This window comes from Klebsiella sp. 18074 (genome assembly GCF_902705905.1).
GTDB lineage: Bacteria > Pseudomonadota > Gammaproteobacteria > Enterobacterales > Enterobacteriaceae > Klebsiella > Klebsiella terrigena.
The window spans coordinates 221,739-279,409 of the sequence record NZ_CACSIS010000004.1 but is presented as its reverse complement, the minus strand read 5'-3'; the positions used below and the strand labels follow the sequence as shown (position 1 = coordinate 279,409).

Sequence of the window (57,671 nt, the reverse complement as noted above, 5' to 3'; positions counted from 1 at the left end):
CGGCAGCTGATAGCCCTGGGAGAAAAAGTCGGTACGAAGATTTTGCGTGATGCTGGCCGGGAGGCGCTGAAGGTTGTTGAAGAGGACATGCGGCAGCATGCGGGCTTTGACGAAACGTCGACCGGGCAGCACATGCGGGATTCAATCAAAATCCGCTCTTCTACCCGAAAGGCCAAAGGGAACGCGGTTGTAACGCTCCGTGTTGGCCCCAGCAAGCAACACTATATGAAGGCGCTGGCGCAGGAGTTCGGCACGGTTAAACAGGTTGCAGACCCCTTTATTCGACCTGCTCTGGATTACAACGTCCAGACAGTTTTACGCGTCCTGACCGTGGAAATTCTAAACGGCATTCAAAACAGGTAGCGACCGCTACCGATTCATATAAGAGAGAACAATCATGGCTGAGAATCAGACATCGCCTGAGTATGCAATGCTGCCGGCAGGCACCATTGTGAAATACGGGGACCCCGGCGCGGCAGCCGCAGCGCTGAAACCTTTGGTTAACTGTAAAGCAGTGGGGGCTATGGGGCAGACCGGCGGTTTTGTCGACTGCACCACACTTATCGACAAGCAAAAACAATCCATCAGCGATCTGCCGGATGGCCCGGAGAAATCATTGGGCTTTATCGACGATCCGAAAAACACCGACTTTGCCGCGCTGCTTAACGCTGCCGATGCGCGTAAAACCATCCAGCTTTACGTTGAGCTGCCGAACGGACGAACGTCGACGATGTTGCTGGCGCTGTCTGGCTGGCAGATGAACGAAATCGCGGCACCAGCGAGCGAGGTCATTCAGATCACCGTCCAGGGAAAACAGAACAAAATCACCTGGGGCACCGTTGCAGTTGGCGGCGAATAAGCAGCATTACTATCCGTAACAGACAGCCACCTCCGGGTGGCTTTTTATTTTTAAGGACGACCCGTGAAAGATAAAAATTATGACCTGTCCGCGCTTAAATCCGCGCTGCTTAAATCAGTCCCAACGGTAGTGAAAACCGAATTGTTCGGCGCAACGGTCTATATCCGTCGCCTGACGGGGGATGAACTGATTAGCTACGAAGAAACAATGGCTGAGGCCGCAAAAACTGGCGTACCGCGTGAGGCATCGGAGCATTTAATTCAGATTGTCATCGATGCGCTGGTTCAGCCGGATGGAACCGCTATTCCCGATGAATTTAAACCCACGGCAGCCGAGTTGCTGAAGGCCCACGAAAACCCCGAACTGCTGGAAGCGGTGGACAAAGTGAAACGTCACTCCATCGGGACGCTGGAGGAAGCGGAAAAAAACTAAATGACTCGCCCTGGCTGGAGCTGATTTTCTGGCTGGCCGACCGCTGGGGCGAGCCTGACCCATCCAAAATCGCGGCACTTCCGGCAAACACCCTGTACCACTGGCGCGCCTTCTTCCTGAAACAAGGTATTTTCCGCCGTCCTGGCGATGAAAATGCGCCTCCTCCCAAAACCACACCTGCGCCATCCCGGACGACGATTAATGATGAATGCGCGGCAGTCATGAGGGCATTAATGTAATGGCAGACGTCGCATCTTTAGCGGTCGGGCTGCACCTTAACGCAGCCAGTTTTAAATCCCAGCTTCTGGGCGCGTATGGCGATGCGGAGAACCAGTCAAAACGGTTTAACCGCAATGCCCAGGCGGACGCGAAAAAGACGGAGGACGCCTATAAGAAGGTTGGCCTGTCGATATCCGGGATGGCCAGCAGGCTGGCGGGGCTGGCTGGGGCTGGCCTCTCTGTCAGCACGATCATCACAACGTCCAGGCAATACGGACAGGCATTATCAGACCTGCAGGCGATCACCGGTGCGACCGCCGGTGAAATGAAAGCGCTGGACCTGGCCGCGCAGGATATGGGGCGCACGACAGAGTACAGCGCCAGTCAGGCCGCTGAGGCGCTCAAGCTGATGGCATCGGCTAAACCGGAGTTGCTAAAAACGTCCGATGGCTTACAGCAGGCGACTAACAGCGCCCTGACCCTGGCGCAGGCCGCCGGAACGACGCTCCCGGATGCGACAAAAACGCTGGCGTTGTCGTTAAACCAGTATGGTGCGAGTGCGCAGGAGGCGGATCGTTATATCAACGTTCTGGCCGCTGGCGCGAAGTATGGCTCATCCGAAATCACGGATACGGCAGCGGCGATTAAAAACGGCGGTGTTGCCGCTGCGCAGACTGGCGTCGGTTTTGAGCAACTGAATGCGGCCATTCAGGTTCTGGCTGAGCGTGAAGTGAAGGGCGGAGAAGCGGGAACGGCGCTGCGTAACGTCATCCTGAATCTGGAAAAGGGAACAGATAAAACCCTCAAACCTTCGGTTGTTGGCCTGAGCCAGGCGCTCAATACGCTGGCAGGCAAGAACCTTTCAACGGCCCAGGCGGTGAAGCTGTTTGGCGTGGAAAACCTGAGCGCGGCTTCCATTCTCGTCCAGAATCGCTCAAAGGTTGATGAACTGACCGCCTCGTTAACCGGCACAAAAACGGCGCATGAGCAGGCGTCAATCAGGGTCAACAACCTGAACGGCGACCTGCTTGGGCTGAGCAGTGCGTTTGAAGGGATGGTGATTAAGATTGGCCAGAGCAGTAACGGTCCCCTTCGCAGCGGGATTCAGACCGCGACTGATGCGCTGAACGGCCTGGCGGATAACTTTAACACCGTCACCAGTATTGCGCTTTACAGCCTGATCCCGGTTCTGTCCACGAAGCTAACCGCAGGGCTTCGGGAAAATATCAGTGCCTGGCGGGAAAGCCAGGCGGCGGTAAAAGCGAGAGCGCTTGCCGATGCGGATATCGCCCGTAAAACACTGGATTCGACAGCCGCCATCCTGAAACAAAACGATGCCGAGTTTGGTCACTACCGGCAGATGGAGCGGACGGCTAAACAGTACGGGATGAATATCAGTTACCAGGACGAGTTTACCCGGCTTATCCGACAGGAAACTGAACAAACGAATCTGGCCAGCCAGGCGAAGTCTAAGCTGGCGGCAGCTAACCGGCAGGTGTCGATATCTGCCCGTGCGGCATCCGTTGCTGTAGGTCTGGCAAAAGGCGCGTTTAATTTAATTGGTGGCCCGTTCGGTGCCGCGATGCTGGCCGGTTCGGCCATTCTTTACTTTCATGAGAAAGCAAAAGAGGCGCGACAATCGGCCATTAATTTAAAAGACGCCGTAGTCGAAACCAGTGAAGCGCTGATGCGCCTCTCTCTTAATCAGTTAAATGTGAAGCAGTTCGACCTGAATGATCAGTATGAAAATCAGGTTGTTCAGCGGAACCAGTTGATAAAAGAGATTCAGGATGCCGACAGCCGCATCGATGGCCTCAAAAGCTTTGACCCCTTTGGCCAACTGGATGGGGTGACAAAAGACCAGACGCGAGCGCGGGCTGACCTCGATAGCGTTAATGAAGGATTGCGCAAGACAGAGGAAAATATCAAGCGCGTCAGTGACGCAAAAACACTGGCTCAGCTTGGACTATCCGGGAAAATAACGTCGCTGACTGACGATCTGAAAGGCGCGCTGAATAAGCCCGCCCAAGAGACCGGCGACGGAAATCCCTGGACCGGTGAGGGTGGTACCGGGAAAGGGAAGGGTGATAAAGCCAAACTTGACCAGTTCAAAACGCTGCGGCAACAAATTGAAGAAGCCCATGCCTCCAGCCTGGCCAGGATTAACCTGCAGGAGCAGGACAGCAACAGGGAGTTGAGGGAAGCGGCGCAGAAAAACGGAGCCAGTGATGCTGATCTGCAGCGCGCGCTCTTAATGAATGCGGAGAACTACCAGAAGCAGCGACTGGATCTGGCCGCGCAGTATTCACCCGCACAGGAAAGCTTACGTAAAGAGCAGGAGGTCAGCCGGGACCTTTCCGGGCTTTTCAAAGCCCGTCTGCTTACGGAAAAAGAGTACCAGACTGCCCGGATAACGCTGGCCAGAGAAACTGCGAAAGAGCTTTTGCAGGCGAAGGCCGATGAAATCGCCGCTCCTGAACTGGATATCGCCGGTGATGTTGATCCCCTGGTCGCGTTGAGCAATCAGTTAGCTCAACGGCAGGCATTACTGCAGGCGTACTACCAGGGCAGCGCGATCAGCAAAGACCAGTACGAAATGCTGATGCAGAAAGCGTCAAAAGAATCCGCTGATGCACAGTATCAGACCTCGCTGGAGCTGTATCGCTCGCAGGGTGAATTTCAGAGCCTGGCCGTTGGGTTATTTGAGACGACGTATGAGCGTTCAACCAACTTTTTAACGAGTACGCTGACACGAACTCAAAGCTTCAAGGAAAACATGGTTGGCCTGTTCTCCTCTCTGACACAGGCTGTCATTAAAAACCTGGTGGATATGGCCGCTCAGGCACTGGTTACCAGTTCCATCATGCAAACCATCATGGGCGTGGTAGGCATCGGGACCAGTATCGCAGGTGGGGCAGCTGACGCTGGCTCAGGAACGGCGATTCAGAATGCAGGCAGCAACTTCCAGTTTAACGCCAAAGGTGGCGTCTACGATTCCCCTTCATTAAGCGCTTACAGCAATCAGGTCCACGATACCCCGCAGTTCTTCGCCTTTGCTAAAGGCGCGGGCGTATTTGCCGAGGCGGGGCCAGAGGCCATTATGCCGCTGACGCGCGCCGGTGATGGCTCGCTGGGGGTGCGTGCGGTCGGCGGTGGACAGAATGCCAGCGCCACCGAAGGGCCAAAGGTCTGGATCTCTATCTCCGGTGATAAAACATCCACTGATAGCTCATCAGGTTTTGAGGAATTTGGTCAGCAAATTGGGTCATTCGTCGAGAAGAAATACCGCGAGCTGCAGGCGAAAGACATGCGTCCGGGTGGCGCTATCTGGAACGCCGTAAAAGGACAACGTTAATGACCATTGAGATATTTACCTGGAGTCCCCGAGTCAACCCTACGCAAACCGTCGATTTCCGTGTCAGAGAGGCGAAATTTGGTGACGGTTATACGCAGGTATCAGGGGATGGATTAAATACCCGGTCACAGGAATGGGAACTGAATTTTGTCGGTACCGAGGATTATATCCGCCCGATAAAGCAGTTCCTGGACCGGCACAAAGGTACAAAGTCATTTCAGTGGACCCCGCCTCTTGAAGATGTGGGGCTTTTCCGCTGCAAGCAATATAAACCAGTACCGATGGGTGGGGGGAACTACTCCCTGTCGGCAACCTTTATTCAGGGATTTAAACCATGAGCCTTAATGCAAATTACCAGAAGCTTGAGCCAGGCGATTCAATTCAGTTTCTGGAAATTGATGGCCGCGCGTTCAACATGGATGAGGTCTTGTATTTCCACGGCTATAACGTTCCGCACTCAGCCGAGGAAATTATCGCCGCCGGTGGCGATGAATCAGAATTGCCTGCCAAAAGTATCTGGTGGCAGGGTACCGAATATAAAGCCTGGCCATGCGAACTGGACGGTGTTGAATCCTCCACTACAGGCAGCGATGCACAACCGACGCTGCGGGTAGGTAACATCGATGGTTCTATATCCGCGCTGTGTTTGCATTATGACGATATGGCAATGGCGCGGGTCATCATCCATGAGACGCAGAAGCAGTACCTGGATGCGCGCAACTTCCCTGAAGGTAACGCCAACGCAGACCCGACGCAGGAAAAGCGCCAGCTATTTTTTATTGACGCCAAAAGCCTCGAAACCGATACGACGGTAGAATTTACCCTTTCAAGTCCGATGGATCTTCAGGGAATGATGATACCTACCCGGCAATATCATTCGGTTTGCACCTGGTGTATCCGCAACAAATACCGTAGCGGCGATGGCTGCGATTATGCCGGTACAAAGTATTTCGATAAGAACAACAAACCGGTCGATGACCCGTCACGGGATGTCTGCAACGGGACGCTCACGGCGTGCAAATTGCGCTTTGGTGAAAACAACGAACTACCGTTCGGAGGCTTCCCCGGTACCAGCCTTATCAGGAGCTGATATGCGACAGAAAACGATTAAGGCGATGCAGGCCCATGCCGCCGCTGACTACCCGCGCGAGGCCTGTGGAGTGATCGCGCAGAGGGGCCGTGTTGAGCGCTATTTCCCGTGCCGGAATCTGGCCAGTGAGTCGAATGATAATTTCGTTCTGGCCCCGGAGGATTACGCAGAGGTTGAGGACTGGGGAACGATCATCGGTATTGTTCACAGTCATCCAGATGCGACCACGCAACCCAGCGAACTGGATAGGGCGCAGTGCGATGCCACGCAGGTGCCGTGGCATATTATTAGCTGGCCAGAGGGTGACCTTCGCACTATTCTCCCGCGTGGCGAGCAACCCCTCCTTGAACGACCGTTTGTGCTCGGCCATTACGATTGCTGGGGGCTGGTGATGAGCTATTTCCGGCAGACCCACGGCATCGAGTTGCACGATTACCGCGTTGATTATCCCTGGTGGGAGAATGACTATCCCGAAAATTTTTACCATGATTGCTGGTATGAATGCGGATTCCGTGAATTTGATGGCCCGCCGCAGCCAGGTGACATGGTGATCATGCAGGTACAGGCCGATAAATGGAACCACGCCGGGATTTTACTGGAAGGAAATATGTTGCTGCATCACCTGTATGGCCATCTCAGCCAGCGGGTGCCGTATGGTGGATATTATCTCGACAGGACGATGAAAATCGTCCGATACCATTCTCTGTGTTAGTCTTTTGCTGAATTTTAACTAAAAGCAAAAGGGACGCTGATATGAAAAAAATTGTACTAGCTTTAGTGATTTTTGGAATGACTGGATGTGCAACGAAACCAGTAACAAATGAGCAGGCTAAAAATATACCTTCTAAACAAATTTTAAACTCATCGCTTCTTTCTAAAAAAGAAGGTACGGGTGAAGTGATCATAAAGCGAGATTCAGGTTTTATGGGAAGCGCTTGTATGACACGAGTTTATATTGATGGTAAAGAAATTGCTGATTTGGATACGGCGGAAAAAGTGGTGGTTTATCCGGTAACTGGTGAGCATATCTTTAGTGCCTGGCCGAAAGGGGTATGTGGTGGGGGGATGAGTGAGCAGTCAGGAAAAGTTACCGAAGATAAAACGTTAATGTATCGTATTGGATATGGGACCAATGGTGATTTTGGAATATACCCCACAGCATTTTGATTTACCTTTGTTAACGAAGGCCGCCAGATGGCGGCTTTTTTTGGGGGGGGGATAATGCAAGAAGTAATGACGCGAATTGAATTAAGCGGCTCACTAGGTAAAAGATTTGGGAAAACTCATCATCGGTTAATCTCTACTGTTCATGAAGCAGGTATGGCATTGGCAAAAACAATACCAGGATTCGAAAGTTTCATGATATCCAGTAAGGGGCGAGGATTAACATATGCAGTATTTAAAGATGAGAAAAACATCGGAATTGATAATTTAGGTTTTCCCGTTTCCGGTGAGGTAATTCGTATCGTACCAGTGATTATCGGGAGTAAAAAATCAGGCATTTTCCAAACAATTTTAGGGGCGGTATTAGTCGTTGTTGGTGCAGTTGTTAACTGGTGGACTGGTGGTACAGTAGGGACTCCTATCATGCAGTTCGGTGCGGCAATGGCGCTAGGCGGCGTTGTCCAGATGCTATCCCCGCAGCCAGCAGGCCTGGCCCGTAAAGAATCTCCGGATAACAAAGCCAGTTATGCCTTTGGTGGCGTGACCAATACTGCTTCACAGGGCTATCCGGTTGGCCTTCTCTATGGTAAACGGCGAATTGGCGGAGCAATTATTTCCGCCGGTATTTATGTCGAAGACCAGCAATAAATAATCAGTCAGTAATCTCTTCTAATTCAGGCCACCTTGCGGTGGCTTTTTTTATGGACGCGATATGGCAAATAACATAATTAAAGGGCGCAAGGGTGGCGGCTCCAGTCAGCGTACACCGACGGAACAGCCAGACGATTTACAGTCTGTAGCAAAAGCCAAAATTCTTATCGCATTAGGTGAGGGGGAATTTGCGGGAGGGTTAACGGGTAAAGACATTTATCTTGACGGCACTCCACTTGAAAATGCGGATGGTTCTGAAAACTTCCCAGGGGTTGTGTGGGAGTTTCGCCCAGGCACGCAGGCCCAGACATATATTCAGGGTATTCCCGGAACAGAAAATGAAATAAGCGTCGGAACGGAAGTTTCCAGTGTTACAGCCTGGACTCATACGTTTACTAATACCCAGCTTTCTGCCGTTCGTGTTCGCCTGAAATGGCCGTCTCTGATGAAGCAGGAAGACGATGGCGATGTAGTGGGGAATACCGTCAAATATGCGCTGGATCTGCAGACGGATGGCGGTGCCTGGCAGACCGTACTGCAAACAGCGGTCACAGGCAAAACCACCTCCGGCTATGAGCGAAGCCACCGTATCGACCTGCCGCTGGCGGGCAGCACCTGGACCCTGCGCCTGCGGAAAATTACGCCTGACGCCAATAGCGTCAAAATTGGCGATGTGATGACGCTGCAGAGCTATACCGAAGTGATTGATGCGAAGCTGCGTTATCCTCATACAGCCCTGCTTTATGTCGAGTTCGATTCCAGGCTGTTTAATGGTTCGATCCCTCAGATTTCCTGCGAGCCGCGCGGGCGTGTCGTCCGCGTACCGGATAACTACAACCCCGATACGCGTGAATACACCGGCACGTGGACCGGCGGGTTTAAATGGGCGTGGACGGATAACCCGGCCTGGATTTATTACGATATTGTTGTCGAGGAACGCTTTGGTCTAGGTAACAGGCTGACCAGCGCTAATATCTCAAAATGGACGCTATACCAGATTGCACAGTACTGCGACCAGTTGGTTCCGGATGGAAGAGGGGGCGACGGTACGGAGCCTCGTTATCTCTGTAACGTTTATGTCCAGGAACGCAATGACGCCTATACCGTGCTGCGCGATTTCGCGGCTATTTTCCGGGGGATGACCTGCTGGAGTGGCGAGCAGATTGTTGTGCAGGCTGATATGCCGCGCGATGTTGATTTCAACTATACGCGCGCGAATATTATCGGTAGTCCTCGTTATTCAAGCAGTACCAGTAAGGCCCGGTACACTAATGCTCTGGTTTCGTGGTCTGACCCGGATAATGCGTATGCTGATGCGATGGAGCCGTCCTTTATCCCGGAACTGGTTTCCCGCTACAGCTTTAACCAGCTGGAAGTGACAGCCGTCGGGTGTACGCGGCAGAGTGAAGCCCATCGCAAAGGGTTATGGGGCATTCTGACCAATAACAAAGATCGCATGGTCGAAATTGATGTCGGTCTGGACGGCAAAATCCCGCAGCCGGGTTACATCATCGCGCTGGGCGACGAACGTCTGGCCGGGCGAGTTAATGGCGGTCGTATCAGCGCGGTGAATGGTCGGGTCATCACGCTTGACCGGGATATCGATGCAAAAGAAGGTGATCGCCTGCATCTGAATCTGCCATCGGGGATTTCCCAGGCCCGGACCATTCAGTCGGTGAATGGTAACCGGCAGGTGACGGTCACCACGGCATACAGCAAGACACCAGAGGCGGAATGTGTCTGGATCGTCGAATATACCGATTTGGTGGCGCAGCAGTATCGAGTCATTGGCGTAAAAGACAATAATAACGCCACGTTTACCATCACCGGCGTGGCCCACGACCCGGATAAATTCCCGCGAATTGATACCGGTGCGATCATCGACCAGCGCCCGATTAGCGTTATTCCGCCAGGCAACCAGGCTCCGCCTGATGGCATCCTCCTGACGTCCTTCTCCGTGGTGAATCAGGGTATCAGCGTCGAAACCCTGCAGGCCAGTTGGGATGCAGTGAAAAACTCTATCGCCTATGAGGCGCAGTGGCGTCGCAATGACGGTAACTGGATTAATGTGCCGCGCAGCTCGACCACCTCGTTTGAAGTCAGCGGCATTTATGCCGGTCGTTATCTGGCCCGTGTCCGCGCAATCAACGCAGCAGAGGTATCGAGCGGCTGGGCCTACTCGGAAGAGAAAACTCTGACCGGGAAAGTCGGCGAGCCGCTGCCGCCGTTGGCACTGACGACCGCTTCATTGACCGCCGGTATCGAGATCCGCTGGGAGTTCCCTGAAGGCGCAGAGGATACCCAACGAACCGAACTGCAGTACAGCCCGGACCAGAGCGGAAATGGTGCGATGCCATTGACCGATTTAGCTTACCCTGGCAAAAAGTATCAGCAAATGGGCCTGCAGATCGCCACGCAGTTCTGGTACCGCGCACGGCTGGTAGACCGTCTGGGTAATGCCTCTCCGTGGACCGGCTGGGTGCAGGGAATGTCCAGCGATAACGTTGATGATTATTACCAGCAACTCGACGATGCGCTTAAAGGCTCAGATACCTATGAGGAACTGAATAAAGGTATCCAGGACAACAGCGCCGCCGCTGATGCTGCACAGGAAGCTGCAGACGCCGCCCAGGGAACCGCTGACCAGGCGGCGAAAGACGTTGCCGCCCAGGGTGCTATTGTCACGCAACAGGGCAAAGACCTGGCCACCAACATCTCCAAGACGAACGACACAACCAACAAGCTGGCGCAGGAAGTGAAGGATCGCGCTGCTGGCGATACCGCCACGGCGCAGAAAGCGGCCAGCGATACCGCTGCAGCGGTGGCGAAAGCAGAAACCGACGATGCCGCTCTGGCGAAGCAGGCCGCCGATAATCTGCTGAGTGCTAAACGCGAAGTCGAAGCGGCGATTGAGACGACGAACGTCACCATGCAGGACGGCTTTGACAGCCTGGCGCAGCAGGTCGCGTCGATTTCAGCCGGTACCGGCGAGCAGTTCGACAGCCTCAAAATCTGGTATTTCGACAAGGACAACGAGGGCTGGAGTTCTGACGACGGCGGGGTAAAACCACTCCCGACAACCGACGATGGGTGGATTCTTCCTGCTGAGTCTATTTCGACCATGCGCAGCCCGTCCGGCACTGGCACGCTGATTGACGGCAGCGCTTATAAGTACATCCGCCTGCGGATCAAGAAAGTCGGCAACCCGGCATGGGGCGGTCGGCTGTACTGGATTGGCGCTGACGAGACCGGCTGGACTGAGGGACGCCGCCTGGTACTACCTGCACCGGATTTTGACCCGTCCACCAGCATCAGCACTATTGCGATTACTGATATTCCGTGGCAGGCATCCGGCACCATTCGTCGCCTGCGCCTCGACTTCTCGCAAGGCGGAGTCGCTGACGCAGATAACTATTATGCGGTTGACTGGCTGGCCGTTGGCCGTCCGACCCCTGGCGCGTCGCAGGCGCAAATTCAGGATCTGAAAACGGCGATGACCGCCGCTGATTCAGCTGAAGCGCTGGAGCGCAACCAACTGGCAGTGCAGCTGCGCGGCAATGAGGAAGGAACCGACCCGGATAAACTGGTTTCAGGCCTTATTTTCGAAGAGCGGAAGGTCCGCGTGACGGCTGAGAAGGCCATCGGCTCCCGTGTGGATACGTTGCGTGTTGATTACGATAAGTCCACGGCATCGGCCAGCCAGCGCATGGATACGCTGGCAAGCGACCTGCAGTCGACAGCCTCAAAAACGGATCAGGTAGCAGCGGACCTTGTTTCAGCGAACGGAGTGATTGCCGGCCATACACTGGCCATCCAGAAAATCGAGGGTGATGTTCAGACCATCGATGGCAAAGTTCAGGCCAACGCCAGCCAGATTGCCGGGGTGGAATCGAAGGTCGATAACATCCGAATCGGCGGCGTAAACCTGATACCCAACTCCGGGGAACTGACCGGCAAAACGCCATCAGCAACCGAACGTTACCGGGGGAACGCGGTCCGCATTCTGACGCGAGCCGCCGGAGCGAACGACTTCGCCGTCCTCGACTACACGCTGGCCGCGCCGGTTGATGGTACCGAGTATGTTCTTTCGTTCTATGCGAAAGCGAAAACAGACAAGACGCCGGTCCGTTGTTTCCTGAATACGCCGGATGCCACTCTTCATGCTGAAACCAGCCAGGGCGTTATTGTGGAGCGTCCAGCCGGGTACAACGGTGATGTGACCGTGACGCTTTCCACGTCCTGGAGCCGCTATTGGGTTAAATACAAACGCAAGCCGGGCTTGTCCGGGTCGGCGTATCTCGTTGTTGCCCGACTCGACGGCGCAGCTGCAGCGCGCGAAGCGTGGATCAGTTCTCCGATGTTTGAATCCGGTAACGTTGTGAGCGACTGGAGCCAGGCACCGGCAGACAGCGCCAGCTCGGATGCCGTCCAGCAACTGACGACCCGCGTCACGACCGCCGAGAATACGCTGACCACCACGGCGCAGCAGACGACGGCGCTTAAGTCGCAGATTACGACCGGCAACCTTCTGCTGAATGGCGACCTGATTAATAAAGCTGATAACTGGCAGCTTTCCGGCACCGGCGCGGGTGCTCCGGTCTATGATGCGGTGATGAAAGGTCTCACCACGACCGAGCCGGCGATGCGGATCGCCAACGGGACAAAAATTCCGGTAGAGGCCGGGCAGGTACTGACGCTCACCTTTGGATTCAAAACTGACGATGCGGCGATCGGTATCGGGACCCAGAATTTCACGATGGGCCTGATTGAAAATTGGGGGAACCCGACCACCTGGCTTGCCCTCGACAACAACTGGTTTGCAGGTATCACCACCGGCTACCAGACCCGAACGTTGACGTTCACGATCCCGAATGACTTCAAAGGGAAATGGTGTTACCTGCGCATGGCATGTGGAGGATGGACACCGTCGACCGCTCGCGTTTACCTGCAGGGATTTATGTTGACCGCATCAAACGGAATCGCCGGTAAAGCAGAAGCATCGGCGGTGCAGGATCTGCAGTCACAGGTTACAAAGAACGGTACCGATATTGCCACCAACGCCAACGCGATCACCAGCCTGGGTGGCCGTATTGATGCCACTAACGCCGAGGTCGCCAAAAAAGCTACGACCGCAGCCCTCGACAGCTTAAAGGCTACCGTTACACAGCAGGGTAAGGACATTACCGCTCAGGCGGAGCGGACAACGTCGTTATCCAACACCGTTAACCAGAATAAGCTAAATACCGATTCTGCTATTGCGGCAAACGGCCAGGCGATTTCTGGTTTATCGCAAACAGTTTCACAGCAGGGCGACCGCATCACCAGCCAGGGCCAGCAGATCACGCAGGTCAGCAATAAAATCGATACGGTGAATACCGACCTCGGCAAGCGGATTGACCAGAAGGCCGATAACGCGACAGTACAGAACCTCAGCGCCACGGTGACCCAGCAGGGCAAGGATATTACGGCAGCGAACCAGGCAATCACCAGCCTGAAGGGGCGTGTTTCAACGGTTGAGGAAGGGCTGGCCAAAGCGGCCACCGCCGATGCTGTTAGCAAGCTGGATACGCGGGTTACCAGCACTGAGGGAAAACTGGAATCGCAGGGGACAGCGATTACCGGGATTAACGTTGCGCTGAACGCGCAGACTGCCACCGGTGGTGATTACATCCTGAACCCGACATTTGACCCTGCATACAGCTCGATGGGGTTTACTGTGGTCGATACCGTGGATAATGCCACCGATGATGGCGTCCCGTATGACCCGGATGTTCCGGCGGGTGCTCCACGCCGCTACGTTGCAAAACTGGCAGGACGTGATCACCAGTTGAATACAAAGCCGTGGCCAGTAAAAGGCGGGCAGACGTTTGAAATATCGGTCTGGATAGCGGCTAAGGCAGGCGCAACGGCGAACTTTAACGTCTATATTGGCCGGGCTACCAGCCCTAACAATGGGGCAGTGGCAGACACCTCGCGCGGGAATATCTCGCCATCTCAGACCTGGCAGGAACTTAGATTCCGGTTCACCGTTGCGAAAGGGTCCACGATGGAGCAGTACGGATATATGCGCCCCTTCCTGCAGATTAATCAGACCTCGCCGTTCGGCTCTGTCTGGTATGCGACTGATTTCCATGTCCGGGAGATTACCGCCGCGCAGGGTGCACAGACTGCTGCCGACGCAGCCGCCGGTGCCGTCACCCAACTGGACGCCAAAGTGACTCAGCAGGGGAATACCATCACCAGCCAGGGCCAGGCCATTACGGCCATCACTGGTCGCGTGTCGAACCTTGAATCAGGGCAGAGTGCGAACAGCAGCGCAATCCAGGACCTGACGCAACGAACAACGATTGCGGAAGGGAAAATTGAAACAAACAGCCAGGCGATCACCTCCGTCACCGGTGCGGTGAATGCAATGCTCAATCGCGGTGAGAACCTGGTCAACGATTTTAATTTTATGAGCGGTTCGGCGCTGTGGGGCGTCCAGGGGAATACACGTAACAAGGTGGAGTTTGGCGACTTTGGCGACGGCAAACCCGGCGTCCAGATGACGCAGCTCGACAGCACGTTGTATACCGGTCTCTTTGCTAACAAGAAAACACCGCTGCCGCACAATACCCCACGCCGCTACCAGGTCATCGTTAAAGCTAAGGGGATCTCCGGCGCGATGAATTTTATGGTTCGCCGGTTTAACTACCAGGGAAATGTGGCCGGGACCTATGACAATCGCCAGTTCACCGCCACGGATATCTGGGCGACGTACTCCGCTGAGTTCAGTGCGCCATCGTCGGCGGCGGTCGATGGTTCTGTTTTTGCACTCTACTGCTACCCGAACGCGGCGGTCCTTCAGATTGATTACATCGCTATCTATGACATCACTGATGCCGTGGCCATCGACGCGAATACGTCTGCGGTCATGCAGCTGCAGCAGACGGTCACGCAGCAGGGGAAAGATATTGCTGCGAATGCCAGCGCCACCACCGCCGTTTCAGCAAGCCTGAAGGCGGCAATGGCTGATGTGGATAACAAAATCCAGGGCAACCTTGTATTAAACGCCGGGTTTGAGCGCGACTTCGACAACTGGACCGCACCAGCATCCGCGACGATTATGCAGGCCCAGAATCCTCATAGCGGTAGCAAGATCGTTAAGTACGGCTCAGCCGCTTCAACGACCCTGTTATTGAGTAATACCGCCATTGCTGTCGTTAAGGGGCGAACGTACAAGTTTGGTGCATTCCTGCGCTCGAAAACAGGCTCGTCCATGCCGTCTGGTTCGGAGGCAAATAACAAGGTCCGCTTTGCCTACGCCGATAGCTCTGGGATTTTCGAGGCGCGATTTAACCCGGCCACAATGCCGATCGTCTGGACGGAGTACAGCAACACGTATACGGCCACCAAAGACGGCGCAATGACGATCAGCGTCAACGCGTTTTTGAACGCGGGCGAAATTTACATCGACGATGTGTACGTTATCGACATCACTGACCGGGTCGATCTCGATGCCACCGCCGGAGCCGTATCACACCTGCAGTCGACCGTCACGCAGCAGGGCAAAGATATTGCCTCTAATGCCAGCGCGATCACGTCGGTCAACGCCTCGATCGGTACGCTGCAGAGCCAGGGGTTAAACCCCTGGTGCGATGGTTCCTTTGAATCGTACACCGCAAACCAGCAGTTAGGCAGCGGCTCGCTGGCGCGAGTGTCGACCGATGTTTTCCGTAATGGACAGAAGTCTCTCAAAATCACGCGTAACAACGGTGAGACCGGCAACAGCGATAAGATGATCGGCAACTGGCTTGCTGTTCGCGGAGGCGGTAAGTATCGGTTTTCGCTCTGGGCCTATATGGCCAGTGATATGTCAACGCCGAACGGGTGGAACGTATCAGTAGGCCTCTACGCTCGAGGAGAGAATGGTGGTGCTAATCAGTGGACAGAAGCCGTCCGTATCTCGGAGACAAACATCTCGCGCGGTAAATGGGTTCTCCTGACCGGTGTGGCGACCGTTGGTACCGACCGCAGCATTGCGCAGCTGTGGGTATCCACCAAAGGGCCGAGCGGTGGAACCGGATATTCGTTGTATCTGGATGACATCAGCATTGTCGATGTGACTGATGCTCAGGAGGCGCAGGATACCGCCACCGGCACGGCTAACGCTGTTACCCAACTCACCGCCACGGTTACCCAGCAAGGGAAGGATATCACCGCCCAGGCAGGGCAAATAACCAGCCTCGGTTCGCGTGTGGGCGATGCAGAGTCGCGGATCACTAATCAGGATGAAACCATTGCGGCTAATGGCCTGGCGATGGCAAATGGCTTCAGCCAGATGCGTAGCATGATTGGCGACAACAGCGCCGCGATCACCACGACGAACAAAACTGTTGCCGATCTGGAAAAATCAACCACGGAGCAGGTCACAACCCTGACCTCTCAGGTCGGGGATATGTCTGCGACCGTTCAGCAGACGGCATCCACCGTGGCAGATTTAAACGGGAAATTGGGCGCTCAGTGGGGCGTGAAGGTGAATACGTCTAACGGTGGTAAGAACTATGTTGCGGGTATCCAGTTGGGTATCAACGGCAGTGGGCAATCACAGTTCCTGGTACAGGCAGACCAGTTCGGCGTTTATGTACCTAACGGAGACACAAACAATCTGGTCTTCGGTACTGACGGGAACGGCGCTTATATGCAGCAGGCGATGGCGCGCAACCTGGTTATTGATTTTGCCCAGATCACTAACAACATCCAGTCTACAAACTATGTAGACGGTTCTCAGGGTTGGGCTATCAACAAGAGCGGTGGTGCGCAGTTCAACAATGCGATATTCCGTGGCCATATCGAGGCGAGCAGCGGAACGTTCAAAGGAACCCTGGAAGCGCAAAACTTTATTGGTGATATCGCTGTTGCTCGTCGTTACGACGACATGACATTTCGCCGTAACAACACAGTGACAAGAAATGGGGCATATCAGAATCGAGGATACGGGATGACGATTGTCCTGTCCTGTACGCTGATTTATCAGCTTCTCGGCGCTGGCAATGCGTCGCAAAGTTACTATGTCGACATCACGTTTAATATCGGCGGCCAGGAAGTAACCCGCCGTTTCTTCGCTAACGGCAACATGTCCACTCCAGGCAATTATGCACAAGAGTTCCGTTTTGCGGCGAACCTTGCGGCTGATTATAACAATGTCAGCTTCTTCGTCAGAGCTTCGGGGCGTGATACAGGCTGGGATTATCAGTGCTCGATAGAGAACATTACCGCGACCGCATTCCGTACCAATAGCAACAGTTTTAGTTAAAGGAGACGGGCCAGAAATGGCCCGAAATCAAATGGCGAACATTAGCGATCAACTGGCTGCGGATATTCATAACGCGTTCAGCAAATGCTTTACGGACCTGGCGAATCAGGATCAGATCTTTTTCGGTGTCGGGGATGTCACCATCACCCGGCAGGATGGAACGAAAGCGACTATCCGTTCATGGGGGAAAGTCACCGGCGCTGTGGATACAGCGGCTCAGCGCGGCACGACGAACACCTTCACCCAGATAAACACCTTTAGCGCCGGTATCAACATGAGCGGTGATAACGCCATGATTGTGCTGGGCAAGAATAACGACCTCGCGCTCATGAAGAAGACCGGCCAGTCCGGGACAATCGCCGTGGGGCTGTCTACAGCGTTCAGGGTACAGCGCAGTAACAAAGCCACCTTATCCCCTGCCGACTCGTTTACCGACCTGCTGAGCATCGGTACGGACGGTAGAGCGACGTTTTACGGACCGATGACCGTGAACGGCAATATTGATATGGCGAACTATAAAATCACGCTGACCGGTCTGGAGCTGACCAGTGCGACGCCGTATGTTGATTTTCACTTCGGGAACAGCACGGCGGATTACACCGCACGTATTATCGCCACGGCAGTAGACCAGCTGACTATCGCCGGCTCACACCTGAGAATCGAGCGTGACTTCAGATCGCAGGGTACTGCGATGAGCGTTGGGGATATGCTTACCGACAAAGGAGGCTATAAGGGGGATGTCGGGATCATTCAGTCAGGCTCCGCCCTACGCTGCCGCATGAACGGACGCGGCGCACACAGTGATGCCTCTGGCGCGTGGGCTGGTTTTTATATGGAGGAGGAGGTCGGTACCGAGCACCGCATGGTATTCATGATGGATGGATTCGGTAAGAACGTGACAATGATATTCAGGCCAGACCGCTCGCTTGAAATGGACACCATCCGCCTAAATAACGGGCGAACCAAATGCTGGACTGGTATTGAAGCGAACTACCTTGAGATCTATGTTGACGGGTCGGCGCGTGGTGTGAACTTCTTTAACTCCGATATTCGGCTGAAGGAAGATATAAGTGATGCGGTTCCTGGAGCGGCTGCCAACGTGATAAAGCAGCTGCGGCCGGTTTCTTACAAGTTCAAAAATACGGAATACTCAGTCGGCAAGACATACAGTTTTGGGATTCTGGCACAGGAGGCGGAGAAGGTTATACCGGACCTGATTCAGACGATGAGTGATGACACGAAGTCTATCGATCCACTGGCGGCGATTGGTCTACTGCTGGCACATAACAAGGAGCTGGAAGCACGAGTGTCAGCACTGGAAGAGAAATTACATAACTAATTTAAGTCGGCAGGTGGTCGTCCCTCCAAACAAAGATGGTTGCATAATAGCTCGCTCTTAAGAGGTTAAAGGGTTTTGAAAAATCACGTGACCCTGCCTGCGGAAATGTTAATAACAATAAGAGCGAAGGATCGGCACTCTATTGGATATAAATTAACTTTCGGGGTGCATCATGTGAACACATTTGTTTTTTCGTATGTGATGTTGATTTTATTATCCCAGAGCGTATCCTATTACTAGATGAGAAGGAGGAGTAATGTCACTAACCACCCTACAACTATTCAAAAACCTTTCCGATGAGACCCGGCTGGGTATTGTGTTACTCCTCAAGGAGATGGGAGAACTGTGCGTATGCGATCTCTGCACTGCGCTGGAACAGTCGCAGCCCAAGATCTCCCGCCACCTGGCAATGCTTCGGGAAAGTGGTTTGTTGTTGGATCGCAAGCAGGGGAAATGGGTTCATTATCGCTTATCCCCGCATATTCCTTCATGGGCCGCTCAGGTTATTGAGCAGGCCTGGTTAAGCCAACAGGACGACGTACAGGCCATCGCCCGTAAGCTGGCATCAGCCAACTGCTCTGGTAGCGGTAAGGCTGTTTGTATCTAAAAAATTTGTCTGAACATATATGTTTTTACGGATGTGAGGTATTTAAAGATGAAAACGTTAACGGTGTTTGATCCAGCTATGTGCTGCAGTACCGGTGTTTGTGGCACAGATGTCGATCAGGTTCTGGTTGATTTCTCTGCCGATGTGCAATGGTTAAAAAGTCGTGGTGTGGATGTCGAACGTTTCAACCTGGCGCAACAGCCGATGAGCTTCGTTGAGAACGCAAAAGCTAAAGCATTCCTTGACGCTTCTGGAGCAGAAGGGCTTCCACTGTTGTTGCTGGATGGCGAAACGGTGATGGCAGGACGTTATCCCAAACGTGCTGAACTGGCTCGCTGGTTTGGCATTCCGCTGGAAAAAGTTGGAGTGGCACCGACAAGCTGTTGTGGTGGTAATACTTCCTGTTGTTGATTATGTCAGGAGGACATATGAAATTCTTAGAAAATACCCCCCCTTATCTGTTCTTTACCGGTAAAGGTGGTGTAGGTAAAACATCCATTTCCTGTGCCACAGCGATCCGCCTGACAGAACAGGGTAAACGAGTGTTGTTGGTCAGTACCGATCCGGCCTCAAACGTTGGTCAGGTGTTTGGTCAGACTATTGGCAATACCATTAAACCAATAGCCTCCGTTCATGGATTGTCGGCTCTCGAGATTGATCCTCAGGCAGCTGCGCAGCAGTACCGGGCCAGAATTGTTGACCCAATTAAAGGTATCCTGCCTGATGATGTCGTTAGCAGCATCAACGAACAACTGTCGGGTGCGTGCACAACTGAGATTGCTGCGTTTGATGAGTTTACTGGATTGTTGACCGACGCTTCTCTGTTGACCCGTTTTGATCATATCATTTTTGATACCGCACCTACCGGCCATACTATTCGCCTTCTCCAGTTGCCTGGTGCCTGGAGCAATTTTATAGAAAGTAATCCAGATGGCGCATCTTGCCTGGGCCCAATGGCTGGACTGGAAAAACAGCGTGAACAATATGCCCATGCTGTTGAAGCATTGTCCGATCCAACACGTACCCGACTGGTTTTAGTCGCGCGATTGCAAAAATCAACACTGCTGGAAGTCGCCAGAACTCATCTGGAACTAGCCGCAATCGGCCTTGAAAATCAGTACCTGGTCATCAATGGTGTTCTTCCAAAAAATGGAGCTGTTACCGATACACTCGCTGCAGCAATATGGGAACGTGAACAGGAAGCGCTGGCTAATCTTCCCTCTGACCTTTCAAATCTGCCAACTGACACTCTATTCCTCCAACCGGTTAATATGGTTGGTGTTTCTGCATTAAGCGGGCTTCTTTCCACCCAACCAGAAGAAGCATTATCTTCCGCTGACTATATTCACCAACGCCCTGATGTTCCATCGCTCTCTATGCTGGTCGATGACATCGCCCGAAATGAACATGGTTTGATCATGCTGATGGGCAAAGGTGGTGTAGGTAAAACAACGATGGCTGCCGCTATCGCTGTACGGCTTGCGGATATGGGTTTTGATGTGCATCTAACAACCTCAGATCCTGCCGCACACCTGAGCACAACACTTGATGGCAGCCTCAAAAATCTGCAGGTGAGTCGAATCAACCCTCACGATGAAACCGAACGCTATCGTCAGCATATTCTTGAGACGAAAGGCAGGGATCTGGATGACGCCGGAAAACAACTGCTTGAAGAGGACTTACGTTCCCCATGCACAGAAGAGATTGCGGTTTTCCAGGCATTCTCACGTGTAATCCGTGAAGCTGGTAAACGATTTGTGGTCATGGATACGGCACCTACCGGGCATACGTTATTACTGCTTGATGCTACCGGGGCTTATCACCGTGAGATTGCTAAGAAGATGGGGGATAAAGGCCATTTTACCACCCCGATGATGCAGCTTCAGGACCCGGAACGAACCAAAGTCCTGCTGGTCACTCTGCCTGAGACCACTCCTGTACTGGAAGCGGCAAACCTGCAGTCCGATCTTGAGCGTGCGGGGATTCATCCCTGGGGCTGGATTATCAATAACAGCCTTTCGATTGCACAGACGCATTCACCACTGCTTTGCCAGCGCGCCCGACAAGAGCTTCCTCAAATTGAGGCTGTGAAGAACCAGCATGCAAGCCGCATAGCGTTAGTACCGGTAATGGCTTCTGAGCCCACTGGCATCGAGAAACTCAGAGAGCTGGCCGTTTAATATTATTTTCTATACACAGGGCGGCAGAGCCGTCCTGTCTGGAGGGGTTATGTTACTGGCAGGCGCTATTTTTGTCCTGACCATCGTTTTGGTTATCTGGCAACCGAAGGGATTAGGGATCGGCTGGAGTGCGACACTTGGCGCAGTACTGGCGCTGATCTCTGGCGTAGTCAATTTTGGTGATATTCCTGTTGTGTGGAATATCGTCTGGAATGCGACGGCGACCTTTATTGCCGTGATTATTATCAGCCTGTTGCTCGATGAATCCGGCTTTTTCGAATGGGCGGCGCTGCACGTTTCACGTTGGGGTAACGGTCGGGGACGTTTGCTGTTTACCTATATCGTCTTGCTCGGCGCAGCGGTGGCGGCACTGTTTGCCAACGATGGTGCGGCATTGATTCTGACTCCAATTGTCATCGCCATGCTATTGGCATTAGGGTTTAGCAAAGGCACGACACTGGCATTTGTCATGGCCGCCGGGTTTATTGCCGATACGGCCAGTCTGCCGCTTATTGTGTCCAACCTGGTTAACATCGTTTCTGCAGACTTCTTTGGGCTGGGTTTCACTGAGTATGCGTCGGTAATGGTGCCGGTGGATATCGCAGCCATTATAGCCACGCTGGTGATGCTGCATCTGTTCTTTCGGAAAGATATTCCGCCGACTTACGACCTGGCTCTCCTGAAAGCACCGGCAAAGGCGATTAAAGATCTGGCAACCTTCAGAACCGGCTGGATAGTGTTGATCCTTCTTCTGGTTGGCTTTTTTGTTCTTGAACCTCTTGGTATTCCGGTCAGCGCGATTGCTGCTGTAGGGGCTGTCATTCTGTTTACGGTAGCGAAGCGAGGCCATGCTATCAACACTGGCAAAGTGCTTCGCGGTGCGCCATGGCAGATCGTCATCTTCTCCCTGGGAATGTATCTGGTGGTCTATGGTCTACGTAATGCCGGGCTAACAGAATACCTCTCAGGTGTGCTGAACGTGCTGGCAGATAAAGGACTTTGGGCTGCGACATTTGGTACTGGCATCCTGACGGCTTTCCTCTCCTCCATCATGAACAACATGCCTACTGTGCTGGTTGGTGCTCTCTCTATCGATGGCAGCACCGCAACAGGCGTTATCAAAGAGGCGATGATTTATGCCAACGTGATTGGCTGTGATCTGGGGCCGAAAATTACACCTATTGGTAGCCTGGCAACGCTGCTCTGGCTGCATGTCCTTTCACAGAAGAATATGACCATCACCTGGGGATACTATTTCCGCACCGGGATCGTCATGACTCTGCCTGTGCTGTTTGTAACGCTGGCCGCGCTGGCGCTACGCCTCTCTTTCACTTTGTAATGAGATACTGAAATGAGCAACATCACCATTTATCACAACCCAGCCTGCGGCACGTCGCGTAATACACTGGAGATGATCCGCAACAGTGGTACTGAACCGACCGTTATTCTTTACCTTGAGACTCCGCCTTCACGCGATGAGCTGGTCAAACTCATTGCGGATATGGGTATTTCCGTCCGTGCTTTGCTGCGTAAGAACGTCGAACCGTATGAGGAACTGGGTCTTGCAGAAGATAAATTTACTGACGACCAGCTCATCGACTTTATGCTGCAACATCCGATTCTGATTAACCGTCCGATTGTGGTAACACCACTGGGAACTAAACTATGTCGCCCTTCCGAGGTAGTTCTGGATATTCTTCCAGATGCCCAAAAAGCGGCATTCACTAAAGAAGACGGAGAAAAAGTCGTTGATGAAAAAGGTAAACGACTGAAATAAATATGAAGGGGGCAAATGCCCCCTTATTCCTGCCTCAGAATATAAGACCTTAATCTTTTGGTAGAGTACTATTTCCTTCACCAAGATTTAGTTGCAGTAAAACAGTGTCCAGCCAGCGGCCATGCTTGAAACCAATATCCTTCAGAGTGCCTATTTCAGTAAATCCTGCGCGGATATGCAGCGCTACCGAAGCGACGTTTGCGCTGTCACCCACAACAGCTATCATTTGACGATATCCTCGGGATTGGGCCCATTTTAAAGCATGATCAAGCAACGCTTTTCCGACGCCCTGTCGCTGATAAGCGGGATCAATATATATCGAGTTTTCAACAGTAAACCGATAGGCATGACGTTCGCGGTAACGGGAAATATAACAGTAGCCCAGGACCGTATCGCCCTGCAGGGCAACATACCAGGGGAATCCACGAGACTGAACGTTTCTCAGGCGGCTAAGCATTTCAATCGTGTCCGGTGGTTCGGTTTCGAAGCTGCCTGTACCATGCAGGACATGGTGTGCATATATATTGCGCATCGCGGTAATATGCGGTTCTTCAGCATTAATTATGTTCATCGTATTACTCCAGTAATGGTGTTTTACAAACTACCGGAATTCGCGACAGCAGGTTAAGCGCTAAAACTTATAACTTGTATAAGCAAAAGTTTGGTTAGATAAGATGGGGCTCTCGCCCCATCTATTAGCCTGCCATTTTTGCCAGCAGGGCTGTACCCACGGGTTCTTCATTCTGCAGTGGCGTTAATGCAATACGCTCTGCATGCTGCTCTGTAACATCATTTATTAGCGGCAGTTCGCGACTGGCTCTGATTACCAGGAATGGTGAGGACGGTTTCGCAGCAGCCAGGCTACTATTAATTACCCACGCCCATGGTTCAATTCCGGCACGCCGTAAATCCTGCTGTAGACCGGCAGCTTCCAACACGGGGGTCGTTTCGGCAAGCGTTACAATAATCACTTTGGTCTTCTCCGGGTCCTGCAATTGCATCATTGGCGTCATCACATGATCATGCGTTTGCCCCATCTGGCGCACCATTTCCCGGTGATAGGCTCCAGTCGCATCCAGTAGTAGGAGCGTATGGCCCGTTGGAGCTGTGTCCATAATGACAAAATGGTCGTCTGCCTCTTTGATGATCCTTGAGAACGCCTGGAAGACGGCGATCTCTTCAGTACATGGTGAGCGGAGATCTTCCTCCAGTACCGCCAGTCCTTCAGCATCCAACCCTTTCCCTTGGTTCTCTAAAACAAAGCGACGATAGCGTTCTGTCTCAACCTTCGGGTCGATACGACTAACCTGAAGATTTGGCAGTGAGCCAGCAAGCGTATAAGACAGATGTGCTGCCGGATCGGATGTGGTCAGATGGACTTTGTGACCAAGCTTAGCAAGCGATACTGCGACCGATGCTGCAACTGTCGTCTTACCCACACCGCCTTTGCCCATTGTCATTACCAGCCCTTTTCCTGTCTGACTCAGTTCATCAACCAGAGAGGAAAGTTTAGGTAACTCAAGTGTATTCAGTGTGGTAGCAGGGAGTTGCAGTGAGGCTTTACTCTCTGTAAACAGCTCCCTCAGGGCTTCCAGACCGACTAAATTAAATGGCTTCAGATACAGCTGTGAGCGGGGGAGGTTCGCCAGATTATCAGGCATTGCCTGTAATGCTTTTTCTTCCCGAGCCAGAATACTTTGCGCCAGCGGATCATCTTCACCTGCAAATGGCGGCAGCACACCATTAATGGCAAGGTGTTGATGCCGCAAACCGATAGCAGACAGCTCATCATGTGTATGGGAGACTTCTTTCAACGTTGAAGCTTGAGCGCGAGCGACCAGAACCAGACGCGTGAGCGCGGCATCCGAAAGCGCTTTAACTGCATCGGAGTACTGGTGCTGTTGTTTTTCCAGCCCGACCAGAGGCCCAAGGTTAGCGGCAGCATCAGGGTTCGCTTCCAGATAACCGCTCCAGGCCCCCGGCAGTTCAAGCATACGGATGGTGTGACCGGTTGGTGCGGTATCAAATACAATATGGTCATATTTTTCCCGCAGCTCATGATTGGTCAACAGACCGGTAAACTCATCAAACGCAGCGATTTCCGTGGTGCATGAACCGGAAAGCTGTTCTTCAATGCTGCTGACCACATCGGCTGGCATCAGCTCGCGAACAGGGTCCAGTACGCGGTCGCGATAAGCCTGTGCCGCAGCCATAGGGTCAACTTCCATCGCGGCAAGATTCTCTACGGTACTGATATCTGTGATTCGGTGGCCGATGGTCTGGCTAAAGACCTGGCCAACATTGGAAGCCGGATCAGTACTCACCAGAAGCGTTCTCTTGCCCTGATCGGCCAGCCATACTGCAGTAGCACAGGCCAGAGATGTTTTACCCACGCCACCTTTGCCGGTGAAGAAGATAAACGGGGGAATGTCTTTTAAAAATGGCATATTCATTAGTGATAGCTCCTCTGAAATTAAGGCATACGTGGAATGCAGCAGCAGCGTGGTTGCGTACTGTCTTCACTCCAGTCCTGAGTCAGCGGAATACCGGCCCAACGAGCGAGATCTTCACGAGTCGGGAGTTTGCCTGCCATTACCAGCTTACCGTCTAGCAAGGTGACAGGGAGGGACTCCATCCCTGATGTGTTCAGAAACTCTTTGATGACAGGAGTATTCAGGAACTGTTGCGGGTTCTTCGCAAGGCTGTAGCGCTGAATATCAACGCCATTTTTTTTCGCCCATTCGGCGCTGGCGTTCCATTTGACGGCCTCATCGCTGACCACGACGCTACTGGTTGCGCAGCAACCTGCTGCTTCAAAGATTTCAATTTTTGACATGGACTGTTTACCTCAGTGTTTAGTCATTTGGCTTTACACTGAGGTAAACGAAGGTGGTGGGAAAAAGATGCGCGATTAATTCATTTTTTTATGGCAGCAGACGGGAGAATTGCCATCAGCTTCAATCTGGCAGAGTTCTGTCATCGTCTCCTTCAGGTGCTTTCTGGCCCGAAGCAGACGGGATTTAAAAGCGGTAAGCGTAATACCCAGTTCATCGGCCAGGGCCTGCTGAGGACGCCGGTTAAGATCTGACTCTTCAATCAGCCACCGCTCATCTTCGGGCAATGCCTGTAATGTTTCAGGCAGGCAAATATCCAGCGTTGAGATCGCATCATGGGATACGTCAGGCAGTGGGGCATCATCTTCCAGATCAACGAACTCCCTGGTAGTACGGTACTCATCAATCAGCAGATTCCTCGCTGCCCGATACAGCCAGGCTCGCGGATTCTCCATCTCGCAGAAACTGTCTGAATGAGCGCGGGCACGCAGGAAAAGCTCTTGCAGAAGGTCTGCAGATTTTTCTCTATCACCTGTCTTCGATGTCAGAAAGCGAGAGAGCTCGGCTTCATGTTGCCGCCAGAACACATTCATACAGTTGTTGAATGCTGTTATATCACTCATACCAGCCCTCAAATTTTGTTCTGATTAACCCGCCGGGAAAGCTCTTCTGCCGACTCTTTCCGTTCGCTGTAGCGATCAACGAGATACTCTGAGTTGCCTCGGGTCAGCAGAGTAAATTTCACCAGTTCTTCCATTACATCCACGATGCGGTCGTAATAAGACGACGGTTTCATTCGTCCATCTTCATCAAACTCCTGCCAGGCTTTTGCCACAGAGGACTGATTCGGGATGGTGATCATCCGCATCCAGCGGCCAAGAATGCGCATCTGGTTTACAGCATTGAAAGACTGAGAGCCACCGCAGACCTGCATAACAGCCAGTGTCTTACCCTGAGAAGGGCGAACGGCGCCTTCTGAAAGTGGTATCCAGTCAATCTGGGTCTTCATGATGCCGGTCATCGCACCATGGCGTTCAGGGGAACACCACACCATCCCTTCGGACCAACGAACCAGCTCACGCAATTCCATGACTTTAGGATGTGAGTCAGGCGCATCATCAGGAAGAGGCAAGCCTGAAGGATTGAAGATCCGTACTTCCGCACCCATTGCAGTCAGCAGTCTTGCTGCTTCCTCAGTTGCCAGACGGCTGTAAGAACGTTCGCGAACAGATCCGTACAGCATCAGGATTCGGGGGGGATGGGGAACGGCAGGAACACTTAGCCGAGCCTCTGTAATTGAAGTATCAAACAGATTTGTATCGATATTAGTCAGTTCATTTTTCATGGTTTTTCTCCCGAGGAAATTTTGTGGCCAAGGGGACATCCGTTCCTGTGCAGCACTCTTCAGTCAGGAAAGCCATCAGCACAGCAAGGTTTTCATAACAGGCGTGGCAAAACAGCGTTCTTCCCTGACGTTCCTGGCGGACCAGAGATACTGAAATCAGGGATGAAAGATGATGGCTAAGTGTGGAGGCTGGGATCCCGAGTTTTTTTTGCAGTTCACCAACAGGCATTCCCTGATATCCGGCTTTGATTAAGACCTTATAAATCTCGAGCCTTGTAGCGTGCCCAAGCTCTTTCAGTACTGCCGCAGCTAAGTTAAGTTCCATGGTTGCACTCACATGAATTATTCTATATTTCTAGAATAATGGAAATGAATGATTGTTTCAACCAATGACTTGTTTGATAAGAAGCAATGATTAGTGCTGCGAACGAGCTGTAAGTTACTGCACTTGAGATATTAACGGGGTATGAATAACAAGAGAGATAAACTGTACGTTTCTGACAGTCAGCAAAGAGTATGCCACGCCAGTTTCTATGCGATTTCGTCAATCAGTTCGGATCCCTGATTTTTAACATTACCGACAGCACTCGATACAGGATGCCAGGTACAATGGTCCGCTGACACTGATCCACCCGCGGCTTTCTCGGTGGCTTCCTTTTCCCTAGTATCCCGTTTTACCCATTCGCGCGCTGCTTCCGGCACAAGGACGAGCGACTGGCAATCATGAATATCAATCAGCCCTTGATCGGAGGCTGCGCGGTCACTATCAAAATCCTGGTGTCTGCCTAAAAAACGGTTATCAAAACTAAAAATCGATTAAGCAATATCAATGGGTTAGCAAGAAGCTAAAACTCGCTGTTTAAAACCGTAAATTCTAATTTTTGTTTTTAAAATCAATAAATAACAACCATTTCGTTTAACTACTGCTGCGCCATATGCAGTGGTTCGAGGCCGCAGGTCTGGTAGTTAAAGGCACCGAAGGCGCTATCGCCGCCCAGACCGTGGCCTATAACTTTGATCGGCTGATGAAAGGCAATATTCTATTCTGCCTCTTGAGAAAGATAAGCTAGGTATTCTTCAGACGTTTGTGATTGAGCAAAGCGTCCGCACATCGTTACCTCCTATTCACATACAGAAAGTATAGAGCATGGGGGGCAAAACTGTTGGTATACTATCCCCGGAAAAGTAGCTAACTTATTGAAAATATAGACATGAACAAACACCAGATATACCAGTTAATTACGCTATCTAATTGATCTACATGTTTTCTTCTCCGGTCTTGAAAACCGGCGACCCGAAAGGGTTCTAGAGTTCGAATCTCTACGCTTCCGCCAAATATAAACCCCAAGCTATTAATTAGCTTGGGGTTTTTCGTTTTATACGGTTTCTGTTGTGCCATTTCTCTTTAGCTTGGAGTGTCCCAGGCTAGCTTGTATTGGATGAAGAATGAGTTTTTAGCTACGTTACGTGTTGATGCATCTTCGGGTAGGCTCCGGTGATGATTATGTCCATCCTTTCAACGAACCCTGATTAACTGAAGTTATTATGCGGGATCATGCGAACCTCAGTATTGCTAGGTGTAAGCGTCCCGTAAAAACAGACCATTCGCTTTTAGAGTGTTTTCAGCAAACGGTATAGGTTCTCTTTAAGGCCAGGGTCTGCTCCTCGCGCAAAGCCGACGTGCGACTTGGTTGGCTGGCACTGCCAACTGAATAACACATCCCCGTCAATACGGTTCTCGCTGGACGCTTACTATCAAACCACAAAGCCTCGTTTTTCCTCTACATACAAATCACTGCGAATACAGCCAATATCAGGGATATCTTGCATCCCTGACTGGAGTTAGTACTCAGATACTACAAAAACCGAGTTTTTACACAGCCTGTGCCAACAGCGGACGTTCCGTGGTTCTAGAAATGCTCTCATGTCGTGGCCAATTTTTGTCGGCCACTTCAATGTTGCTACGCGCTTAGCTGCGATAAGTGCAATATGCTGTATTATCCACGGAGTTTGGGGGAAATCAGGGCGTTGTGGAGAATGCCTACAAACAGATTCGTTTACTCGCCCTGTAAACGCATTCGCTTGATGTCGCGCTGCGGAGATTCGCCGAATTCGCGGCTGTATTCGCGACTAAACTGTGATGCACTCTCATAGCCCACAACTAAAGCCGCGCTGTTAGCATCAAGATTCTTGCTCAGCATCTGCTGTCTGGCTTCCTGCAGCCTGAGTTTTTTTTGGTACTGCAGGGGACTGATGCCTGTTACCGAGCGAAAATGCTGTCTAAAAGTAGACGGACTCATATAGGCACTTGCGGCTAATTCATCGATGCAGACAGAACGGGTGAAATTCTGTTTAAGCCAGCCCACCACTTTGGAGATGTTCTGATCTGGCGAACCCACCGTGGCCATATTTCTGAGTTGTCCACCATGACTACTGGCTAATAAGCGGATTATGATTTCCTGCTGGATGAGCGGTTCGAGTTGGGTTATCAAATCGGGTTCATCAAGTAACGTTATAAGACGTCGCAAGGCATCTGTTAATCCCTCATCCAGCGGTTCAACAGAAAGTGGATTAAGCGGTCTTTCCTTTACAGGCTTTGCCGGTGGCATAAGTGCAGCAGTCTGGATCACTGCCCGCGAGTCAAACGTCAACATCAGCCCGAGAAAGGGCTCATCCGGACTTGCCTGGATAACGTGAGATACCACAGGCAAATCAATCGTGGTCAGCAATGATTCGCCTGCGCAGTACCGGGTGGGTTTCCCCGCCAGCATTATCTCTTTTGCGCCCTGTACCACAACACCCAACCCCATCTGATAAATGCAGTGCAAAGGCGAAGTTGGCACATTGCGGCGATGAACGGAAAGTGAAGTTATCGCCGTTGGGTAGTCACCATCACTTTGGGCAATCCTGGCAATCATCTCCGCCAGCGTTTTTGTGCCTGATGTCGGATCTAATGCAATTTTATCGGCCATGTTCATCTGTCTGCATGCAAGTGAAAGGAGTTGGTGAATTTATCAGCATTAAAATAATTATGCACCTTTCAGTAGCTATGAATCATTTTAGGCAAAATTATCGGCGGATCTGACAAGGATATCAGGCAGGAAAGCATTAATAATGGGTTAATACTTAACCTGAACTGTTGAGATGTCCGATGCCAGATTTATTTGATCCCTACACCCTCAAAGACATTACCCTTCGCAACCGGATTGTCGCTTCACCGATGTGCCAGTATCAGGCTGAACACGGTTTTGTTAACGACTGGCACAAAACGCATTATTCAATGCTGGCACGCGGTGGTCCTGGTCTGATTATCGTTGAGGCGACAGCCGTTACCCCTGAAGGCCGCATCACCCCGGGTGATCTGGGTCTGTGGAGTGATGCTCATACTGAAGGTCTTTCCGCTGTTGCTGCTGCTGTTAAACAGGCTGGTTCCGTAGCGGGCATACAGCTTGGACATGCCGGCAGGAAAGCAGGATGTACACCGCCCTGGAAAGGTGGCGCGCCTCTGGACCGTCACGATCCGTGGGCATGGACGCCGGTCGCAGCCAGCGCCGTACCTTACGTTCAGGAGAGCGATTATGTTCCCCGTGAAATGTCTGTGGAAGACATCCGGAACGTCGTGAACGATTTCCGGGACGCCGCCCATCGCGCCTATGAAGCAGGGTTTGAATGGCTTGAGCTTCACTTTGCTCACGGATTTCTCGCGCAGACTTTCCTTTCCTCAAAAGCCAACACGCGTGAAGACCAGTACGGTGGCTCTCTGGAGAACCGGGCACGCTTTATGCTCGATGTAGTGGAGGCCGTCAAATCAGTCTGGCCTTCACACCTGCCGCTCACCGCCCGCCTGGGTGTCATTGAATTCGATACCTGCCCTGAACACAGCTTTGCCGAATCCCTGCACGTGATCCGCTGGCTGAAAAAAGCGGGCATTGACTTTGTGGATGTCGGTCTGGCGCTTTCAACACCCGACGAGCAGGTGCCCTGGGGCCCTAACTTCATGGTTCCTTATGCTGAACGGGTTCGCAGAGAAACAGGATTACCCGTTTCCACGAGCTGGATGATCACTCGCGCCAGCGATGCCAGTCACTTTATTCAGGATGCAAAACTCGACCTTGTGTTTTTCGCCCGCACGCTGCTTACCAATCCTCACTGGGTTTTCCAGGCTGCGCGGGAACTCAAAATTGCCGCACCAGAGTCCGTATTGCCCGTTCAGTATGCGTACTGGTTGCAGAACTGGGCAGAGTAATTAATCGCCGCAGTTCCCATGCTGCAGCATCCCGTGCGGTGCTGCTGCTATATAAAATTCATCACCTCTGGAGAGCAAAATGAAAATGGAAAAATTCGATAACAATAAAACAGACGTCGCTGTTTCAGCTTCGGCAGAAGCGTCTTCAGTATCGGCCGGAGCGATGAGCCGCCGGGGTTTTTTATTCCGTGCAGCACTGGCCGGCGCTGGAATGGCAGTCAGCTCTGTTTCGTTGGCTGCGTCCTCAGCGTCTGCTCCTGAAAAGAATAAAAACACTATCCCGCATAAAGCAGGAGGCAGTATGGCAACCCGTAAATTAGGCGGTCTTACCGTTTCAGCATTAGGTGCCGGTTGTATGAGCATCAGTGCAAACTACGGGCCCGCAGCTGAGCGAAGCCAGGGTATCCGTACACTGCGTGAAGCACACGACAAGGGCGTAACGTTCTTCGATACTGCAGAAGTTTACGGTCCCTATACCAATGAAGAGTTAGTCGGTGAGGCACTGGCTCCGATCCGTGATCAGGTCGTTATTGCCACTAAATTTGGATTTGACATCAAAAACGGCGGCCTGAACAGTCAGCCTCAACATATCCGGAAGGTGGTTGAAGAATCTTTGCGCCGACTGAAAACCGATCATATTGACCTTTATTATCAGCACCGCGTCGATCCAAACGTTCCTATTGAGGACGTTGCCGGAGCTATCAAAGACCTTATCCGGGAGGGCAAAGTCCTGCACTTTGGCCTGTCAGAAGCCGGCCCTGAAACCATTCGTCGCGCTCATAAAGTTCAGGCCGTCGCAGCCGTTCAGACTGAGTATTCAGTAATGAACCGGGATCCGGAACACAATGGCGTCCTGCAAACCTGTGAAGAACTGGGCATCGGCTTTGTTCCCTGGGGACCTGTTGGAATGGGGTATCTGACAGGAACACTGAATGCGCAAACCCGTTTTGATCCGAAAAAAGACCTCCGGACTGGTTTTGACCGTTTCTCTCCTGAAAATCTGACGGCAAACCAGCCTTTCCTGAATCTGCTGAGAAAAACCGCTGCGGAAAAAAATGCCACGCCGTCCCAGATTGCACTTGCATGGTTACTTGCTCAGAAGCCCTGGATTGTGCCAATCCCAGGAACAAGAAATATCAATCATCTACACGAAAACCTGGGTGCAGTGAATATCCATTTCACTCCAGCAGAATTAAGCGAGCTGAATACGGCATTATCACACCTGAAAGTTCATGGTGGCCGTATGAACAAAGAGCAGATGCAGATTGTTCAGCCGGCTTCATGAGTATCCGTAAGTCTATTTAATCTGCTGAAAATGGCGGCCAGGTATTAAACCGGGCCGCTCCGGAATCGGTAAAGGAGAATACAATGAGTAAATCTGACATCAGTCGTATTTGATTATGTCTGGGTATGGCTAACTTCCGTTGATCGCTCAGAGCGATCCTTCTGCTCAGTGAGTTAGTCCGCTTCGTGCTGCGAGTTCAACGGGTCGACGCAACGCTATCCTTAAACAAGGGGGGGACGTTTTTTATAACTCTAACTCAGTTTCCCCACCCATTCGGTGCAAAACTCCAGATACGCTCGCACCAGTGCTGAGGGATGTTTATGCCGGGCGTAGACAAGGTGCAGAGGAAGCTTCTGCGTGGCTATACCGGGTAAAAGCTGTATCAGCTCACCACTTTCCAGCCAAGGTCTGGCTGCAAAATCCAGTATCTGAGCAATGCCCTTACCACTCAGAGCGTAATGAATTAAGCCCTGGGCATTATTGGTGGAAAAGAAGGGCTCATATTTAACTCTTTTGGTTCCCGAGTCCCATTCAAAAAAGCTGTGATTCAGACTCTCCCAGGCAGCAACCGGAAGCCGGACCATTTCTGCCAGAGTTTCTGGGGTACCGTGATACGCTAATAATTCGGGGCTTGCGACAAACAGCGTTTCCAGGGTCATCAGGTGCTTAGCGATTACATCATCCGTATTCAGATCGCCCATTCTGAGTGCCACATCGATGCCATCCCCGAACAAATCAACCACCCTTTCGCTGGAATGACAAAACACGGTGATATCGGGATAACGTTGCTGAAACGCGATCAGTAAATCCCACCATAATGAGAAGTTAGGCGGGACAGACAGACGCAATTTGCCCTGTAAGGTGTGGACAGAGGTGACGGACTTTTGTGCATCCTCCAGTAACTCCACACCCAGACGAGCCTGTTCAAAGAATTGTTGTCCTTTATAGGTGGGTTTAATCCCATGCCGTGAGCGTTCCAGGAGCTGTACATTCAGGGCCTGCTCGAGCTCATTAATTTTCCGACTTAACGTGGAGATCGGTATCCCTGCTCTGTCACTTGCCGCAGAAAAACTACCGGCATTCACCACTGCGATGAACAATTTCGTTGCGTTAAAATCCACGTGATTTCCATTTTTGGAAGGAATGTATCTATTTTTGGTGATTCCATTCCATTTTGTAAAGGGTAAAATTTTGCCTGTGTGATTTCCTCAGGATCTAAAATGAATAACCGCGTCATCAAAATTTTAAACATTCGTTATCCGCTTATACAGGCACCCTTGTATTTTCTGACTAATGCGGAACTGGTCGCTGCGGTTTCAAATGCTGGCGGTCTTGGCACTCTTGGGCCTCACGCAGGTCAGGAAAGCCTGCCGGGCTCACGCTATGTGGCGCTCGATCGTATGCGGGAAGAAATCCGAAAAGTTAAAAAGCTGACGAATAAACCCTTTGCTACGACCCTGATTAACGGCCCGGACATGAGTTTCTGGCGGCCTACTGCCGAAATGCTGGTAGAAGAAGGCGTGGAAGTGGTACTGATCAATGAAGTGCTGGACCCTGAAATCTACGATTTTTTTAAGGGCCACAGCATAAAAATTCTTTACCGCGCCCTGACTCCCTCTATTGCTAATTCGAAAGAAGCGGAGAAATTAGGCGCCGACATCATCATTGCGACAGGTTTTGACGAAGGTGGCACCGTGCCATCCCGGGTGATTGGTACGTTCAGCATCGTTCCCATGATCGTGGATAGCGTTAATGTTCCGGTCATTGCGGCGGGTGGTATAGGTGACATACGCGGCGTGCGTGCCGCGCTGGCTCTGGGGGCGGAAGGGGTCTTTGCCGGGAGCCTTTTTTTGACGGCGGTTGAAAACCCTGCCGCTGACAAAGTCAAACGCCTGATTGTCGATTCCACGGCGGAAGATTTGCTGCTGTTCCGTACGCTTCCGGCTTATTACCGTACATTGCCCACCGGTCTGAGTCCGACGCTGGCAGAGTTAGATGCGCAGGGCACCGATCGTGAAACCCTGTTTAAAGCCATGAACGGCTATCACTCGCTGTGGCAGGCCATGAGGCTTGGCAACCTTGACCAGGGCGTCGTGTCCACCGGCACGGGTATTTCCGTTATCACATCCATTCGACCGGCAGCAGAAATTGTTGCCGATCTTGTGCTGGACTTTTAAAAGAGGCTCATTATGTCTGCATCACTGCTTTTTCGGGATGTCGTGCGTGAACGTCATTCAGTGCGTAATTTTCTTCCTTATCCGGTTCCGGAAGACATTCTCCGTTCGGTATTAGAGGATGCACAGCGCTCACCTTCAAACTGTAATACTCAGCCCTGGCAAACGCATATTGTCTCAGGTTCAAAAAGAGATACGCTGAGCAAGGCGATTCTTGCGGCGGACGACGTGGGTCAACTGACGCCAGACTTTAGCTTTGACACCAGTGATTTCCCTGGCGTCTACCGTGAACGTTCCAGAGAACAGGGCGCTGCCTATTATCAGGCCATCGGCGTTAAACGCGAGGATTTTGATCAGCGTCGCGATGCTTCACGTCGTAATCTGGAATTCTTTGGCGCGCCCCATGTTGTGCTGCTTTTTATGCCGGAAGTGGGCGATAACGTTCGTGTTGCGGGTGACATAGGTATGTACGCTCAGACGCTTCTGCTGTCTCTTACCGCTCACGGTTTAGGCGGCATTCCGCAGACCATGCTGGGCTTTTATGCCGAAACCATCCGCAAAGAACTGGGTGTGGACCCCGCGTTGAAATTACTGTTCGGTATCTCTCTGGGCTACCCGGACCCGGATCACCCTGCAAATCAATACAGAATTAATAAAGCGCCCCTCGGTGAAAGCGTCATCTTTCATCAGTAACTGAAATGCTTTATTAAATGTACTGGCTACGTGTCCGCCAGGACACGTAGAACTGAATAACATGTACAGGCCAACGTCCGCTTCACGCCCTGAGTGCAGTAGCCCCCGTTTAAACCGGACACTTAACCAGTAAGACTTAGTCATAGAGCTATGTTTAAGGAGTGTCCTGTGCAAAGAATCGAAGTGATCGCTGGCGAGCAAAAGCGCCGTCGTTATACTCACGAAGAGAAAGCCCGTTTTGTTGCGCTCGCCATGCAGCCCAGCAACACCGTCTCACTCGTTGCCCGGCAATATGGCATCACACCCAGTCTTCTTTTTAAGTGGAAACGGCTCATGAACGATGGTGGGAAGTCTGCGATCGCCGCAGGCGACGAGGTGGTCAGCGTCTCAGAGGTCAAAGCGCTGGAGAAAAAAGTCAAACAGCTTGAACAAATGCTGGGACGCAAAACGATGGAAGCCGAAATCCTTCGGGACGCGCTTGAGATAGCCCAGGCAAAAAAGTTGATATCGCGCATGCCATTGTTGCCACCGGACGATACCCCCACATCCGAATAGCCGAAGTGCTCTGCGTATCGCGTTCGAATCTTTATGACCGGCTGCTGAAGAAACGCCAGCATCGGTCAGCCCGCTACAGCAAAGATGATGACGCTCGACTGTTACCGCTTATCGCCAGATATGCAGCGAGCGGGCGACAAACGGCTATCGTCGCGTGACTGCGCACCTCAATCGTGCGCTGAAGGAACAGAACTGGCGGGTTAACCCCAAACGTATTTACCGGATCATGCCGGCGAATAACCTGTTACTGGCAAAATCTGGCCATAAAAAGCCAGAGCGCTGTCATACCGGCAACGTCGTGACACTTAAGCCGGATACGCGCTGGTGTTCAGATGGCTTCGAAATGCGCTGCTGGAATCGGGAAGTCGTGCGGGTGGTGTTCAGCCTTGACTGCTGTGATCGCGAAGCCATCAGCTGGTCGGCGACAACAGGTGGAATAAACAGCGTTATGGTGCAGGATCTGCTGACAGAGAGTGTAGAAAAGCGCTTTGGCAATACACTTTACCTGCCACATGCCGTTGAGTGGCTAACCGATAACGGCAGTTGCTACATAGCGGACTCAACAAAAACGTTCGCTGCCTCACTCGGGTTCATCGTGTGTACGACGCCAGTACGCAGTCCGGAGAGCAATGGGATGGCTGAATCGTTCGTGAAAACGTTCAGGCGTGACTACGTGTATGTGAATGACCTGCCGGATGCGGTGACCGTAATGGAAAAACTGACGGAATGGATGGTGGACTATAATAACGGGCATCCCCACAAAGGTCTGAAAATGCAGTCACCGAGAGAGCACAGAAGTTCGCTACTGGCTATAAATTAACCGTGTCCGTTTTAGCGGGGGCAACTCCAGCTGGATGGGCGGCACCGTATGTCAAATGCAAGCTGGAGATGATTATGGAAAGGCATTTTCCTGCGCAAATGCAGCTAAGCTACGCGCTAAAAGATGCCAATCTTGCACTCGAAGAGGCCGAAGGCACGGAGCTGTCGATCCTGAATAAAATTGCCGATTTTTGGGATGAGGCTGCCGCAGATAGCTATGCCGATCAGGAGTTGGCGGGCGTTTACGCCTGTCTTGCGGGCTAACCGGCAAGCCAATGCTGAAAGTAAAGTGCAGAAGGTCTCCGTGAATGCAACCCGAAGCATCGGCGGCAGTCTCTATCTATTACGTGGCAATGTTCTGCTGTCTTTGTATACCTTTTATAAATTTTTTGTACATGAGTAGCATGCTGGCTATGTTTGTTGCTTTGTCCATTAATATTAACGACCATTCCTAATATTATTGCAGCATAAGTTTATACGGTTCATTTCAAGTATATCTCGACAGAGAAGTAATCCATGTAGTTTAGTCGTAGTTAGGCCTAGTTTGCGAATGGCATTATTTTTGATAGTGTAGATCATTTTTTGACTCATCCCTAATTTTGTTGCAAGTTCAGGGATGCTGACTCCTGAGGACAGTCTCCTTATTATGTTTTGCGATGATTTTGAACCGTTTTTATGGCTATATTTTGGGTTTGAATTGAGTATTGAAAACAAAAGATCTTCCCTCGAACATTGCGCTGAAATTAACATTGGATTGTTTTTTACATCATTTGATATAGTTCTAAATGGCGTTATAATTATAGCGACAAGGTTGTGTGCGGCTGCTAATCGTAATACTATCCGGCGTTTTCGGAAACAGTTAATATATATTATTATTTTTTGTGATGGGATCTTTGATATTGCCATTCGAGTATATCGCCAGCCGTTTACATTAATGTTGTTGCTCATGATAGATGCTTCATTGATTACTTTTTTCAGAACTTCACTTGCTCCTGATAAGAAAAAAACATCATCTGAAATTATATGATAAATCATTTTAGCTCCAATGTTTATATGTTCGTGTTTTTTTGTTTTTTTTGTTTTTTAAATAAAAAGAATATGCCCATAATGGTATGAACATGAAAATACAATTTAATTTGTAAGTCACTGTGCATCTAGATACGCAATCGTTCTATTAGTTGATGAACAAAATTCAGTTCTGTGCTAAATAAGAAAATCTGGTGATGATATAGCTTTACCGGGAAGGTTTGATGTCTCATCACAACGACTTACGGGATGCAGAGTAAGGTAATTTTCCTAAATGGTGAATTCTTATCGTTAAACCATAAGTAAAACTATCGATTTAACAATGGGTTATGGTTTGTACTAAAACTAAGGTTTTGCTTATGCCGGAAAGCCAAGCCTCAGTCAGGCTGATAACCTTGATGAATGCTTTTTTTATAAAATACAGAGTGTTCAACTCTAAAACAGCTCATGGAAAACACCCAAAAATATGCTAACATATTGATATATGTTGCATTGAAAGATGCTTTCATCTTGGGGGGCGTATGGACAAATATATTATTGATAATGAAATTGTCTTCTCCCCTAAGGAGAAACAGCTGTTATCTCTAAAGAACTCATCAAAATTTATCCTGCATAGTGCCAGCGCCAGCTGTCTGACACTATTACTGGAAAGGCATGGAGAGGTAGTAACCCAGCATGAATTAATGGTAGCGGGTTGGGGGGGGGATGCGATACGTACCGTCTCTAACGCTGCTTACTATCAATGCTTTGTTAATTTACGCAAGGTTTTCCGGGAATTAGGTTATCAGAAGGAAATATTGACCACGGTCAGAGGGAAGGGGATTCGCTTCAACAAGTATGTCCGAATAAAGAAACTTGTTCAGGGTGAGAATACTGTTTTTCCGCTTCGTCAACAGGATATTTCCCTGTCAGCGCAACCAGCTGAGAAAAATTTACTTCGCGCTGAACGCGTCCCGATTATTCCGACCTCAGAGGCCACATTGCCGCCCGAACGAGTAGCGAAGTCGGAGGGGATGAATGATCCGGTTTCGATAAAAAAAATATTTTCGCAACGTACAATCTATCTGCGACTGTCACTATGTGGTCTGCTGCTTCTTGCTTTCATTATATGGACAATTAGCAATAAAAAAATTAATTTTACCATCGATGGTTATCGTAATTTTTCTAATGAACCATCTTGTGTCTATTTTAATGAGCGTAACGATAATAATGATTATGTTATTAATTTTTTACAAAGTCACGGGTATGTCTGCGATACAGGAAACAAATATTTTGTTTCCCATTTTTCGGCTTCACCTCGGTTGACTATTTTTATCTGTGGCCCCAAAACTTCCCTCAAATGTGATTCTGTAACCTACATTGTGGATAAAAATGACTAGATATGTTTTTGCTATTTGCATGCTTCTGGTGTGTTTTTCATCAGGTGTCTATGCTAATGATGATATCAACTGTGAAGTTAATCATAGCTTGTATCACGATGATTTTGTCATTAAGGCATTCTACCGATTTATCATATCCAAAGGCTCCGGAGTGATATTGATTAACGGAAAAATTAATGATGGCAAAACTGCATATGTTATCAGCCGGGAAATTCGTTTTGCTTATAGTAAGAAAAGCGCTATTGATTATATATTGATCAATGGTATCATCCACAAGAATCCGCTGGATAATATACCCGATGTCTTGCTCATGAAGCACTATCCCACATTCTTTATCGAAAATGGTAACTCGTTAACTTTTCGGATCAAACGAGAGAACAAAAATGATTTTATTATGAGCTTTGTCAGTACGCCTTTTTTTTATTGTAATGGCAGCAGCGTTAAGCGCTAATCATCGGCGCCATACAGCTCCATAAAAATAATCTGTATCTCAGCATTTAATGATATATTACCTGGGATTTTTTTTCATGAATATACGGCAAGCACCATCAGATAAACAACCAGTCTTTCCAAATACCTCATGGTTACTTTTCTTGTAGGAACTGGAGCATGGACGTTCATGGTATACAGCCGTGCAGCGAAACATCCCCGTTTTCAATGGGTATCAGGTGTTCTGAGGTGGTGTTTTTTGATGCATCGTTCCAAAATTATTCCGTTTATTGTGTCTAACTATTGCTTTATTATACTCTAAATAATTCAAGTTGCAGGACGGCGGCAAGGGAGTGAATCCCGATGAGCTTACACCAGTAAGTGATTCGGGTGAGCGAACGTAGCCAACACACATGCAACTTGAAGTATGACGAGTATATTAGTTTATATTCAATTTACTACATAGAACCTTGGCTAAGGCTAAAACCCTTCTAAAAAATATCACTCCTAAATGTGGTATAGAAAAGCGATGTGGAAACTCGAAAGGCCTGTTGTCTTCCATGTAAGGACTCGATAGCAAAGTCGGGGAGAGTAATTTTCTGGTTTTTTGGCATCAGTGATTTAGTGACTTTACATGGCTCATATACTTGAAGGGTTTATTGTTTGTTTTTCAAAAAGATGCCTCCATTTTTCTGAGAGAAGCTAATTTTTTGACTTTTTATATAAAATAAAAATGCCAAAAAATACTTAATTTTGAGAACCGTATGCACGCCGTCCTCCTGAATAGAGCATGAAAGTTCCAAAGGGCAGGGCTCTGCCAGGCGTTTATCCTTGGCGTATGGTTTCCTTCACTGCCCTGAGTAGCTGCGCTCCACGCCATAATCATCAATCCAGGTCAATGATTTCAGCTGCGTCCTAAGGGTTGCCGACGGCGGAAGTGTAATGCTCAGAGAAGAACGCGGCAGCAGCATACTATCGGCCGGCAGGTTGCCGATCTCATCGCCGTTATCGAGGGTAATTTTCAGCAGGGTATAGTGCAGCGGGGAGGGATTATTCAGCTTAAGACATATTTTTCCATCGCAGCGCGTTGTTGTTGATACGACATTCTTGACGCTCTCTTCGGGCGTTATGTTTGCCAGCGCGGCGGGGCGGTAAAAAAGCTTGATGCGAGTGCGGAAAGCCACCTGCAGCAGACTATTTTCTCCTTTGCTGGCCCCGGCGGCCTCGGGGGGGATTTCCAGCGCATTAAGCCAGAATAGCGATTCGCGATCCGTCGGTAATGCGCTACGGTCACCCGCCAGCTGCAGGCGCACGGTGCGAGAATCATGTCCGTTGAGGCGAAACACCGGCGGCTGGATAAGAAAAGGCATCCTGATGACTTCCGGGCGATCCAGATAGTTGTCCCTGTCGGTCCAAAGCTGCATAAGGACTGCGCTATTCCCCTCATTTATAATGCTAAACGTTACCTCACGCTCCTGCTCGCTGACCACCAGGCGGGTGAAGTTAATATAGGTTCCAGCCGCCGTTGGGGCGGTTAAAAAAAATACCAAAAAAAGTGAAGCCAATTTAGCAATGAAGGTCATAACGAACGCTCCCGGTGGCGATATTTATCTGTAGCGAACGGTAAAGACCACCGCGCCGTTGATACTTCCTGATGTAACGTTATTTTCCGTCTGATAAAGACCAGCGCGCAGCGGTACCGAGTAGTTGGCGTCATTTCTGGTGGTATCATAATCGCTCAGAAGATACTCGGTATTGAACGACAGCGGTATATCCTGGCCGTTCAGCAGTTGAATGCCCACGCCGCTGGCGGTAGAGGTGCTGTCCAGGGCAAAGACCCCCTGCGTATTATCAATAATCGACGATTTGGGGGTGAACAAATAGCTGATACTGGCTAAGCCGGCAGAGCACTTTTTAAAGTCCAGGTTAAAGCCGGTCCGTGAAGTGGTATAGCCTATACCTCTAAAGCCAGCTCGGCCCGCGGGAGGGAGCTCGACGGCAATATCCGGGGTAGTGCAGGTGCCGCCGGTGGTTGAAATCACCAGCCCGCCGGAGCGAAACTGGGCAATCATATAGGTGCCGCCGCCGAGGGAAGTACTGCCCTGATAGCTTTGGTAATGACGCATATACATTGGGTCAAAAATGCTGAGGCTTCCCGCCGTTAACGATGTGGAGGTCTTGACAAAACGTACCTGGACATCGACGCCAACGTTCCATGAACTGCCGCTATAGCTGGCGTTGAATAGCTGCGCGGGCGTCTGGTAGACGCCGTTATTGACGGTCAACGGGTACCAGTCGCTGACCTGGCCTTTTATCGTATAACGCCAACGTGCGACGTAACCTAAGCCGGCCTTTACCACAGTGTTGTAAATAGTGTAGGTCTGGCCATCGATCTGGGCACTACCCCAGATGGTATATGGCGGATATCCCTGCACCGCAATAGGGATATTCGAACTCTGATAGGCAGTGCGATGGTTGCAAGTCCACGCCGTGGGGTTCGACGAGGTGAACCAGCTGCCGAGAAAATCGCCCACGTCCGCATCTTTGCCCACCTGAACAGTCGCGGAATCAAAGTACTGATAATAACCGTTGGTTCTGGCGCAATCGACCCAGGTTCCGTCCGCCCGGGCGAAACCACACATGCCGCAGAAAGCGAGCAGATACGGGGCTACAATACGCATAATGCTTTTCATTATTCACTTCTCCTGTTACTGGCAAACGGCGCTAAGCTGCGGTAGCTCACCGGCAGGCGTCGATTTTCCGCCCGGCAGGCTGTAGCTAAATGCGCAGCGTTGGTTTCCCCCGTTCCCCCAACGTACGTGAAGCCGTCCGTTTTCATTTTTCACCCGCACAAACGCCTGTCCGCCCTGGGCGACATAACCGACGGTATTGTTAGCTTCATCAAGAACGGATGCACCAAACGGCAGCTCGGTATACGGATGGCTGAGGGTCAGAAGCGCAGAGTGGCCGACATCGGTTTTATATTTCATTAAGACCACCGCTCCCGCCGTGGGGACGCTATTCTGGCTGGTGACTTCCAGTGAAATATCGTTCGATAAGCCTTTCGGATCGAGCCCAATGGTATTTTGTCGGTACGGCGTTAAATACGGCACTGCCGCCTTACCCGAGCCGTTTAACCGCAGGCTGTTGTTGTTGGTAATTTTGGCTCCCGCAGCGTTATCTGCTTCAATTACGGCCATGGTGTCGCCCATCACCGGCGTCAGCGCCACCCCGCTCTGCCATGCCACCACCCCGCCGGATAGGCTCATCCCGTACTGCTGATAGCCGTTTCCCGCAGACACGCTGCCGCCAACGTTACTCCATGGCGAGGTCCAGTTACCGCTCAGACCGCCGGTCGTTCGGGTTCCGACATCCTTGTAACGGTCTACGCTACCAAAGGCGCTATAGCTGTACTGGCGGTTGTCGCCGGCGGTTCCGGCGAGCGAGTTCTGTATGCCCCGATGATCGCGCTCCTGAACATAGGTGGAGTTGAGATATGCCGAACGGCCGCTGTCGCCGAGCGGCAGCGAAATACCGATCGCAATCTTATTATCCCACTTGTCCTTCATCAGGTCTCTGGTACGGCTACCGTTAATGTTGAGGTTAAAGTGCTTGAAAACATTGGTGTAGCCGAACTGGTATTCCGTATCGTGGCCACTGCGGTTCCAGTAGTCCTGGCTACTGATGCTGACATTAAAGCTGCCCCACGTATCGTCGATATTTTGCGTGGCACTCAGCTGAAAGCGGTTTTTGCGGTTAGCGGTATCGTTAAACCAGCTGCTGTTGCGCAGCTGCCCGGCGCGCAGCATCATGGCATCGTCAATACCGTAATAGCCCGAGCTGGAATAGCGGTAGCTGGCAAGAGTTACGTTGGTATTGACCACCGGCAGTATTTTGGCAAAAGAGAAGCGTAAGCTTTGTCCTTCACGCTTGATATCGTCGCGTAAAACGCTGCGGGCGTGGGTGATATCCGTAGAAATTGCGCCGACAGAGGTATTCAGGGCGACGCCGCCTGCGACCGATTGATAATTCTCGCCGCCGAGGATGCCGGTGTAGCCGGTAATCAGGTTAGTAAAGCCGTGGCGCAGCGTGCCCATCATGATGTCCGGTTTTTCATCCACGGTGGCATTATGGTAGCGTCCACCCATCAGGGTATAGCGGGTGGTACCCGGGCGCAAAAGCTCTGCAATGGCGGCGTAGGTGACGGTAAAGCGGCGCTCGCTGCCGTCCGCTTCTTTAATCGTTACCAGCAAGTCACCCCCGACCCCGGTCGGATACAGGTCGTCCAGCGTAAATGGCCCCGGCGGCACGGTTGTTTCATAAATACGCATGCCCCGCTGGCTCACCTGGACCAGTGCATTGGTGTTGGCAATACCGTTGACCACCGGCGCAAATCCGCGCTGTGAATCCATATACATCCGATCGTCTGACGACAGCATCACGCCGCGAAAGCCCACGCTATCAAACACGTTCCCGTCGGTGGAGGATTCGCCGATCACCAGCCTGCTACGCAGCGGAATAATCGCGCGCTCAAGATAAGCACTGGTATTGTCGTAATGCCAGCCCTGGCCTTCGTTCCAGTTAAATGAGCCGCGGTAGCGCAGACGCCAGGCGTCCCAGTTAATCCCACCGCGTAGCCCCAGGTACTGTGTTTCCAGCGAGTCGCCGCCGGACATGCTGGAATGGTAGGCGTTATAATCATACTGCAGCGTCGCGGCGGGAATACCGTGATCCCATAGCTCAGGGCTGACGTAGCCCCGGGCATGGCGAAGTAGATAGATCTGTGGGGACTGGATGTTAATTCTCTGAGTGCCAGTATCATACTCGGCGCTCAGATCGGGGGCGATATCCTTAGCGCGAATGCAAGCGTTAGCCGATTGTAGCTTTTGTAATATTTCGCTGGTTAACTTATCAATGTTTATGCCCAGCATGGAAACCAGTTTAATATTAAAACACGGCTTAGCAACGATCGGATTTTCTTCATCATAGGTAAAGTTAACGTCCGTACGGCCTTTCCATTTATCATTAACAGAAATATCAACCGTATGCGTACCGCTGACCACGGGATTACCCTGGGAATATGCGCCAACGTCAATAGCTGAACGCATAAATGCACTATTAAAAATAACTTCTTCATTTTGTTTTGCTGATGCGGCTTGAGATAAGGTAATGGATAATATAACCAGCTGTGCAATCCGTGATAAACGAACTGAAGAAATTATTTTGTTATTATTTTGGCAATGCCTGCTCATTTTTAGTTTCTCCTCCGTAATCATTAATTACACTGTAGAAAAGAGTGAGGCCTTTCAGACTTTCAGCTCTTTTTGCTGTCAGCGGGAGATTCATTTCTCCTTGTGGTGCCAGCATGCGTTGCGGAAAGTTATCAACGGCGGCGGCAACTGCAGAATGCTTTGATTTACGGAGCTCGATGCTACTGAATGTAATAAAATAGGGGGACTTGTTTTTTACATTTAACGTATTGCCGTGCAGCGTAAATTTAAGGTTCTTATAAGCCTCCAGAGAACTTTGCTGAAGGTTGCCAGGACGGTAGAACAATTTAATTCGCGTTCGAAAGGCAAGCTGTAAAAGGTTAGTGCCGCTCTCCACCAGATTTGTGGGCTTAGGCGGGACCTCGAGCATATTGAACCAGTACAGCGTTTCCCGGTCCTGGGGCAGGGCGGCATTGGTGAACATGATTCTCACCGCCTGACCTTTTGTGGGGTCGATGCGTACCACTGGAGGATTAATAATAAAAGGAACCTTTACTTCGCCGGGCTTAGCTTTAGGATTACCATCATCAATCCACAGTTGTAACAAATACGGGTTCTTACCATTGTTTTTTAATTGGACAACGGCTTCTTTATCTTTGGTGTTAAAGATGATGCGTGTTCCGTTAATTGCTACGTCAGCTATGGCGCTTGAGGAAATAATACTCGAAGCCATGAAGATACAACCGGAGAGTAAATATTTAAACATCAAAAACCTCATCATTATAGGGAGCAGGCAATCCTGCTCCCTGATTTGTTACTCGTAAACCATGGTGTAATCGACCTGGGTCGTCACGGTACCGGCAGTTGATGCGTCGGTTGCGTAGTACTGGGCGAAGTAGTTTAAGGTACCGCTGCCGCCGCTGACATCAACCGGAATATCGTTCTGGCCATTGGCCATGGAAGTGCCGGCGAAGATCGGGTTACGCGCTGAGTTCAGCAGCTGGACCTGTACGTTGGTTGCCGCATCCGCTACGCCAGCATCAATATTCAAACGGCCGCTCTGGCTATCAACATAGGCGCCTGGTTCAAAATAGGTTCTGGCCGTAGAAATAGCGGTACCGGAGCAGCCGCTCAGAGAGATATTGAACGGCGTTGCGCCGGCAGTTGCGCCCGCAGCGAACAAGCTAGAAGCTGAAACCGTTGGTAAGGTTACGGTTGCATCTTTCTTTCCTCCGTCGACGGTAATAGTACAGGTGGTGTCGGTAATCAGGCCGTTAATAGTGATGGTGCCATCAGCAGCAATTGCTGAAGTTGCTGCCGCAGAAGACAGTACCAGCGCCAGCGCTGAAAGAGTGTGTTTACGGTTACGCATAATTATAATTCCCTTAGTTGTATTGATATGAACAGCAATATAAAGATGCTATCGAGATTATTTTTAACAAATACCTCTCACTTTATTAGCATAGAAAGTTCGATAGCATCATTGTCTCATCAGTAATTGGCAATATTTACTAATGTAATATAACGATAATCCTGCGAGCATTGCAGTATTATTTATATTAACCCTGGTGGCGCATTTTTTAATTTACCTGGGCTTATGTAGCATTACTCCACTTTTATGCTGGATGATTGACGATTAAATAACTTGAAGTTACATGTATGTTGATTATTCCTCCACGGTAAAGGTGAGCGTCGGCGTTTATCCATTAGCTAAGTTTTTATCTTTATATGGCCAGAGTTCCGCTGCGTGTTTATTTTTAACGTATATAGATGTCTCTTCATAATTGTTTAAAGCAATTGAATTCGCCATTATTGATTGGTGTTACCTATTTTAAGGGTTTTCCCTTTTATAAATCTTAGTAAAAATAATCGAGTAATATATTCTGGAAATTGGATAATATCATTTTAAATCATGTGGTTATGAGTTGAGGTGAACGGACCTGTAATCAGGCAGTGATATGTTTCCGTGTTTATAAAAAACTTGTTTTTTGTGTGTTATCGGAGTTTTGTTTTATTTTATAGGCTTATCTTTTGTTTTTTTGATTGCTTAATGGTTTTTTGTTGGCGCTATTGACTTCTTGTGTGGGGTAAGGTGAGTGATGTCTATTGAAAATGCCAAAAGTTCCCCATTTGTCCGAGCGGTATTTTGATAAAATAAGAATATTATTGTCACCTCAATGGGTAAAATTCTTATTCATTATTATACGTTGTCTGCTGGGGAAATAGCTGAGGTGAATCTATGAAAGAGTATACGCGCGAAAACGACGTTTAGGTGTTATCGGCGGCTGAAGTTCGGTATGTACATCATTGTTAATGGTGTAACGGTACAGTAACATGTATGTTGGATCTAATCATAATACTCCTTGAGGAGTATGTTTTGGAGGACGAAAAATTGTTTTAATTGCTTTGATACAACTTCAACATTTTTAACGGTAAAGCCTGGAGGGGTCATAAATATGAATGTTCCTTTAGCGACCTTACCTTAAGACAGCAAAATGCTGATTAAAACATTCATTTTCTGCTCAGCCCCAGCTTCATGGCCAGGGTAGGCTATCCCATGAAATCCAGTGTGAATATGCCGGATTTTCTTAGCTATCATTATACGGTAGGTTATCGATCTGGCACACTTAACGTTCGGTGATGGGGGATTTAATACATCAAAAATGAAAAAAATCCCGACTCCGTATCTATGACCGGGTGAAACGGAGCGGGACAGGCATGCAGATCTATCGAAGGTTCGGTCTCAGGCCGATTAGTGAACAATCTAAAGGTTTACATCCCAAAAGCCTATTACAAAGAATGAGTACCCCAGCCGCATATTTTGTATTACGCTCCTCACCAGCAGGCCTTATGTCACCACCGTTTTCTGCTCAATGATTCTCCTTGTGCCCCATAGCCCTTATTCGCCGCCGATCGCAGAAAAACCGCGTCACACGGATTTTACCGATCTGCGACATAAACGCAGTTTTGCTATTTTTTCCGGACCTAATGGATACAGCCTAACTCTCTCTCAGGCAATAATGACCGGCAGGTTGTGTAAGTATCTCGTCAAAACGGCCCATTCACTTTTAGAGATCTTCCAACATACTGATTATGTCCCCTGAGGAGATTGCTATGCGTAAGATCCGATTCACCGAACACCAGATCATTGCCGTTCTGAAGTCTGTCGAAGTCGGGTGCACCGTCAAAGATGTGTGTCGCGAGGCCGCTATTTCCGAAGCCGGATCCTGATATTGACTGATTAGACGATAAGCGTATTTACTGGCTCTACCGTAAACATGGGCTGTCGCTTCGGCTTAAACGCTCACACCGCAATAAATCCGCACTGAAACGGCAACCACAGCCTAAGGGACTCTGGTCGAACCACGTCTGGGACATGGATTTTGTCTCTGATGTGTTGTTTGACGGTCGCCGGCTCCGCCTACTGACTGTCATTGGCCTCTACACGCGTGAGTGTCTGGGGATCTGCGTGGGCCAGAACCTGCGGTCTGCAGAAGTGGCTGAGATGCTGAACACTATCGCGCTGAGGTGCCCGTTACAGAAAAGACTGAAAATAGATAACGGACTACCGTTTGAATCAACTGTTTTTGCACACACGGATAATACCAAGGTGGAATCGTTCAACAGCAGGTTGCGACAGAAGTGCCTGAACGAGAACTGGTTCATATCGCTGGAGTTAACACTTGCGCCAGTACTGATAACGCAGCTGCTCTAACTGGTGGAAAGGCGAGTCTTTGTATCATTGCGGCCATCGTCCACCTGGAGATGAAGAATTGTGTCGGGGTCTATGTAAAATGTGGGCGGCGGAGGCTGTCGCCGCTGCAAGAAACCGCCGTCCTCAGCGCAACGGGTGGCTTTTATTTAAATAAATTTTAAATCCAGATTGTCCAGCTCCATTTTTAAGGAACGATGATAGTGGATATAGCATTCAAATTGCATCTCCAGCCCCGCCGGTGGCGCAAAGGACTTTAACGGAAAGACGTTCTGCAGCGGTGCAACGAAAACTTGCGGAATAATCATGATTGAATCACTGTTGGCGCACAGATAGGCCATCGTCAGTAAATTAGGACTTTCCCAGGAAATTTTTCGCTTGAGAATAAGCGCATCCGTAGGATCCATCCCGTTAATCATGCTGGTAATACTGCCTAAATCCCGGCGCCAACGTAGATGGGTATTCTCATGCCAGTCGGCGAGGGTAAATTTGTCATGAATCGACGAGTGGTTTTCACTGACCAGAATGGTGGTGTCAGATTGAAGATATTTTTTAGATATAATAGAGATATCGTCCGGCAGCTTTCCACCAATATCAATATCGACTTCTCGTTGCTTCAGTTTACTTAAACGTTCGTTCTCGCAGGTATCCATGGTAATAAAGTGAAATAACGTCCCGTCTTCCATATTGTGCAGCGAATCTGCCAGTAAAAGTTCAATTAATGAATAGGTGGCAATGATAAATTCTTTTCTGCTGGTATTGAGCGCCACGATCTCACGATAGCGTTCCTGCAGGGCCCACGCGGTATCATCCGGCTTTAAGCCCGACCTCGTGCGGATAAAAATATCAGCGCCTAGATATTCCCTTAGACTTTTGATAGTGTAGCTAATTGCTGAAGGCGAAATATTCAGCTGGGTTGCTGCTTTGCTGGCACTCTCGCACTCAATAACCGCGTTGACGATCTTTAACTTTTGCAGGTTTATTTTATTCATTTTTATTCCTTTCAGAGGGTGAAACTAAGTTGCCTGAGCGGTAAAGGTTGATTTGACGGAGTTGATAATGTCATCAATCAAACGGGTCATCACGGGATTGTCGGTAATTTTATTATTAAAGTGCATATAGCAATCATGCTTCATTATTAGTTGCGCAGGAAGTTCAAGACGCTTAACCGGAAAGGCATTGATCAGCATAGGAATGAAAACATCGGGGATCAGCATGATACAATCGCTGCGTGAGCAGAATTCTACCATATTAATAATGCTGCCAGAGACAATCGCCACTTCGCGTTCCTGAACATATTTCTTCACAGCGCTGGAAATCTGCATGTTTTCACAATAGTAATCCCCAAGGGAGGACCAGACCGCATGCTTGAGATGATATAAATTTTCACAGGTTAAGTTTTCTGGAATGGTGGTGTTATTGATGCTGGCCAGGATCGAAATGTCCGAAGTAAATAATTTTACTTTACTAAATGCCTTATCCTGTGGGAGTTCGGCACCGATATCAATATAGGCATTCTGATGCACCAGATTGTCCAGTCGCGCATTAACATCGATTGTATAGGGCAAATAGACATAGCGATACTTATGCGAATTTTGGCTTAATCCGGCGATCGATTCTGATAGCAGCATCTCTACCGGGGAGTAGGTCATAATCGTTAGCTTCTTTTCGTCCTGATGATTTTCTGGTGCCTGTTCTTCAAAATCAGAGGCAAAATACTTTTGATATCTCTGGCTGAGTTCATAAGCCGTAGCGTTGGGTTTCATTCCGCTACGGGTGCGAATGAAAAGGTGTTCCCCGGTAATGTTGCGGAGTTTCTTTAACGAGTAGCTGATCGCCGCAGGGCTTAAGTTAAGTAACTTTGCTGTCGTTTTCACGCTGCCACAAACAACCAGAGTATTGATGATTTTTAGTAATTTTAGTTCGATTGTCTGTGGCATGCTTTAATACTCCATGAAGATCTCGGTTGCCGAGTAAATATACGCACAGGGCGAGGTGTGAAATAACGTATGATAAATAAGAACTATCCTGCATGAAATGTAGTGTGAAAAGGGATGTCAAACAATACATAAAAAAATCTGGATAACGGTACTGTAGAATTGTGCTTTTAAGAAAAATCTTAATCCATTGTTTTGTTTGTGGTTTTGGTCTTTATTTAGTTTGTTTAAAAAGTGAAATAGAAAATACTAAAATACAATATATCGGCAATCGGGGTCCTGATTCTGTCGCCAGATTCGGAATTTAAAATTAAATTTTTTCAGCCGATAGCGAGGCGAGCATGAGGCGTTCAAATGGCGGCGTCGCTCTTTTATCCGCAAAATCAAATGTTCAGCCCGTTTACTGCTACTATGGCTAGATTATCGCTAACCTGATGTGTTCGTTAATAGCGAGTTGAAAAGGCCTGGCTGGCGGTTTAAATTTATGTGGGGCGAGGAGGGGAGAAGTGGCGCAAAAATACGGCTCACCGGCCTGTCGAGGAGCGAGGTGACATGAGCTTAGAACTGGATATCAAAATACTCAGAGCCATCCATACGTTGAGTACGGCTGGCAGCGTGACGAAAGCGGCGGAGATGTTACAGGTCACCCCCGGTGCGGTGACCTACCTCATCAATAAAGCGCGGAAAACCACCGGTTCAGCGCTTTTTTTCCGCACCCGGGAAGGGATGAAGCCGAATACGCTGGCGACTGAACTCAGTCAGCGCTATCAAAGCATGATGGCCGACTATTTTCCCGAGGAGTCCGCTTCATCGGCACTTAACAGGGCCTTTATTGTCAGTACCTATTCTTTGGTGGAGTTTTTGCTGGCGTTGGCGTGGGGGAAATCTGCGCCAAAAGAGGCGGATCTGAGTTTTGTCTCTACCGTTGGTGACGATACGCAGCGTCTGGCAGGACTGCGAAATAAAGAAGTCGATATTGATATTGGCTCCCGGCTGCCGGTGGATAGTGCGATCGTTCAGGTGAAACTGTTTTCCTCCGAAGTTGGCATGATTGCGCGCAAAGACCATCCGACGATTAACGAAAAATTTACCACCAAAGACTGGCATGAGAATGGCCATGTTTTATGGTCGCGCGGGATGCATTTTATCAGCGAGGACATTGCCCAGACCCGCGACTTCCGCAACCTGTTCGATCGGCAAAACAAGGTATGGGTTTCGAGTAGCTCGTTGAATGTTACGCTGCTTTGCGCCTATACCAATGCGATTAGCCGCATGCCGGTACGCATTGGTCGTAAGCTGGAGGCGGTGCTGCCGGTCAGGATCTTCAGCCTGCCGGACGATTTGCATATGACCTATGAATGCTACCTGCATTATCACCAGGCTTTTGCCAACGATCTGACATTTCAACGGGTTATTGAAAGAATTCAGCATTCGCTGTAACACTATCTGCCAGGCACCACGCAGCGCGCACACCGCGAGCTGCCGATGTTATCGGGCAACGATATCGCGACGCTGTTGCGGCATCACCCGACCATAGTCATTAATCCCTTGCCAGCGAATGGCGCATGGCGCTGCCGGCTGGCAGCCGCTGATTTTGCGCTGGCTGAACGGCGCCACCATGCCCGCGTTGCGTCTCTCCTGACCATTCACCTGCAGGCTGGAAATCGTCACGTAGTAGGGGGTTGGGTTCTCAATCAGTAGTTGATGACCGGTCCTTGACCAGCGCAGTTGCCGATAGGCGTTCTGCGCCGAACCTTGCAGTCCCGCCGGGCGATAAAAGAGCTTCAACTGCGAACGCACGGCAATCTGCACGCTGTGGTCGTTGGCCTGCCCGGAGGGGATGGTCGCGATACTCAGGGTAAACAGACTTTCGCGATCGCGCGGCAGATCGGCGCCGGTATAAATAAGGCGCAGCGTGCTGTCTCGCCCGGCTTTAAGAGCAAACAGCGGCGGCGTTATCACAAACGGCGCGTTTGCTGACGTAGGCGTACTGCCCGCCCAAGTTCCCCCCGCCGAGATCTTACTGTTAATCAGCCAGGAAAAAGGGCTGTTGTTACGCAAAGGCACCGTGACGCTGCTTTGCTTCGCGCCATACACCACGCGGGTGCCGCCGATGACCACACCCGCCTGCACGCAGGCGCTGCTGCAAAGGCAGCACAGAATAAGGATAAGATTACGCATAATTAAGCATAAAGGTGGCCGATGCATTGGCCGGGCCGGAAGAGACCGTCTCGCCGTTGGCCAGGTAGCGGGCATAAAATATCAGCGCCACGCTGGCCTGGTTCGGGATCAGGTCGGTACCACCGCCGGGCTGGTCGAGGGGGATCAGGTTTTTCTCACGGTCGTAGAGCGCGATCGCCATACCGGTGGCTACCCCCACGTCAGGCGTGAGAGCGAGCAGGTCGGGATTATGATCATCGGCGTTACCGCTAAAGGTCACCGTGATATTGCTGGCGCCGGCCCCGCACTTCTCCAGATTTATGGTAAAAGGCTCGTAGCGGGTGCCATCCCCGGCACGGGCAAAGGTCTTACTGCTGACGTCGCCAAACTTCACCAGCAGAGTGGTTGAGTCCGCCGACACGGCACAGGTCTTATCGACAATGGTGCCGGTAATGTTGACCGTACCGTCGTGCCCGGCGCCGTGGGCTGCCGACAGAGAGAGCAGGGATAGCGCAGCGCAATGGCTCAAAAGGGGGCGCGTCATCGGTCACTCCTTATTGGTACTGCAAATCAAAATACATCACCGCCGTGGCATTGCCTGCGGTGACCACATCCTGAGTGGATTTATAGCGCAGGTAAAAGGAGAGCGTATTATCGCCGGGATCCAGGGCATAAAAGGGCGGTGAGGGACTGTTTATCGCCAGCGTCTGCTGTTTGCTATCGAGGATTTCAACGCCGATGCCGCTGGCCATGCCGCCCGCGGCGGCGGTATCAGAAAGCGCCAGCAGGGATGGATTATTTCCGTCGCTGGCGCCAGAAAAACTGAGCTGGGCGCCGGTGGCGGCGGAGCCACAGCCGGTCAGCTTGATATCAAAGGCTTTTGCCGCGCTGACGCTACCGGCGGCGCTAAAATCGCTGGCGGCAAACTGGCCGATATTCACCGTCTGCGTTTTACTCTCCACTTCGCAGGTGCGGGAGAGAATAAGGCCGGTCATCTGCAGGTTATAGGTTGCAGCGCTGGCGCTTACCGTCAGTGCAAATAGCCCGGCCAGAGGGATGGTACAGAGGTATTTGCGTTTCATCTTCCCGTTCTTCCTCAGGCAAAGTCGATGCGCAGCAGCGCGAGTGTGGTGAAGGTGCCCTCGGCAGGCGGCTTTCCGGTGGTATTTACCGGATAGGCTTCCAGTGTCACCGTAGTGGAGTAGTTGTCACTATCTATCTGGTTTAACTGCAGCGGCAGCGAACTGTTGAGGTTGTCAGGGGCCAGGATAGTGCCGCCGCCATCGGTGACGATCACCCCGACATCCGGGTTATCGGACTGCAGGGCGTTACTGTTGTCCGCGGAAGCGGTGCCGTCAACGCGCAGGGTCAGGTTGGCAAGCGAAGCGCCGTAGTTACACTGGATCGGAAAGCTAAACGATTTCGGCGTGTAGTTGGCCGGCTTCTCTCCAGGCGCCTTAAAGTCTGAGGCATAGACCGTCCCCAGATCGATGCTGATAATGGTGCCGGCGTTAACGGTGCAGTTTTGCGGCACCACCACCACGCCGTTTAAATAGACCTCGGCAATTGGGTTCGGGCTTTGGATCGTTGCTCCTTTGTGGCGCAGGAAGACGTCGGCGATATGAATATTGTCAAACGAGGTGGTGCCGACAAATGGCCGCACAATTTTCAGATCGATAGTCCCGGAATTGCCGGCGGTCATCTGTGCTGCACCGTTTGCATCATTGCCTATCGCCGTGTAGATGTTGGTAAACGGTATATAGCGTAATCTCCCCACCTCGATTTTAATGGCTGTATCGAGGTACTCATTAACCCGGAACCAGGTGCGAGACCCATCGCTAGAGCTGACGGGTAGCGGGGAGCTTGTGCTAAAATAACGGCCGGAACCCTTATTCGGGGTATCACATTTTACCGGGATTTTTTGTCCGGTCTTCCAGCTCGCCGCCGCATCAAAGGTCTGACCCGCGGTATTCTGGGTGGCGTCGATGATGTTGACGGTGCCAAAATCGCCCCCGATATGGGTCGGGGTGCCGCTTTTCGGTTTACAGGTGTAGGTATAGGCCCAGGCCCTGCCTGTCAGCAGCATAAGCAGCGCCAGCAGGCAGAGACTTTTGGCAGAGTAACGATTCATTACAGACACACTCGCGTTAATTTGTTGATGGCGTTACTGGCGGCATCATCCGGCAGGGTGTAGGTCGCAACGCACTGCCGCTCGGCGCCGTCCCCCCAGCGTACCGTCAGCTTGCCCTTCAGCTGCAGGCCGGAGAGATAAACCTGCCCGTCATCGCCGACGATGCTGCTGTTTCCTTCCGCGGCGCTGACCATGGCGCCAAACGGCACGGCTTTACCGTTATGGGTCAGCGTCAGCAGGACGCGGGCGCCAACGTGGGCGGCGAACTCAGCGCGCACCAGCGCGCCGCGGGTGGGAACGACGCTGACCACGGTATCTTCCAGGTCGACGTTATCCGGCAGCGAAGTGGTATCCAGCTCCATACGGTTACGGCGATAGGTGGTGGCATAGGGCACCACGGCGTAGCCTCGCCAGTCGGTACGCAGTCCAGCGTTGCCCTCCACTTTGACATCGGCGGCGCCGGGGGCGGCGATCAGCACATTGGTTTCGCCCAGCGGTTGGGAGAAGGTCACGCCGTTACGGTGGGCGACAATGGAGCCATTCAGCCCGTAGTTGACCTGCTGATAGTCGCCGTTATCGCTGTAGTTGTAGCCCGCGCTGGCGCTACCCCATGCACCATCGTAATTGACGCCGACGGAACCGCTGGCGCCGCCGCCCTGGTTCTGGTAGCCCTGCTGGATGGTGTAATTGAGGTTGTCATCGTCCAGTAACGTTCCGCTCAGGCCGGCATTTTGCGTGGTGTGGCCGCGGGTATCGTTGCTGATGTTATAGGTGGCGTACGCGTTATGCTGCTGCCGGGTGATATCTCCCGCCGGCGCCAGCCATTGGCTCAGCGGAATGGAGATCCCCAGCGCGAGGCGATTATCCGCCTCGTGCCGTCCGGGGACTTTGTTATAGCTGTAGTTGAGCGTCCAGGAGACGCCGTACAGATTGCCGCTGTAGCCAGTCTGCAGGAGCGTGTTGACTTCGCCGGTCCGCCAGTAGCTTTGACGGCTGCCGTTAATATAAATCGAGCCGCTGCTGCCCAGCTGCTGCGAGATATTGAGCTGGACTTTGTCGCGCTTGTTGTTACCCAGGTTGTAATAATCGGTCTCGGTCGAGGCGTTCTGCGTCTCGTCCTGCTGGGATGTGCGCACATAGCCGCTCATGCGTTTCCAGGAGCTCTCTTCAAGGGTATAAAACCCTTCGGTCGAGTAGCGATAGCCAATCAGCTGGAAGTTGGTGCCGGTACTGTTAAGCGATTTGCCGTATAAAAAGCGCAGCGACGTACCGCTGTGCTTACTCTCATCAGCCAGGGTGCTGTTGGCCTGAGTCACATCCAGCGATAAGGCGCCGAATGAGCCGATGTTCACGCCCATGCCGAGGGCGAAGGCGTTATAGTCATTCGCCAACTGCGTCCCTCCGTAGGCGGTAAAACCAGCCGGCAGGCCCCAGATCAGCGTCGACTGAGCAAAGTTGACGTCATTCTGCTGGTCCGAGCTGCTGCGATATTTCCCGGCGGTGAGCGCATATTTGATACGCCCTTCACGTTGCAGCACCGGCACCGAGGCGTAGGGGACCGTATAGACGTTTATGCTGTCATCGCTCTCTTTCACCTCCACGACCAGGTCGCCGCTGGACGATGTCGGGAACAGGTCGTTGATTTCAAACGCGCCGGGCGGGACGTAGCTTTGATAGATGGTATAGCCATTCTGGCGGACTGTCACCTGAGCATGACTGCGGGCAATGCCGCGAATGGTCGGGGCGAAGCCGCGCAGGCTATCCGGCAGCATATTGTCATCGGAAGCGAGCTGTACGCCGCGAAAAGCAAGGCTATCGAAAACGTCGGACGGCGTGGTGCTGTCGCCGATTGCCAGTTCGCTGCGTAACGGAACGATCGCCCGCTCAAGCCAGGTATTAATATGCTGCCAGTCGCTGCGACTGTGCTTGCCGCTGTTGTTGTAGCTCCAGGTGGAATAATCGCGCAGACGCCATGGGCCGAGATTCAGACCGCTATTGAGACCGAGAAAATAGTTGCTGCTGGAACCACTGTGGCGGTCGTCGCTGTCTGACCCGGTAAAGTTATAGTTCAGCATCAGGGCGTTAACCCCTTCATCCCACTGGGACGGTGGGATATATCCGCGGGCGGAATTGTTCATCATTGCCTGCGGGACGCTGATATCCAGGCGCAGCTGCTCAAAGCTAAACCGGGTAGTGGCCCCTTCAATGGCCGTCGTAATATCCAGGCAGGCTTCCGGGTCGGCCTGCGCCAGCTCAGGCTTACCTGCGGTGTTAACTCCCATGGCGGTGAGCATTGCCGACGTCAGACAGGGCGTCAGGCCGGTATCATCTGCGCTGGCAGAGGGAAGGGTTTTGCTGGCAAGGAACTGGGTATCCTTTCGGCCCTGAAAAGTCTCGTTCAGATAGATATCAACGCGATAAATCCCGGGGGCCTGAGTGCCCCCTTCAAAACGGGATAAATCAGCGACGGCAGCGGGGTCGTCGGATAAGAAAGCCGGGTTAAAGTATTCGTCAGCGTATCCGCGAGCAGAAGCTATTGCGATCGTAATAGCCAAAGGCGCTATCTTATAATATTTATTTCGCACTGACATATGGTCCCTTTCTTCCCGACATCGCCGCTCGCGGGTGATACCTTAAGGCGTTAACTTTCCTTGCTGTTGTTCTGAGGGGTATCAAGCGCCACAGGACTGTTTTGCCGTATTTGCGCCGTAGTCATTGACCGTCTGAAAACTCACCGCGCCGTTTTTATGCCCCGGGACATCTACCGT

General features: G+C 51.0%; 47 protein-coding genes and 4 pseudogenes (2 of these 51 cut by a window edge). 28 read left to right on the top strand and 23 right to left on the bottom strand.

Translation table 11 applies throughout. The features are described 5' to 3' along the window. From GVK32_RS06235 to arsC, 16 genes are all read left to right on the top strand, one after another. Positions 1–363, top strand: the 3' portion of a protein-coding gene (locus GVK32_RS06235) for an HK97-gp10 family putative phage morphogenesis protein (protein WP_227697819.1). The gene continues 30 nt to the left of window position 1, outside the view; only the last 363 of its 393 coding nucleotides appear in the window; the start codon falls outside the window, past its left edge; it ends in the stop codon at positions 361–363. Positions 364–397: 34 nt separating this feature from the next. Next, positions 398–859: a phage tail protein gene (locus GVK32_RS06230; protein ID WP_159867230.1), complete on the top strand. Its 462-nt coding sequence runs from the start codon at positions 398–400 to the stop codon at positions 857–859. A gap of 63 nt (positions 860–922) precedes the next feature. Beyond that, complete coding sequence (locus GVK32_RS06225) at positions 923–1,291, top strand: phage tail protein (RefSeq protein WP_128320817.1); 369 nt, start codon at positions 923–925, stop codon at positions 1,289–1,291. A 238-nt stretch (positions 1,292–1,529) separates the two neighbouring features. Next, positions 1,530–4,865, top strand: coding sequence for a phage tail tape measure protein (locus GVK32_RS06220; protein ID WP_159867227.1), 3,336 nt, complete (start codon positions 1,530–1,532; stop codon positions 4,863–4,865). Continuing rightward, positions 4,865–5,203, top strand: coding sequence for a phage tail protein (locus tag GVK32_RS06215; protein WP_159867224.1), 339 nt, complete (start codon positions 4,865–4,867; stop codon positions 5,201–5,203). The genes GVK32_RS06220 and GVK32_RS06215 overlap by 1 nt, the downstream gene beginning before the upstream one ends. Next, positions 5,200–5,955: a phage minor tail protein L gene (locus GVK32_RS06210; RefSeq protein WP_159867221.1), complete on the top strand. Its 756-nt coding sequence runs from the start codon at positions 5,200–5,202 to the stop codon at positions 5,953–5,955. The genes GVK32_RS06215 and GVK32_RS06210 overlap by 4 nt, the downstream gene beginning before the upstream one ends. Before the next feature lies 1 nt (position 5,956). After that, complete coding sequence (locus GVK32_RS06205) at positions 5,957–6,667, top strand: C40 family peptidase (RefSeq protein WP_159867218.1); 711 nt, start codon at positions 5,957–5,959, stop codon at positions 6,665–6,667. A 41-nt stretch (positions 6,668–6,708) separates the two neighbouring features. Then, positions 6,709–7,122 (top strand): hypothetical protein, encoded by a 414-nt coding sequence (locus GVK32_RS06200; RefSeq protein WP_159867215.1) that lies wholly within the window; start codon positions 6,709–6,711, stop codon positions 7,120–7,122. Between the two features lie 54 nt (positions 7,123–7,176). Next, on the top strand, positions 7,177–7,767 hold the full coding sequence (locus tag GVK32_RS06195; RefSeq protein WP_159867212.1) for a tail assembly protein: 591 nt from the start codon (positions 7,177–7,179) through the stop codon (positions 7,765–7,767). Between the two features lie 64 nt (positions 7,768–7,831). Then, complete coding sequence (locus tag GVK32_RS06190) at positions 7,832–17,065, top strand: carbohydrate binding domain-containing protein (protein WP_227697815.1); 9,234 nt, start codon at positions 7,832–7,834, stop codon at positions 17,063–17,065. Positions 17,066–17,081: 16 nt separating this feature from the next. Continuing rightward, positions 17,082–18,404 (top strand): tail fiber domain-containing protein, encoded by a 1,323-nt coding sequence (locus GVK32_RS06185; protein WP_227697814.1) that lies wholly within the window; start codon positions 17,082–17,084, stop codon positions 18,402–18,404. A gap of 256 nt (positions 18,405–18,660) precedes the next feature. Then, complete coding sequence (arsR, locus tag GVK32_RS06180; protein ID WP_159867209.1) at positions 18,661–19,011, top strand: As(III)-sensing metalloregulatory transcriptional repressor ArsR; 351 nt, start codon at positions 18,661–18,663, stop codon at positions 19,009–19,011. A gap of 48 nt (positions 19,012–19,059) precedes the next feature. After that, positions 19,060–19,422: an arsenite efflux transporter metallochaperone ArsD gene (arsD, locus tag GVK32_RS06175; RefSeq protein ID WP_159867206.1), complete on the top strand. Its 363-nt coding sequence runs from the start codon at positions 19,060–19,062 to the stop codon at positions 19,420–19,422. A gap of 17 nt (positions 19,423–19,439) precedes the next feature. Then, the gene (gene arsA, locus GVK32_RS06170; RefSeq protein WP_159867203.1) at positions 19,440–21,191 is read left to right on the top strand and encodes an arsenical pump-driving ATPase; all 1,752 of its coding nucleotides are present in this window, start codon (positions 19,440–19,442) and stop codon (positions 21,189–21,191) included. Between the two features lie 49 nt (positions 21,192–21,240). After that, positions 21,241–22,530 (top strand): arsenite efflux transporter membrane subunit ArsB, encoded by a 1,290-nt coding sequence (gene arsB, locus GVK32_RS06165; protein WP_159867200.1) that lies wholly within the window; start codon positions 21,241–21,243, stop codon positions 22,528–22,530. Positions 22,531–22,542: 12 nt separating this feature from the next. Further along, complete coding sequence (gene arsC / locus GVK32_RS06160; RefSeq protein ID WP_159867197.1) at positions 22,543–22,968, top strand: glutaredoxin-dependent arsenate reductase; 426 nt, start codon at positions 22,543–22,545, stop codon at positions 22,966–22,968. Between the two features lie 49 nt (positions 22,969–23,017). Here arsC and GVK32_RS06155 read toward each other — a convergent pair whose 3' ends face one another. The 7 genes and pseudogenes from GVK32_RS06155 to GVK32_RS29065 form a co-directional block, all read right to left on the bottom strand. Further along, complete coding sequence (locus GVK32_RS06155) at positions 23,018–23,539, bottom strand: GNAT family N-acetyltransferase (protein ID WP_159867194.1); 522 nt, start codon at positions 23,537–23,539, stop codon at positions 23,018–23,020. Positions 23,540–23,663: 124 nt separating this feature from the next. After that, complete coding sequence (gene arsA / locus GVK32_RS06150; protein ID WP_159867191.1) at positions 23,664–25,421, bottom strand: arsenical pump-driving ATPase; 1,758 nt, start codon at positions 25,419–25,421, stop codon at positions 23,664–23,666. A gap of 20 nt (positions 25,422–25,441) precedes the next feature. Next, entirely contained in the window at positions 25,442–25,804 is a 363-nt protein-coding gene (locus GVK32_RS06145) for an arsenic metallochaperone ArsD family protein (RefSeq protein WP_159867188.1), read from the bottom strand. Positions 25,805–25,879: 75 nt separating this feature from the next. Next, the gene (locus GVK32_RS06140) at positions 25,880–26,425 is read right to left on the bottom strand and encodes a sigma-70 family RNA polymerase sigma factor (protein ID WP_159867185.1); all 546 of its coding nucleotides are present in this window, start codon (positions 26,423–26,425) and stop codon (positions 25,880–25,882) included. Positions 26,426–26,433: 8 nt separating this feature from the next. Beyond that, positions 26,434–27,147, bottom strand: coding sequence for an arsenical resistance protein ArsH (arsH, locus tag GVK32_RS06135; protein WP_159867182.1), 714 nt, complete (start codon positions 27,145–27,147; stop codon positions 26,434–26,436). Next, positions 27,137–27,472: a helix-turn-helix transcriptional regulator gene (locus GVK32_RS06130; protein ID WP_159867179.1), complete on the bottom strand. Its 336-nt coding sequence runs from the start codon at positions 27,470–27,472 to the stop codon at positions 27,137–27,139. Before GVK32_RS06130 ends, arsH begins: the two co-directional genes overlap by 11 nt. A 206-nt stretch (positions 27,473–27,678) precedes the next feature. Then, a pseudogene (locus GVK32_RS29065) lies at positions 27,679–27,903 on the bottom strand (SOS response-associated peptidase); the annotation flags it as partial. Between the two features lie 164 nt (positions 27,904–28,067). On the opposite strand from GVK32_RS29065, the pseudogene GVK32_RS29060 reads away from it, so the two are divergent. After that, positions 28,068–28,217 (top strand): annotated as a pseudogene (locus GVK32_RS29060) (hypothetical protein); the annotation flags it as partial. Between the two features lie 987 nt (positions 28,218–29,204). On the opposite strand, the gene GVK32_RS06120 reads toward GVK32_RS29060, so the two are convergent. Next, positions 29,205–30,119, bottom strand: a complete 915-nt coding sequence (locus tag GVK32_RS06120; RefSeq protein WP_159867176.1) for an AraC family transcriptional regulator — start codon at positions 30,117–30,119, stop codon at positions 29,205–29,207. Positions 30,120–30,298: 179 nt separating this feature from the next. Between GVK32_RS06120 and GVK32_RS06115 the strand changes: the two genes are divergently transcribed. Together GVK32_RS06115 and GVK32_RS06110 are read left to right on the top strand one after the other, a co-directional pair. Beyond that, positions 30,299–31,393, top strand: a complete 1,095-nt coding sequence (locus GVK32_RS06115; protein ID WP_159867173.1) for an NADH:flavin oxidoreductase/NADH oxidase — start codon at positions 30,299–30,301, stop codon at positions 31,391–31,393. Positions 31,394–31,694: 301 nt separating this feature from the next. Continuing rightward, positions 31,695–32,678 (top strand): aldo/keto reductase, encoded by a 984-nt coding sequence (locus GVK32_RS06110; RefSeq protein WP_159867365.1) that lies wholly within the window; start codon positions 31,695–31,697, stop codon positions 32,676–32,678. A gap of 251 nt (positions 32,679–32,929) precedes the next feature. Here the strand turns inward: GVK32_RS06110 and GVK32_RS06105 are convergent, their stop codons facing one another. Next, positions 32,930–33,799, bottom strand: a complete 870-nt coding sequence (locus GVK32_RS06105) for a LysR family transcriptional regulator (protein ID WP_159867170.1) — start codon at positions 33,797–33,799, stop codon at positions 32,930–32,932. 81 nt (positions 33,800–33,880) lie between these two features. On the opposite strand from GVK32_RS06105, the gene GVK32_RS06100 reads away from it, so the two are divergent. The 4 genes and pseudogenes from GVK32_RS06100 (at position 33,881) to GVK32_RS06085 (ending at position 37,183) form a co-directional block, all read left to right on the top strand. Next, on the top strand, positions 33,881–34,855 hold the full coding sequence (locus GVK32_RS06100) for a nitronate monooxygenase family protein (protein WP_255429323.1): 975 nt from the start codon (positions 33,881–33,883) through the stop codon (positions 34,853–34,855). A 12-nt stretch (positions 34,856–34,867) separates the two neighbouring features. Continuing rightward, complete coding sequence (locus GVK32_RS06095) at positions 34,868–35,545, top strand: nitroreductase (protein WP_159867164.1); 678 nt, start codon at positions 34,868–34,870, stop codon at positions 35,543–35,545. Between the two features lie 168 nt (positions 35,546–35,713). Further along, positions 35,714–36,920: pseudogene (locus tag GVK32_RS06090) on the top strand (IS3 family transposase). Between the two features lie 74 nt (positions 36,921–36,994). Beyond that, positions 36,995–37,183 carry a hypothetical protein gene (locus GVK32_RS06085; protein ID WP_159867161.1) on the top strand — a complete coding sequence of 63 codons (189 nt, stop codon included), beginning with the start codon at positions 36,995–36,997 and terminating at the stop codon, positions 37,181–37,183. A 174-nt stretch (positions 37,184–37,357) separates the two neighbouring features. Here the strand turns inward: GVK32_RS06085 and GVK32_RS06080 are convergent, their stop codons facing one another. Further along, positions 37,358–37,954, bottom strand: coding sequence for a hypothetical protein (locus tag GVK32_RS06080; RefSeq protein WP_159880930.1), 597 nt, complete (start codon positions 37,952–37,954; stop codon positions 37,358–37,360). A gap of 512 nt (positions 37,955–38,466) precedes the next feature. Here GVK32_RS06080 and GVK32_RS06075 point away from each other — a divergent pair. Next, positions 38,467–39,324, top strand: coding sequence for a winged helix-turn-helix domain-containing protein (locus GVK32_RS06075; RefSeq protein ID WP_159867155.1), 858 nt, complete (start codon positions 38,467–38,469; stop codon positions 39,322–39,324). Then, a complete protein-coding gene (locus tag GVK32_RS06070; protein WP_159867152.1) occupies positions 39,317–39,775 on the top strand; it encodes a hypothetical protein in 459 nt (152 codons plus the stop codon). Before GVK32_RS06075 ends, GVK32_RS06070 begins: the two co-directional genes overlap by 8 nt. Positions 39,776–40,601: 826 nt before the next feature. Here GVK32_RS06070 and GVK32_RS06065 read toward each other — a convergent pair. The 5 genes from GVK32_RS06065 to GVK32_RS06045 are packed head-to-tail and all read right to left on the bottom strand — an operon-like array spanning position 40,602 to position 46,335. Continuing rightward, a complete protein-coding gene (locus GVK32_RS06065; RefSeq protein ID WP_159867149.1) occupies positions 40,602–41,336 on the bottom strand; it encodes a molecular chaperone in 735 nt (244 codons plus the stop codon). Between the two features lie 24 nt (positions 41,337–41,360). Next, positions 41,361–42,446: a fimbrial protein gene (locus tag GVK32_RS06060; RefSeq protein ID WP_159867146.1), complete on the bottom strand. Its 1,086-nt coding sequence runs from the start codon at positions 42,444–42,446 to the stop codon at positions 41,361–41,363. Between the two features lie 15 nt (positions 42,447–42,461). Continuing rightward, the gene (locus GVK32_RS06055) at positions 42,462–45,005 is read right to left on the bottom strand and encodes a fimbria/pilus outer membrane usher protein (RefSeq protein ID WP_159867143.1); all 2,544 of its coding nucleotides are present in this window, start codon (positions 45,003–45,005) and stop codon (positions 42,462–42,464) included. Beyond that, on the bottom strand, positions 44,983–45,729 hold the full coding sequence (locus GVK32_RS06050) for a molecular chaperone (RefSeq protein WP_159867140.1): 747 nt from the start codon (positions 45,727–45,729) through the stop codon (positions 44,983–44,985). Before GVK32_RS06050 ends, GVK32_RS06055 begins: the two co-directional genes overlap by 23 nt. 48 nt (positions 45,730–45,777) lie before the next feature. After that, positions 45,778–46,335 carry a fimbrial protein gene (locus GVK32_RS06045; RefSeq protein ID WP_159867137.1) on the bottom strand — a complete coding sequence of 186 codons (558 nt, stop codon included), beginning with the start codon at positions 46,333–46,335 and terminating at the stop codon, positions 45,778–45,780. A 1,742-nt stretch (positions 46,336–48,077) separates the two neighbouring features. Here GVK32_RS06045 and GVK32_RS06040 point away from each other — a divergent pair. Both GVK32_RS06040 and GVK32_RS29490 read left to right on the top strand, forming a co-directional pair. Further along, positions 48,078–48,185: pseudogene (locus tag GVK32_RS06040) on the top strand (transposase); the annotation flags it as partial. 34 nt (positions 48,186–48,219) lie between these two features. Further along, positions 48,220–48,678: a DDE-type integrase/transposase/recombinase gene (locus GVK32_RS29490; RefSeq protein WP_368667447.1), complete on the top strand. Its 459-nt coding sequence runs from the start codon at positions 48,220–48,222 to the stop codon at positions 48,676–48,678. A gap of 146 nt (positions 48,679–48,824) precedes the next feature. On the opposite strand, the gene GVK32_RS06035 is transcribed toward GVK32_RS29490, so the two are convergent. Both GVK32_RS06035 and GVK32_RS06030 read right to left on the bottom strand, forming a co-directional pair. After that, on the bottom strand, positions 48,825–49,667 hold the full coding sequence (locus tag GVK32_RS06035; RefSeq protein WP_159867131.1) for a LysR family transcriptional regulator: 843 nt from the start codon (positions 49,665–49,667) through the stop codon (positions 48,825–48,827). Positions 49,668–49,691: 24 nt separating this feature from the next. Next, the gene (locus tag GVK32_RS06030; protein WP_159867128.1) at positions 49,692–50,615 is read right to left on the bottom strand and encodes a LysR family transcriptional regulator; all 924 of its coding nucleotides are present in this window, start codon (positions 50,613–50,615) and stop codon (positions 49,692–49,694) included. Between the two features lie 549 nt (positions 50,616–51,164). Here GVK32_RS06030 and GVK32_RS06025 point away from each other — a divergent pair. Beyond that, a complete protein-coding gene (locus GVK32_RS06025; protein ID WP_159867125.1) occupies positions 51,165–52,052 on the top strand; it encodes a LysR family transcriptional regulator in 888 nt (295 codons plus the stop codon). 48 nt (positions 52,053–52,100) lie between these two features. Here the strand turns inward: GVK32_RS06025 and GVK32_RS06020 are convergent, their stop codons facing one another. From GVK32_RS06020 to GVK32_RS05995, 6 genes are all read right to left on the bottom strand, one after another. Further along, complete coding sequence (locus GVK32_RS06020; protein WP_159867122.1) at positions 52,101–52,793, bottom strand: molecular chaperone; 693 nt, start codon at positions 52,791–52,793, stop codon at positions 52,101–52,103. After that, positions 52,786–53,316, bottom strand: coding sequence for a fimbrial protein (locus tag GVK32_RS06015; RefSeq protein ID WP_159867119.1), 531 nt, complete (start codon positions 53,314–53,316; stop codon positions 52,786–52,788). The genes GVK32_RS06020 and GVK32_RS06015 overlap by 8 nt, the downstream gene beginning before the upstream one ends. A gap of 10 nt (positions 53,317–53,326) precedes the next feature. Then, positions 53,327–53,854 (bottom strand): fimbrial protein, encoded by a 528-nt coding sequence (locus GVK32_RS06010; protein ID WP_159867116.1) that lies wholly within the window; start codon positions 53,852–53,854, stop codon positions 53,327–53,329. A 14-nt stretch (positions 53,855–53,868) separates the two neighbouring features. Next, on the bottom strand, positions 53,869–54,903 hold the full coding sequence (locus GVK32_RS06005) for a fimbrial protein (RefSeq protein WP_159867113.1): 1,035 nt from the start codon (positions 54,901–54,903) through the stop codon (positions 53,869–53,871). Then, entirely contained in the window at positions 54,903–57,494 is a 2,592-nt protein-coding gene (locus GVK32_RS06000; protein ID WP_159867110.1) for a fimbrial biogenesis usher protein, read from the bottom strand. Before GVK32_RS06000 ends, GVK32_RS06005 begins: the two co-directional genes overlap by 1 nt. A gap of 81 nt (positions 57,495–57,575) precedes the next feature. Then, positions 57,576–57,671, bottom strand: the end of a protein-coding gene (locus tag GVK32_RS05995; protein WP_227697818.1) for a fimbria/pilus periplasmic chaperone. Its footprint extends 543 nt past the window's final position; only the last 96 of its 639 coding nucleotides appear in the window; the start codon falls outside the window, past its right edge; its stop codon occupies positions 57,576–57,578.

What these genes read in the sequence shown, in the direction of transcription:
- GVK32_RS06130 (WP_159867179.1), bottom strand. Translation starts at nt 27,472, where the DNA reads ATGGAACTTAACTTAGCTGCGGCAGTACTGAAAGAGCTTGGGCACGCT.
- GVK32_RS06140 (WP_159867185.1), bottom strand. Translation starts at nt 26,425, where the DNA reads ATGAGTGATATAACAGCATTCAACAACTGTATGAATGTGTTCTGGCGG.
- arsA (WP_159867203.1), top strand. Translation starts at nt 19,440, where the DNA reads ATGAAATTCTTAGAAAATACCCCCCCTTATCTGTTCTTTACCGGTAAA.
- GVK32_RS06070 (WP_159867152.1), top strand. Translation starts at nt 39,317, where the DNA reads ATGACTAGATATGTTTTTGCTATTTGCATGCTTCTGGTGTGTTTTTCA.
- GVK32_RS06095 (WP_159867164.1), top strand. Translation starts at nt 34,868, where the DNA reads ATGTCTGCATCACTGCTTTTTCGGGATGTCGTGCGTGAACGTCATTCA.
- GVK32_RS06190 (WP_227697815.1), top strand. Translation starts at nt 7,832, where the DNA reads ATGGCAAATAACATAATTAAAGGGCGCAAGGGTGGCGGCTCCAGTCAG.
- arsB (WP_159867200.1), top strand. Translation starts at nt 21,241, where the DNA reads ATGTTACTGGCAGGCGCTATTTTTGTCCTGACCATCGTTTTGGTTATC.
- GVK32_RS06195 (WP_159867212.1), top strand. Translation starts at nt 7,177, where the DNA reads ATGCAAGAAGTAATGACGCGAATTGAATTAAGCGGCTCACTAGGTAAA.
- GVK32_RS06155 (WP_159867194.1), bottom strand. Translation starts at nt 23,539, where the DNA reads ATGAACATAATTAATGCTGAAGAACCGCATATTACCGCGATGCGCAAT.
- GVK32_RS06035 (WP_159867131.1), bottom strand. Translation starts at nt 49,667, where the DNA reads ATGAATAAAATAAACCTGCAAAAGTTAAAGATCGTCAACGCGGTTATT.
- GVK32_RS06115 (WP_159867173.1), top strand. Translation starts at nt 30,299, where the DNA reads ATGCCAGATTTATTTGATCCCTACACCCTCAAAGACATTACCCTTCGC.
- GVK32_RS06200 (WP_159867215.1), top strand. Translation starts at nt 6,709, where the DNA reads ATGAAAAAAATTGTACTAGCTTTAGTGATTTTTGGAATGACTGGATGT.
- GVK32_RS06030 (WP_159867128.1), bottom strand. Translation starts at nt 50,615, where the DNA reads ATGCCACAGACAATCGAACTAAAATTACTAAAAATCATCAATACTCTG.
- arsR (WP_159867209.1), top strand. Translation starts at nt 18,661, where the DNA reads ATGTCACTAACCACCCTACAACTATTCAAAAACCTTTCCGATGAGACC.
- arsA (WP_159867191.1), bottom strand. Translation starts at nt 25,421, where the DNA reads ATGAATATGCCATTTTTAAAAGACATTCCCCCGTTTATCTTCTTCACC.
- arsD (WP_159867206.1), top strand. Translation starts at nt 19,060, where the DNA reads ATGAAAACGTTAACGGTGTTTGATCCAGCTATGTGCTGCAGTACCGGT.
- GVK32_RS06205 (WP_159867218.1), top strand. Translation starts at nt 5,957, where the DNA reads ATGCGACAGAAAACGATTAAGGCGATGCAGGCCCATGCCGCCGCTGAC.
- GVK32_RS06145 (WP_159867188.1), bottom strand. Translation starts at nt 25,804, where the DNA reads ATGTCAAAAATTGAAATCTTTGAAGCAGCAGGTTGCTGCGCAACCAGT.
- GVK32_RS06055 (WP_159867143.1), bottom strand. Translation starts at nt 45,005, where the DNA reads ATGAGCAGGCATTGCCAAAATAATAACAAAATAATTTCTTCAGTTCGT.
- GVK32_RS06065 (WP_159867149.1), bottom strand. Translation starts at nt 41,336, where the DNA reads ATGACCTTCATTGCTAAATTGGCTTCACTTTTTTTGGTATTTTTTTTA.
- GVK32_RS06005 (WP_159867113.1), bottom strand. Translation starts at nt 54,903, where the DNA reads ATGAATCGTTACTCTGCCAAAAGTCTCTGCCTGCTGGCGCTGCTTATG.
- arsC (WP_159867197.1), top strand. Translation starts at nt 22,543, where the DNA reads ATGAGCAACATCACCATTTATCACAACCCAGCCTGCGGCACGTCGCGT.
- GVK32_RS06025 (WP_159867125.1), top strand. Translation starts at nt 51,165, where the DNA reads ATGAGCTTAGAACTGGATATCAAAATACTCAGAGCCATCCATACGTTG.
- GVK32_RS06215 (WP_159867224.1), top strand. Translation starts at nt 4,865, where the DNA reads ATGACCATTGAGATATTTACCTGGAGTCCCCGAGTCAACCCTACGCAA.
- GVK32_RS06045 (WP_159867137.1), bottom strand. Translation starts at nt 46,335, where the DNA reads ATGCGTAACCGTAAACACACTCTTTCAGCGCTGGCGCTGGTACTGTCT.
- GVK32_RS06210 (WP_159867221.1), top strand. Translation starts at nt 5,200, where the DNA reads ATGAGCCTTAATGCAAATTACCAGAAGCTTGAGCCAGGCGATTCAATT.
- GVK32_RS06015 (WP_159867119.1), bottom strand. Translation starts at nt 53,316, where the DNA reads ATGACGCGCCCCCTTTTGAGCCATTGCGCTGCGCTATCCCTGCTCTCT.
- GVK32_RS06020 (WP_159867122.1), bottom strand. Translation starts at nt 52,793, where the DNA reads ATGCGTAATCTTATCCTTATTCTGTGCTGCCTTTGCAGCAGCGCCTGC.
- GVK32_RS06120 (WP_159867176.1), bottom strand. Translation starts at nt 30,119, where the DNA reads ATGGCCGATAAAATTGCATTAGATCCGACATCAGGCACAAAAACGCTG.
- GVK32_RS06220 (WP_159867227.1), top strand. Translation starts at nt 1,530, where the DNA reads ATGGCAGACGTCGCATCTTTAGCGGTCGGGCTGCACCTTAACGCAGCC.
- GVK32_RS06185 (WP_227697814.1), top strand. Translation starts at nt 17,082, where the DNA reads ATGGCCCGAAATCAAATGGCGAACATTAGCGATCAACTGGCTGCGGAT.
- GVK32_RS06110 (WP_159867365.1), top strand. Translation starts at nt 31,695, where the DNA reads ATGGCAACCCGTAAATTAGGCGGTCTTACCGTTTCAGCATTAGGTGCC.
- GVK32_RS06080 (WP_159880930.1), bottom strand. Translation starts at nt 37,954, where the DNA reads ATGATTTATCATATAATTTCAGATGATGTTTTTTTCTTATCAGGAGCA.
- arsH (WP_159867182.1), bottom strand. Translation starts at nt 27,147, where the DNA reads ATGAAAAATGAACTGACTAATATCGATACAAATCTGTTTGATACTTCA.
- GVK32_RS06085 (WP_159867161.1), top strand. Translation starts at nt 36,995, where the DNA reads ATGGAAAGGCATTTTCCTGCGCAAATGCAGCTAAGCTACGCGCTAAAA.
- GVK32_RS06060 (WP_159867146.1), bottom strand. Translation starts at nt 42,446, where the DNA reads ATGAAAAGCATTATGCGTATTGTAGCCCCGTATCTGCTCGCTTTCTGC.
- GVK32_RS06000 (WP_159867110.1), bottom strand. Translation starts at nt 57,494, where the DNA reads ATGTCAGTGCGAAATAAATATTATAAGATAGCGCCTTTGGCTATTACG.
- GVK32_RS06050 (WP_159867140.1), bottom strand. Translation starts at nt 45,729, where the DNA reads ATGTTTAAATATTTACTCTCCGGTTGTATCTTCATGGCTTCGAGTATT.
- GVK32_RS06230 (WP_159867230.1), top strand. Translation starts at nt 398, where the DNA reads ATGGCTGAGAATCAGACATCGCCTGAGTATGCAATGCTGCCGGCAGGC.
- GVK32_RS06010 (WP_159867116.1), bottom strand. Translation starts at nt 53,854, where the DNA reads ATGAAACGCAAATACCTCTGTACCATCCCTCTGGCCGGGCTATTTGCA.
- GVK32_RS06075 (WP_159867155.1), top strand. Translation starts at nt 38,467, where the DNA reads ATGGACAAATATATTATTGATAATGAAATTGTCTTCTCCCCTAAGGAG.